The organism is Amycolatopsis sp. cmx-11-51, assembly GCF_047608665.1.
GTDB lineage: Bacteria > Actinomycetota > Actinomycetes > Mycobacteriales > Pseudonocardiaceae > Amycolatopsis.
Genome location: NZ_JADNQO010000008.1, coordinates 1 through 55,745 on the forward strand (window position 1 = coordinate 1; position 55,745 = coordinate 55,745).

Genomic DNA, 55,745 nt, shown 5'->3' on the forward strand with positions numbered 1-55,745 from the left:
CGGCATTCGGGGATCGGGATGCACACCCCCGCGTCGGTGCACTTCGGCACCGCCGAGCAGATCCGGGCCCAGCGGCAGATCACGCTCAACCAGGCCTACGCGGAGCATCCTGAGCGCTTCGCGCGCCGCCCGCGACCACCCAAAATGCCCGAAGCAGCCTGGATCAACCAGCCCTCTGACCAGCTCAAACCGGCGCGCCAACACAACCTGTCTCACTTGACTTGACAACTACCGTTGCGCGGCTCACGCCCCGAAGAGGACTAGCGCCAGCCGTGGGTGAGGAGGTCGAAGATCTCCTCGACACCTTTCCGGGGATCCGGCGTTCCACGCGTGAGCGCCGGGATGTCCAGCACGAAGCGCGCGAGCGCGCGGCAGGCGGCATCGTCGTGGCCGACACCGGTTTCGTCGGCGATGGCGACGCCGAGGGTCGCGGCGTGCCGGGTCCACATGCGTTCGCCGTACTCCTGCAGTGCGGGGGTGCTGTTCACCAGCGCGGTGAATTCGGGGTACTGGGGATGCTCTGTGAGCGGGAGCCAGGTGGCGAGCACGTACTCACGAAGTGCCTCGACGACGCTCTGTCCTTCCGGGCGTTGCCGCACCGCGGCGACCAAGCGCTCCTCCCGGTTCTGAGACTCGTCGAAGACCAGTGCTTCCTTACCGGTGAAGTGCTTGAACAGCGTCGTGGTCGAGACGTCCGCCGCCTCGGCGATGTCTCGGATGCTCACCTGGTCGTAGCCCCGATCCAGGAACAGTTTCAGCGCGGCGTCCGCGAGCGCTTGGCGGGTCGCCGCCTTCTTGCGTTCACGCCGTCCCGGTGTCTCCATGGGCGCACTCTACCCCATGAGTTGTCCCAGTCACTAAGTTGACTCGTTGCACTTTTTAACTCGTTCTGCTTTTCTGGGTCCATGAGAATCGGCATCATCGGAGCGGGCCCTGGTGGCCTCACCTGCGCCCGCATCCTTCAGAAGCACGGCATCCCCGTGACGGTCTACGAACGCGACCCGCATCCCCGGGCGCGCGACCAGGGCGGAACCCTCGACCTGCACACCGGCGACGGGCAGCTCGCCCTGTGTGAAGCCGGTCTTCTCGACGAGTTCTTCGCGCTGGCGCGGCCGGAGGGACAGGAGATGCGCAAGCTGGACACGGCCGGGCGGATCCTGGAACACCACATCCCGGCCGAAGGCGAGCTGTTCAAGCCGGAGATCGACCGCGGCCTGCTGCGTCGCCTGCTGCTCGACTCACTTGAGCCCGGCACCGTGCAGTGGGGCCGAACCCTCGCCCGGGCAAGTGGTTCCGGGGAGCTGCACTTCGCCGACGGGACGACCGTCGAGACGGACCTGGTCATCGGCGCCGACGGCGCGTGGTCACGGGTGCGCCCGGCGGTGTCCGCGGCCGTGCCACAGTACTCAGGGATCACCTTCCTGGAGGCGTGGTTCGAGGACGTCGACAACGCGCATCCCGACCTCGCCGACCTCGTGGGACAGGGCGGTGCCATGGCGGCGGACGGCGAGCGCTGCCTGTTCGCCCAGCGCAACGGCGGCGACCACATCCGGGTCTACCTCGTCCAGCGGCCGCCCGCGGACTGGATCGGTTCCAGTGACACCGCGGAGATCCGAGCCCGGCTGCTCGACGCGTTCTCGGCCTGGTCGCCGCGGTTGGTGCGGATGATCACCGACAACGATGGCCCGTACGTCGATCGCCCGCTGTTCGCGCTGCCCGTCCCGCACACGTGGAAGCACACGCCGACGGTGACCCTGCTCGGCGATGCCGCCCACCTGATGCCGCCGCTCGGCGTCGGCGTCAATCTGGCCATGCTCGACGCGGCCGAGCTCGCCCTCGCGTTGGCCGGCTCCGCCACGGTCGGCGAGGCCGTCGCCGCCTACGAGAAGACGATGCTTCCCCGATCGGCGGAGATGGCCCGGTTGCTGGAGAACGGCGCTGAGGGCCTGCTCGACGCTCCTGCTGATGAAGGCTACTTGCCGTTCTTGCCGGAGTCGGAGGAGAAGACGGCTACGCCCAGGTAGCCGTCGCCGTCTTCGGAGATCTTGAGGATTGTGGCCTCCTGAAAGATGTTGTCGTCCCGACCCTTGGACCTTGTCGGCGTTGACGTAGTACGGGCTCTGGGTGGTGCTGGCGGTCAGCGTGCAGGTGTTCGCCTCGGCGCAGAAAGCGGTCGAGTCCTTGGTGGTCTGCGGCGCGATCGTGGTGCTCACGCCGGTGGATTTCGTCACTGCGGAGCTGCCGCCGGTACTGCAGGTTGCGAGCGGCGTGCCCAGCCCGATCGACCCGGCCCCGCCCACGATGGATCGACCACTGACGCGCTGGCCTTCGTGGCGGTCCGTTTCGTCGCGTTCGGTACTGACGCGACGTTAGGGAGTTTCATGGTGGAAGTGAGGTCAGGTTGCTGGTGCCTCTCGGCCGTGGGGGGTGCCGTTTTCTGGCAACAGTTCGGCCGGGCCGCGCGCGTGTGTTGGGAAGGCGGTCATCGCCGTTTCTCGACAATGACCGGCCCGGGGTGATCTGCGGAACTCCAGGGCACGCGCCGCACGAATGAGGTCGTTGCCGCTTCTCGGCAAGAACCTCAGGCCGACCGTTCCGGCCGCGGCTCGTGCAACGGCGGTGGCTCGCTGATGTGGGTCTGTCCGGTCGGTGTCGTAATTATCAAGGTCCCGTCGGGGGTGAGGTGATAGACCCAGCCGGGCTCGTCCTTGAGCCGGTGGTCCCGGGTGCAGTAGGTGACCAGGTCGGCCACGCTGGTTTCGCCCTGGAACTGCCAGGGGATCGAATGATCGAGTTCGCACGCCTGTGCGGCACGGTCGCAGCCGGGTCTTCGGCACTCACGATCCCGCACACGGACGAACTCGGCCATCGCCGCGTCCGGCCGATACCGGGTCCTGCCGAGATCCTGGACTTGCCCGCTCAGTGGATCGGTGATGATCCGCCGCAACACCGTGTTCGGGCCCGTGGCGATGTGGCAGCCCAGTGAAGCGGGGATGTGGCCGTGTCCGGCCATCGTCACCGGGTCGTCGTTCAGCCCCAGATACGTGAACATGTTTATGTAGAGGAAGACTTCTGCTCGCTCGACGGCGCCACCTTTGCCGCTGAGCAGCAGGTCGAGGGCGATGTCGGCCCGGAGTTGGTCCATCGTCCGCGTATCGCCGTGCTTCTTCAACGCCTTGGCCTCCCGGTGGATTCGCTGGTATGCCGCGTTGACCTTCTCCGCCGGTCCGTCCACCACCTCGATCGAGGCGACCCCGGCATCGCCTTGTGTTACCGACAAACGGCGCCTGTTGCGGCTTTCGTCCGACCGTTTCCCGGCACCGGCCGGATCGGCCTTGCCGGCGTAACTCGCCGCCTTGCGGACCTGAGTACTGTTCTTCTTCGGCAACCGCGACTCCAACACCGCATCGGCCACCAGTGAGTCTTCGTTCGACAGCCACGCCGTCGCCTCGGCGACCTTCTGAGCGGAGTAGCCGTCCACCAAGCCCCGGTCCAGCAAGGACAAGGTTCGCGGTAGCCGGGAAGTCAACGCGACTCCTGTCGAGACAAGTGAACCGGCGAAATCTTCCACAAGAGACAGTGTCATTGCCACCCTTTGCACGACGCTCCGCACGCCACCCCGAAGATCGCTCAGCCGCGACAGGGCGCGGTACCGAACGGCTTCCCAGCGGGCGAGCGCGGCAGTGGCTTTTCCGCGACGAAGACGGCCTCCTTGTCGTCCAGGGAATTCAGCAGGGCATTGATCTCCTCCAGGTGAGTTGGATCGGACAGGTCCTTCAAAGCGGCGATGACCGCTTGGGAAGTTTTCATGCGCTGAAGGTACCGTCGACCACCGACAGAAACTGAAACCTGTTTGCTGGCAAAGGAAATCTTGCTCGGTCGCGGCCGAGCTTGCCGTTCGGTGGTTCCGCGGCCGACCGGTGTTGCCGGATATCGGCAAGGCCTTATCTGGTGATGGAGTTCCGGACGGTCAAGCCCGAAGCCTCAGGTGAGGAGCCGTGCGAAGGTTCGTGAATCGCCACCGTGGCCCTCGAGTAACAGTGGTTCCGCAGCTGCCCACGTTGCCGAATAACGGTAAAACCATACCTGGCAACGAAATCCCGAGCAGTCAAGCCCGAACCCTGAAGCGAGGAACCCCGCGAAGGCTCCTGAACCACCACCGTGGCCAAGAACGTCCACGCGTACACTCGGTCGCCCACCAGAAGAACACTCGCGTGCCCAGTAGCCAGCCACCGAGCGGGCGCATGAAGCCGACCGCGAGCAACGGCCGGGGAAACAAGCTGGGCCGTCAGCTTCCCCTCAGGGAAGAAGCTGGCCGCGAAATAGTTGCTAAACCAGGCGTAGACGAACCAGTTGAGAGATAGGAATCCGCGATGGGCACCTACCCGGCCGGCATGAGCTACCCCAGGAAGTCGCTCACCAGCTCGCTCGATTCCGGGCGGCACTCGTCGAAGTAGGCGTGCCGTGCCCGCGCGAAGAGGTGCATTCGCGCGTCGGGAATCCGTTCGGTCAATAGGGGCGCGTTCGACGGCGGTGCGAGCAAGTCGTCATCGCCGTGGAGCACCAGGGTGGGGGCGGTGATCTCCGGAAGCACGTCCCAGGCGTCATGATTGTTGCTCGCGACGAGATGCCCGCGGACCGCGTGCGGAAGCATCCCGTGGGCACCCAGCACCCGGTACGGGCCGGGGTTCGCGGCCCGCCACTCGGGCGTGTACATCAGGTTCTCCAACGTTTCCCGTGCCTCGACCGAGGACCGCCGGGCGAGGGCGAGCCGCACGTCGTTCGACCGCTCGACGCCGTGCGTGCCACCGGGTGAGGTGCAGCCGAGGACGAGCCGCCGCACCCGGCCCGGATAGCGCGCGGCGACCCATTGCGCGACGCGGCCGCCCATGGACGTGCCGTAGACGTCGGCCTCGGCGACGTCGAGTCCGTCGAGGACCGCGATCACGTCGTCCGCGAAACCTGGTGTGGAATAAGCGGTATCGGGTGCGTCGCTGGCGCCGGTGCCGCGGTAGTCCATGGTGATCGTGCTCGGGAAGTCCCCGCGCGTGCGGTTCCACCACGTGTGGTCGTTCGCCTGCCCGGCCAGCAACACGAGCGGCCTGCCCGTGCCGTGCCACTGGTAGGCCAGCCGGGTGCCGTCGGCGGCGACGGCGTGGCCGGTTCGGGGGAGCGTGGTCATCCTTCTCCTGTTCGGTCTTCCCGGAGCCGGGCCGAGGGCCACTCGCCCTCGTTCACCGTCTGCTGGCCCAGTGCCCGCCCGACGGCGTCGACGGTGCGCCAGATCTCCGGTTCACCCAACGGAGTCGCGCTCAAGACGCCGTCGGCGTCCGCCGCGATGCCGATGCCCGGCAGGATCGTCCAGCCGTGCCCGCCCAGTACGAGCCGTTTCCGCAGCGCCATGGAGTTGGTCTGCACGGTGCCCTCCACATGGGCTCCGGCTTCGCGGGCAGCGCGTGTCTCTCGGGCGGCACCGTCTGATGGGGGAGCGACGGCCCGGAGTCGTTCGCGGACCAGCGGGCGGACGTTGAGTGAGGGCATACTGGTCAGGTTGTACAGCAGGTTCAAGTCGACGTCGCCTTCGTCGATTCCACCGCTGAAGTTGACCCGAGTGACGCGGCGAGCCGTTCGGTGATGCTCTCCAGCAGGCCGACCGTGACGATCCCGGCCGCGGGCTGGACCAGGTGCACCAGCTCGGCCGCGCGGGTCACGCTGCCGGCCTCGGCGACCGTCACCAACGCCTTGAGCTGCTTGAAGTCCATCGTCGTTTCCTGCCATCGCGCTCCGGTATGCGGCGATCACGATTTCGGTATTCCACTTACCCAGTTATCAGCGCTCATGATGGTCGTGGCCGGAGAAGAGGCCGCGATCGTGAATCGAAGCGCTGACTTTCGTTTTCGCCGCTGGACGACCGAAGCCGGGAACGGGTTCCATGGACCCGGCATCGGCAACGCCGGGCCTCGCCTGCTGGGGCGTCCTAACCCGGCCGGTCAGCGAGGCGCCGCGATGCCGTCGTACATGACGCGACGGACCGCCCTGCTCATCGCCGCCTGTCCCTGTGGTGACGGGTCGCGCAGTCCGGAGAGCACCGACGCGAGGATCATCCCGTTGATCGCCCGCGCGGTGGCGTCGACGTCCAAATCCTCGTGCAGGTAGCCGAGATGGACGCCGTGGTGGAGGTAGCCCGCGGTCAGTTCCGCGGCGGTTTCGTAGAAGTCCAGCACCCGCTCGCGCATCTCGGCGTCGATGCCGGCGGCCTCGAGGAGGAGGAACCGGGCCATTCTCGGGTCACTGCCGAAGATCTGGGCGAGCGCGTCGCCGATCCTCGCGCTCTGCTTGCGGTATTCGGCCAGGCTGCTGACCGCGTCCGGGGCGTTGTCCGCCGCCAGTGCGGCGACCACCTTCCCGACCAGGTCCGTGATGACGTGGTCGACGATGTCCCGCTTGTTCTGGAAGTACCGGTAAAAGGTGCCGTGCCCGATGCCCAGCCGTGCGGCGATGTCGGCGATCCCCGTCGCGTGGTAGCCGCGTTCGGCGAAGCAGTCGAACGCGGTCTCCACGATCTCGCGCCGTAGTTCCTGCTTCTTCCGTGCGGCCCTGCTGACCGGGGTCTCCGTCGTCATTCCGCCAGCTTATTGCCCCGGGCGTTCGAATGACATACCGTTCCGGAAATGACACGTCATTCCGGGAGGGCGCTGGTGCTCGGTTGCGGCGGCACGCTGGGCTTCGCCTGGACAGCGGCGGTCCTCGACGCGCTGCACACCCGGGCGGGCTGGGACCCGCGCGAGGCGGACGTCCTGGTCGGAACCTCGGCCGGCGCCGAGGCGGTGGCCATGCTCGGGGCGGGTATCCCGGCGAAGGCGATCCTCGGCGCGCTGACAGGCGCGTCCGACGGTGATCCCCTCGTCGCCGCGCACGTCCGGCGGATGCCGAACCGTTTTCCGCCGGTGCCGTATCCGCGGTGGCCAGCCGCCAAGCTCGTCCGGGCCGCGTTGCGCCGGGACATCGACGCGACGGCCGGTCTCGCGGGTCTTCTTCCCCGTGGCAGGGGAGACGCCGGCTGGCTCCGCGAGCTCGGGGACGCGCTGGCGCCCGGTGGCTGGGTTCCGCATCCCGCGACCTGGCTGATGGCCACGGATCCGGCGGGTGGGCGGGTCGCGCTCGGCTCACCGGACGCGCCGCCCGCCCGGCTCGGCGAGGCGATCGCCGCGTCGTGGGCGATCCCCGGCTGGTTCCCTCCGTCCCTTGTGGACGGACGTCCGCTGCTCGACGGCGGGACGGTTTCGCCGACTTCGGCCGATCTCCTGCTCACCCGCGACGTCGGCGAGGTCGTGCTGATCGCGCCGATGAGCAGCGAGGGCGGGGCTCCGGCGCGCGGTCCGGCCCGGCTGGAACGTCTGCTGCGGACGGCGATGACCCGGCGAGTGGACGCCGAGGCGCGGCGTTTGCGCGCGGCGGGTGTGCGGGTGGTCCGGATCGAACCTGGGACGGCCGATCTCGCCGCCATGGGCGCCAACTTCATGGACGGACGGCGGCGGGAGCACGTGCTCGCCACGGCGTCGCGGACGGTGCCCGACCTGGTCGCCGGTGCTTTCGAACGAGAGGGAGTGCGCGCGTGAGCAAGTACCCGGACCTGGAACTCGACGGGGCGCATGTGGCGATCACCGGCGCGGGACAGGGCATCGGCCGCGCGACCGCGGAACGGATGGCCGCTCTAGGCGCCCGCGTGTCCATCGGCGACCTCGATCTCGAAGCCGCGAAACGCGCCGCCGCCGACATCGGCGGGACCGCCCATCACCTCGACGTCGCCGACCCGGTCTCCTTCGCCGCGTTCCTCGGCGACGCCGAACAGGCGAACGGGCCGCTCGCGGTGCTCGTCAACAACGCCGGGATCATGCCCAACGGCGGTTTCCTCGACCTCTCCGACGCCCTGAACCGGGCGACCATGGACGTCAACGTCTTCGGCGTCGTCCACGGCATGCGGCTGGCGCTGCCCGGCATGCTGGAGCGCGGCCGGGGGCACATCGTCAACGTCGCGTCGCTGGCCGGGAAGTTCCCCGTCAAGGGGCTGGCGATCTACAACGCCAGCAAGTTCGCCGTCGTCGGGCTGACCGCGGCGACCAGGCTGGAGTACGCGCCGCACGGCGTGAGCGTCTCCGCCGTGCTGCCGTCCGCGGTCGACACCGCGCTCGCGTCCGGGCTCGACATGCGGCCGATCCCGAAGGTGAAACCGGGCCGGATCGCCGACGCCGTCGTGGCATCCGTCCGCACCCGCGCCGCGGAGATCGCCGTGCCAGGCTATGTCGGCACGCTCGCCACCCTCGCGGCCGTCACACCAGAACCGGCGCTCAACGCCTTCCGCCGCCTGATCCGGGACGACCGGGCACTACGCCCCGACTCACCGGAGCGGGACGGCTACCGCGCCCGTCTCCAGCAGGACACCCACCGGGAGGAAAACGCATGAACGCGCAGTACGACGCCGTCGTCGTCGGGGCCGGTTTCGGCGGCATGGGCGCGGCGATCCAGCTCAACCGGCTCGGCTACGACAACCTGCTCATCCTCGAACGCGAGTCCGATCTCGGCGGCACCTGGCATGTGAACCGCTATCCGGGGCTGGCCGTCGACATCCCGTCGGCCACCTACTCGTACTCGTTCGAGCCGAACCCCCACTGGTCGCGCCTCTTCGCGCCGGGCGCGGAACTCAAGCGGTATGCCGAGCACGTCGCGGACAAGTACCGGCTGCGGCGCTACATGCGCTTCGGCACGGTGGTCACCGGCGCCGTCTGGGACGAGGCGAACGCGCACTGGACGGTTTCTCGCGCAGCCGGCGAGCCTGTCACCGCGAAATACCTGCTGACCGCTACAGGGTTCCTTTCCCAGCCCAAGAAGCCCGACATCGCCGGAATCGACACCTTTGGCGGAAAGGTCATCCACACCACCGCCTGGGACGACGGCTACGACCTCGCGGGCGAACGCGTGGCGGTGATCGGCACCGGCGCGACCGCGGTCCAGCTGATCCCCGAGATCGCGAAGGTCGCGCGGGAACTCAGCGTGTACCAGCGGACGCCGATCTGGGTGAGCCCCAAACTGGACTTCCCGGTGCCCAAGGCGGTCCGGCGCGCGTTCGCCGCGGTGCCGTTCACCCAGCGGGTCGCCCGGCTGACCGGGACCGCGCTGCTGGAACTGATGATGGTCTCCGGTGTCCTGCACTACAAGCAACTACCGCTGGCGAACCGGCTCGGAAAGATGTGGTGCCAGGCGCATCTCCGCCGCCAGGTGCGGGATCCGGGGCTGCGCGCGGAACTGACGCCGCGGTATTCGTTCGGCTGCAAGCGCCCGACGTTCTCCAACGAGTACTTCCCGGCCTTCACCAAGGACCACGTGCACCTGGAGACGACGTCCATCGCGAAGATCGACGAGACCGGGATCGAGACCGCCGACGGTGCTCGGCGGGACATCGACGTCCTGGTGCTGGCGACCGGGTTCGACCTGTGGGAGGCGAACTTCCCGGCGGTCGAGATCATCGGCCGCGGCGGGCGCGATCTCGGGAAGTGGTGGCGGGAGAACCGGTTCCAGGCCTATGAGGGCGTCGCTATCCCGAAGTTCCCCAACTTCATCTCGCTCAACAGCCCGTATTCCTACTCGGGACTGTCCTATTTCACCACCATCGAGACGCAGATGCGGCATATGGACCGCCTTTTCGGCGCGATGCGGCGGCGCGATGCGACCGAGTTCGAGGTCACGCAGGAGGCCAACGATGCGTTCCTGGACCGGATGACCGAACGCCTTGGCGACTCGATCTTCACTCTCGGGAACTGCGCTCCGGCGAACAGCTACTACTTCAACCCGCACGGGGAGGCGACCCTGCTCCGTCCGTCCTCCACCTTGAACGCCATCAAGGAGGCGCGGAGCTTCCCCATCGAGGACTACACCTTCGCCTAAAAACTGGCTGAAGGGGACTTTCCCCGCATGGCACGAGGCGAAGGGCGCTTTCCCTGCGTGGCATGCGGTGAAAGCGTCCTTCAGCCCCCGGCGGCAGGGGGCCGGGATCCCGCGCGATCCCGGCCCCCTTGACGCTTAATGCCTGCGAAGCCGCAGCGTGACGGCCGCGCCCGCCGCGGCGAGGAATACCGCGCCGAGGGCGTACGGCCACCACGGCACCGAGGTGTCGCCCACCGGAGAGGCTCCGTAACCGCCGGCGGCGCCGGTGCGGTCGTAGGTCGAGCCGGGCAGCTTGTCGCCGTAGCGGCTCTGCAGGGCCTCACGGTAGACGGCGAGTGACATCTTCTCGCCGGTCTTCGCCACCGACGATCCATCGAGGACGGTCACGGTGTCCCCGTCGACGGCGTACCAGGCACCGGCCTGCGGTTCGCTCAGGAGGTAACCCTTGCCGGTCCGCGCCGCGAGGCGCTTTTCGACGTCACCCGAGGCGACGTTGTAGACCGACCAGCCCGAGCCTTCGCGCTGCGACCACACGGTCGCCGCGTCACCGTTGCCCAGGGTGGCGGGAGTGGCGACGTAGGCCAGTTCCGCCGGCACGGCCGAGGTGCCGGCGATGAAGGCCGCGGTCGGTTGGTAGACCGCCACCGGGGTGTGCGGATCGGCCCTGGCGGTCCTGGCCGCGATGGCCGTGTCGGCCTTGGCGGCACCGGGGAACTTCGCTTTGGCTAGCCGCTGGTTGGTCGCGTCACTGGTGACCACTGTGGACACCGCAGCGAGGTCGGCGGCGGTGGGCGCGCCGGCCGGGGCGTCGGCGGCGGAGGCGTGGCCACCGAGCGCCAGTGACAGTCCGATGGCGAGGATCGTGGCGCTGAGGAAGGTTCGCTTCATGGTTTCAGTCCTTGATCCCGTAGACGGTGTGGGTCCAGGTGAAGGAGTTGTTGGACCGGTAGGCGTTGTAGCTCATCTGGTTGTAGCGGGGGCTCGAACCCCACGGGTCGCCGTAGTAGACCGTCGTCGCGCCGTTGGTGTTGCCGTAGCCGTAGAGCACGTGCATGTGGCCGCCGCCGTTGCGCCAGCCGATCCGGGTGCCGATCGGCTGCCGCGCGTCGACCTGGCTCTTGATGGTGGCGAAGTTCAGTGTCTGGCCGGACGAGTTGTAGCTGCCGGCATTGCTGAACCCGAGCCACCGGAACACGCGCTGCTGATCACTCAGGTAGCCCTGGTTGTTCGCACAGTCCGAACCGGACTCGTTGTGCGCGACCTGGCAGAACTTCGTCTGGGAGATCGAGTACCCCCACCAGGCGGCGATGGTGTTGCCGCTGGCGTCCCAGCACCAGTTGCTCTTCTCCTGCGCCTGCATCTTGATCGGGATAGTGGTGGCCGCCGTGATCGCGGGCGCCGCGGTGGCGGGCGCCTGCAGGGCGACCATCGCGGCGACACCGGCGCAGGCCGTGGCCAGCCCGCGCCTGAATGAGGTCTTCACCGTCGGAACACTCCTAACTGGATGGTCGAACGCGAAGCACGCGCGGGCGGCTACCCAGAGGGACAAAAGGGAACTTCGGCTACCCGAGTGGGTGGACGACCGGCGCGAGCAGGGGACTTGCGCTGTGGTGAGCTAACACAGGGGCACTGCGAACAGACTGAGATTCACCCTTCGGGGGGACCCGTGGCAAGGTTCGCGGCAATACCTAAGGGTCCGTATTGCCGATGCGGGGGTCCGCGCCAGACAAGTCGGCGTCGCCCGATCGAGTTAACGCCGTGACTCCGGTGATGTGGACCAGCGGAAAGCGTGCGGCTCGCGGTCACTGTTCGTGTTCCCGCCTTTCGGCGGGTGTCCTCTCGGTATGGTCCCGAGCATGCCGACGATCGGTGCGGCACCGGTGTTCGTGGCCCGCGACACCGAACTGGCCGAACTGGTGCGCATCACCTCGAGCCCGCCGTCGGTCGCCGTGGTGGAGGGCGAACCGGGTGTGGGCCGGAGTCGCCTGCTCGAGGAACTGGCCGCCCATCCGGCGATCGCGTCACGCGTGCTCTGGTCTGCCCGCTGCGGGTCCTTCGCGCGGCCGTGCCGGTTGGCGCCCTTGGTCGACGCGCTGCTCGGCAAGAGCGACGTGGCCGCCGCCCACGCGGCCGGCTTCTCCCCGGTGACCGGTGTGCTGCGACGGCTGATCCCCGAATGGTCGCCGTGGCTGCCGCCCTTCCCGGAGAACGCGGACGCCGAGACCGTCCGGCAGCAGGAACTCCGTGCCCTGCGCGAAGTCCTGACCGGCTGCGGTCCGGCGGTACTGGTGCTTGACGACGTCCACTCCGCGGACGACGACACGTGGGAGTTCCTGCGCGGGCTCGCGGCGTCCCTGGTGGCACCGCTGAGCGTGGTGGTCAGTTCGGTGGCGTGCGGACCGCGGCGATTCCCGCCGATGCGCGAGATCGCCGCGCATCTTTCGCTTCCGGCGTTCACCACCGCCCAGGTTCGGACGTTGCTGGACGCGTCGTTCGGCCGCTGTGCACCGGATTTCGCCGAAGCGGCGCACCGCAGGACGTCCGGGATCGCCGTCGACCTGACGGCCTTGGTCCAGAGCGTCGGGGACACGGCCGAGGCGCTTTCGGTGGACAGACTGGCATCGGCGACCGTGCCGCCGATCGTGCGGAGCCGGGTCGCCGGCCTGATGACGGCGATCGGCCCGGCCGGGCGGGACGTCGTACGCGCGGCCGCTGTGCTGGGATCGCCCGCCGGGGAATCGGAACTGGACGCGGTGGCGGCACCGTCGCCCGGGAAGATCTCCGGCGCGGTCACCGAAGCGGTGGAAGCGGGATTGTTGCGGGACCTCGGCCGCGGCCGCTACGAATCGGGGAGCCCGCTGATCGCCGAAGCGGTCTACGCGCTGCTTCCCGGTCCTCAGCGGTGCGCGTTGCACGGCCGCGCCGCCGCCCGGCTCGCCTCGGGTGCCGAGCCCTTCGCGTCGCTCATCGCCCGGCACGCGCGGCTGGCGGGCGATCTCGTCGCGTGGACACAGTGGACCGGCGTCGCGGTCGACGACGCCATCGAAGACGGCCGGACCGAGGAAGCGAGCCGTCTGCTCGAAGCGGCTTTGCGCGACCCGGACCTGCCGCGGACCGCGCGCGAGTCGTTCGCCGTCCGGCTCGGCCGGGAACTGCCGCGCAGCATCGCCCACGCCGGCACGGTCCGGCTACTGCGGGAGATCCTGCGTGAATGGCCGCTGAGCAAGGCCGCACGGGGCGAGATCCGGGTTCACCTCGGCCAGGTGCTGATCAACCAGGTGGGCAAGGTCGAAGCGGGCAGGCTCGAGATCGAACTGGGTGCGGCGGACCTCGGCAGGCGGCAGGCGCTGCTCGCCAGGGGACTGGTCACGCTGGCGATGCCGCATATCGGGACGGTCCCGGTCGAGGAGAACTTCCGCTGGCTCGACGAAGCCGAGCAGGTGAGCAAGGGGGAACACGACGCCGGGCTGCTCGCCGCGATCGCCGCCAACCGGCTTTCGGCGCGGATGCAGGTCGCCGATCCGGACGCCTGGCACGCGATCGCCGACCTGCCGCGGGCCCCCGAATCGGCCGAAGTCTGCCGCCAGGTGGCGCGGACCTACATCAACCTGGCCGACGCGGTGGCGTGGAACGGGCACTACCCGGTCGCCCGTGCCTACCTCGCGACCGCGCGGCGACTGATCCGCGACGACCACCAGCCCTACCTCGACGCGCTGGCCGACGGTACGGAACTGCGCCTCGACCTCGCGATGGGGGAGTGGTCGATCGTCGCCGAGAAGGCGCGGGCGATGCTGACGCGGGTCGACAAGGACGGTTCACTGGCCGCCGAACCACTGGTCGTCCTCGGCTGGTACGAGTACGGGCAGCACCGGCCGACGGCGGCCCTGCGCAGTTTCGACGCGGCGTTCGCGCTCTCCGCGGGCAGCGTCCCGATCCAGGCGTCGGCGTACGCGGGCCGCGTCGCGGTCCATCAGGCGGGCAAGGATCTGCAGGCCGCTCACCGCCTCGCCGAGTACGGCCTGGAGACCGTGCGCCGCAAGAACAACTGGGTCTGGGCGGCCGAACTGATGCCGTTCGCCGTGCGCACCATGCTCGGGCTGGGGCAGGTCGTCGAGGCGAGGGAACTCCTCGGGGAGTACCGGCAGGGCATCGACGGCAAGGACGCGCCGGTCGCCAACGCGGCGGCGCTGCTGTGCCGGGGAATACTCACCCAGGCACGCGGCGAGACGCTCGCCGCCGGTGACCTGTTGCTCGGTGCCTCGAAGGCCTACCACGCACTGCCGTTCCCGTATTTCGCCGCCTACGCCGACGAACTCGCGGCCGGGTGTTTCGCCGAAGCCGGGGAACGGGAACGTGCCGTCGCCTCTTTCACCACCGCCGAGACGGTGTACGCGAACCTCGGCGCCGCCGTGGACGCGCTCCGCTGCCGCCGGTCGTTGCGCCGATGCGATCCGCAGATGCCCCGTCGTGGCCGCAAAGGGTACGGCGAAGGGTTGTCGCCGAGGGAGCTCGAGGTCGCCGGGCTCGCGGCTCAGAACCTCACCAACCGGGAGATCGGCGAGCGGCTGTTCCTGTCGCCGAGGACGGTCGAAATCCACGTCGGACGGGCGCTGCGCAAATTGGGGCTGCCTTCGCGCACAGTCCTGACCGAGGACCTGCTCCGCGACGCGACCGGCGAGGATCCCCAAACGGCCTGAGCCATTCCTTAGGGGTCCGTATTCGGTGATTCGCTGGGTACATTGCGAGAAACCGCTGGTGAGAGCCGGTTTCTTTAAATAGTGGAACGACCGCCGCGTTCCACTATTGTTCCGTTTCCGCCGCCGATCGACAGTTGTCGAGCAGTCGCGTTTTCCCGGAAAGGAATCACCGTGAGCAGAAAACGGATCTTCGGCGTGGTCGCCCTGACCATGGCCGCGCTGGCACCGGCGGCGGGCATCGCCGGTGCGGCATCGGACACCCCATCGGTCGACCTCCAGCGTGCCGTCGCCCCGACGGACGCCGCGCCCTCGCCGACGGGTGGTGTCCATGGCCAGAGCATCGGCGGCTCGCCCGCGTCGGTCAAGGACTACCCGTACGTCATCGCCGCGCTCCGGGAAGGCGGTTCGCGGCCGAAAGGGCAGAGCTGCACCGGTTCCGTCGTCGCGCCGCGGAAGGTGATGATCGCGGCCCACTGCAAGGAGCTGGCAGGCGAGAAGAGTGTCCTTTATGGACTGGATGACCTCAAGAGTACCGGCGGCACCCAGCTGAAGGCCGTCGACTACCAGCTCCACCCCCGGTTCACCCAGCCCTGGAACGGTTACGACGTCGCGGTGATCACCACCGATGGTGACATCCCGGTCCCGGCCGGGGGTTACGCGAAGGTCGCCACCTCCGCCGACACCGGCCTGGAGACGCCCGGCAAGGACGGGTTCAGCCTGGGATACGGCAAGAAGGACATGAACGACTCCACCCAGGATGTCACGCTCCACAAGCTGACGCTGCCGATCGTCAACGCCAGTCAGTGCACCGGTGTGGAGAACGGCGTCGACCCGGAGACGATGATCTGCGCCGGCTACTCCGACGGCCGCAAGACCGTCCTGCCCGGTGACAGCGGCGGACCGTTCGTCGTCGACGGGAAGGTCGTCGGGATCACCTCCTGGAGTCGCAGCGACTTCCGCTGGTACAGCGTCTACAGCAGGCTCAACAACGAGATGGGGGACTGGGTCGCCGAGCAGATCGGCGGTGAACAGCCGGGTGACGCCTTCTCCCTGGCCGCTTCGCCCTCGTCGGTGAAGGTCCTGCCGGGGAAGTACGTGTCGGCGAGTGTCACGAGCAAGCCGGGCAAGAACGGTGCCGAGAACGTCACGCTGTCGGCGTCGGGACTGCCCGAGGGTGCCAAGGCCACGTTCCAGCCCGCCACGATCAAGGCGGGTGAGGCGGCGAAACTGACCATCGAGACCGCCGCCGGGACGCCGGAAAAGGTTTACCAGGTCACGATTTCCGGGAAGGGAACGACCGAGACGGCCACGGCGGGACTCACTCTCACCGTCGGGGCGGGCGAACCTCCCACCGGTGACCTGAAGGTGACCGTGAACCCGTCCTCCGGAACCGGCCGCGCGGGTTCGCTGGTGAGCGCCACCGTCACCGCGACCGGCGGCAGTGGCTCGATCACGTTGTCCGCCAGTGGTTCCGGGCTGCCGATCACCCCGTTCTTCTCGCCGCGGAGCGTGTCCAGCGGCGGCAGTTCGACCATGCAGGTCTTCGCGCCGTTCCAGCCGGGCACCTATCCGGTCACGGTGACCGGCAAGGACGCCGGCGGCAAGACCGCGACCGCCACGTACACCCTCACCGTCCAGTGATCTTCGCCGAAACAGAGGTGACCATCCATGCGTAACAAGACGAAAACCCTGCTGACACTGGGCCTGTTGAGCCCGCTGCTCGCGCTCGGCGCCGGAACGGCCGTCGCCGCCGAGGCGGAAGGCGTCGTGATCCCGGCCAAGCAACACTACGGCGATCAGTACATCGTCGTCCTCCAGGACGTCGCCGCGGCCGGGCAGTCGGCCTCGGCCGGGCTGGCCCACCGATACGGCGGTGAGGTCCGTTCGGTCTGGACCACGACCATCCGTGGCTTCTCGGCCAAGAGCATGACCCCGGCCGAAGCACGGAAGCTGGCCGCGGACCCGTCGGTCAAGGCGGTCTACGAGGACGGCACCGCACGCGGCACGGGTACCCAGCCGAACCCGACGTGGGGTCTGGACCGGGTCGACCAGAAGAACCTGCCGCTCGACAAGGCCTACACCTACCCCAACGAAGGCGCGGGCGTCACCGCCTACGACCTCGACAGCGGCATCAACCCGTCGAATCCGGAGTACGAAGGCCGCGCCAGCCTCGGCAAGGACTTCTTCGGCGGCGACGGCAAGGACTGCCACGGTCACGGCAGCCACACCGCGGGCACGCTCGGCAGCAAGACCTACGGCGTCGCGAAGAAGGTCAAGATCGTCGGGCTGAAGGTCCTCGGCTGCGACAATTCCGGGCCGGACTCGGGCATCATCGACGCCGTCGACTGGGTGACGGCCAACGCGAAGAAGCCCGCGGTGGCGAACATGAGCCTGGGCATGGACGCCCCCGGGGTCGGTGACGACGCGGTGAAACGGTCGATCGCCTCGGGTGTCGTCTACGGTGTGGCGGCGGGCAACGCGTCCACCGACGCCTGCAACACCAGCCCGGCCAGGGTGCCGGAGGCGATCACCGTGAACGCCTCGGACTCCGGCGACAGCCGGTCGTCGTTCTCCAACTACGGGAGCTGCACCGACATCTTCGCGCCCGGCACGAACATCACGTCGCTGAGCCCTGGCAACGGCGGTTCGGCGGGAATGAGCGGGACCTCGATGGCGACCCCGCACGTCGTCGGCGCGGCCGCGCTCTACCTGTCGGCCAACCCGGGCGCCACACCACAGCAGGTCCGGGACGCGCTGGTGACCAACGCGACCACGGGCGTCATCAAGAACGCGGGCAGCGGCTCGCCGAACAAGCTGCTCGACGTCTCGTTCATCGGCACCGGCGGCCCCGGCCCGAAGTGCGGCGTCAAGTCGAACACCACGCCGGTGTCCATTCCGGACGCCGGAGCCGCGGTGACCAGTTCGGTGACCCAGGAAGGCTGTGACGGCAAGGCTTCCGCGTCGTTGCCGGTCAAGGTGGACGTCTCGCACACCTACAGCGCCGACCTCGTCCTCGACCTGGTCGGGCCGAGCGGCAAGGCCTACCGGCTCAAGGACTCGGGCGGTGTCGGCTCGGCCGACGGTGTGCACCAGACGTTCACGGTCGACGCGTCCGGTGAAGCCGCCAACGGCACGTGGAAGCTGAGCGCGCAGGACGTCTACAAGTTCGACACGGGCAGCATCGACGGATTCAGCGTCACTTTCTGAGACTCGACCCATGCGGTCCTGCCGCGCGGTCTCCCAACCCCTTCCCTGCGCCAGGCGCAGGGAAGGGGTTGGGGGACCGCGATCCCGACTCATCCACCGTAGGTACTTAAGACACTCTTGGCCCTAGCCCGACTTGCCACTCACGACCAACCCGACCGAAGCGTGGCTCAAACGTCAAGCGCGGCCGCCCCCCCGGTGTCGCGAAAGCCACTTTCGCGACATCAGATGTCCCGAAAGGACACCGGCCAGCCCACACGGTTGACGTGGGTGGCGGTCCAGCGGGAGATCGGCTACGACCGTTCCGGGTTCGGCCGCAGCGCCTCCGACCCCGGCGGGTGGCCGATGACCTCGACGACGTCCTCGACCACTTCGGTCCTGGACTGTATGTCCTCGCCGGGCATAGCGCCGGTGGGCCGATCGTGCGGCTGGCCGCCGCGCGCCGTCCGGACCGGTGAACGCGTCATGCTCGGCCTGCTCGAGGTTCTCTTCCACGGCTTGCTGCGCGGTATCCCGGACGACGTCCGCCGCGACCTCGAACGGGAGGCGTTCACCACCGGCACGATGAGGACCCAGCGGGAACAGGTCCGCAGCGCGGTCCGGTCAATGTCCCGAAGAGCGGCCCCAAGGTGATCGTTTGCGAGATCGTCAGGATGGTGTGAGCGCTCGCCGCAGTTCCTCGTAGCTCGGCGCGAGCGTCCGGAGCGTGTCCGCGGCGCGCGCGTCATCTTCGGTGACCAGGTCGTACTGCAACGAACCGACCAGCCTCGCTTGCGTGGTGAGGATGGCGGCCGCGCCATCGTGGCCGACCCGGCGCAGGCAGGTCGCCGCGTCGGCCAGCCGCCGAGCACCGACGCGGACCCCGAAGTGCACGAGGAGTCCACGCAGATCCGGGTCGCAGCCGGCATCGATCCGGGCGGCCAGCGCCAAGGCCGCGTCGCCGTTGCCGAGGCTGCCGGGCGGAAGTCGCGCTTCGTTCTCGCCGCCGAGCCTGCCGATCGCCCGGGGGAGTGTCGCGACGATGGCGGCCTCTTCGCTGACGACGGTGTGCCGGACGAAGTTCGTTCGCATCGTGTGCGGCTTGCCGTAGGCCACGGTCTCGGCACGCCAGGCGGCGGCGAACTCCGCGCGCGGCAGCCGCGCGTACGGGTAGCCCTGCGGGTCGTGGACGGTGACGGACTCGCTGTCCGCGGCGAGTACGACGAGGAAGTGGTCGGCTCCGATCGGGCCGGTCATCCCGGGCTGGTAGCGCAGGTGCCCCATTTCGAGGGGGCCGACCATGACCGGGCCGCCGGAAAGGCCTTCGACGAGCCGGGCGAACGCGGCGTCGGGGTCTTCGTCGCCGAAGGTGTCCGCGCTCCAGCCGAGGACGTCGAGCGCGTCACCGATGCCGATGTCGGGATCCCAGCCGAAGGCGTCGAAGAACGGCAGCGACCCGCCGACCACTTGCATGCCGAAGGGGCTGCCGGTCACGGTTTCGAGCACTTCGATTCCCGGCGCCTCGGAGCCGAGCATCATCGCGAGGGAATGGGAGTAGCAGTAAGGGCCGGAGCCACGGTAAGACAGATCGATCACCTGTTCGACAATGGCAGTTTTCGTGGTAAAGCGCCACTGCCGCAGCGGATCACGGCCGACACCTACGACTGGTTCCCCGCGCCGGCGACGTCCGGCCTCCCGGTGCCGTACATCTACGGTGGCGCGGCCGACGTCACCGCCGCGGTGGTCAGGGCCGTGGTGGGCCCAGTACACGGTGACCGAGACCCGGGCCCGCCAGGGGAGAAGGCCACCGTTACCTAGGCCGTCACCGTGCGGAAGCGCCGGATCGTCGGCTCTCCTCTTCCGCGGGGTGACGGATCCGCGTTCCGAGAGTATCGGCGACCGATGATTCCGGACCGCGACGGGAGTCTCCTCCCAGGAACGACTGGAGGGAGTCCGAGATGACGAACACGGGACCGGAAGCGCGCGGCCGCGCCGCGACCGGGGTCTGGCCGCTGATCCACACCGAGCGGGCGGCGCTGGCGAACGACCTGATCGGGCTCACCGAACCGCGGTGGGAGACGCCGTCACTGTGCACCGGGTTGACCGTGCGCGAGGTGCTGGCGCATCTCACCGCGGCGGCGAGTCTCACGCCCGCGCGCTGGCTGGCGGGGGTGCTCCGCTGCCGGTTCGATTTCGACAAGCAGGTCGCGATGCGACTGGCCGAGCATCTGGGGACGGACGGCGCCGCGACGCTGGAGCGATTCCGCCGGATCGTCACGAGCACCACGAAACCGCCGCTCCCCGCCATCGCGATGCTCGGTGAGGTGATCGTGCACGGCGAGGACATCCGCCGTCCGCTCGGTCTCCGCCGTGACCAGCCGATCGCTGTCCTCACCTCCCTGGCCGGCTACTACCAGGGCGCCGATCTGGTGGTGATGGCGAAGGGACGCATCGGCGGACTCCGGCTCGAAGCGACCGACGGCCCCTTCGCCGTCGGGTCCGGGCCGCTCGTCTCGGGCACGACCCTGGCGCTGATCATGGCCATGACCGGGCGAACGGCCCATCTGGACGAACTCCGCGGCGACGGGGTCGCGATCCTGCGGCGGCGCGTTCCTTCGCCGTGATCAGGCTTGTCGGCGGGTGGCGAAGGCCTCCTTGCCTCCCTGCAAGGTCAGGGTCTCGGCAAAGTCGCAGAGCTGGTGGTCAGCGCTGCTGTTGATAATCGGGACTTGGCATCGCCAGTGCCCGCTCGGCTTGTGCCGGGGTTCTTGTGAAAGGCACGCCCTTCAACTCCTGTTGATCAAGCTTCGCAACCGGTGTGACTCCGCGACGATGTAGGAATGGGGACACTCAACGTCCCGCTTCCTTATCGTCAGCCTCACTCAGCGACGAATAGCCGCGTAAGTTCGCCGAGTGAGCCTGGGGGGCCGAAGTGAGGCTTGGTTCTGCTCCAGCGGGAGACCCGCGTCGGCCCAGTCCTCGCCTTCCCGGTACTTGCGAACGTCGGGGTAGCCGAGGGCGGTGAGCCGGTCGGCGACGTGTTCGCTGTTGGGGCAGGCGGGGTTCGAGCAGTAGCGTCGATCGCGGCTTTCAGTTCGTCCCGGGTGATGAGTGCGGTCATGTAGCCACCTCCCCCGCTGGCGGCCGAACACGTTGCCGCGCTGCTACCGGAACTGGGGGAGGACCGCCTTCGCGCGACTGTGGCTGGACGCCGGAGCCAAGTAAGGTGTCGGCGAGAACCTCGGGAGTGTGTCGATGACGGTGGAGAGCCGGACCTACCGGCCTGCCAGGCAGGCCGTGCTGGTGCTGCTCGCCGCCGTGCTGACCGCGCTCGGCCTTCTCTTCGCTCTCCATTCGGGTGATTCCGCTTCGGCGGACGACTCGCGCGGGGCGAACGTGATGGTCGACTCCTCGGTCTCCAAGGCCGTGGCGCCGGTGCGCGCCGTGGGCAGGCTCGCCGCCGAGCCTTCGCTCCTGGGTGTGCACGGTCACGGTGACCTGCCTCTCTTCGGCACGGTTCCGCATGGGCCCGCGTCGACCACGCTGTTCCGGCTCGGCGAACTCCCCGCCGACGTCACTGCTCTCTCCCGTGCGGCGCACCGCCTCGCGCTGGGAGATCGCGCTCCTCCTTTCCCGGTAGCCATCTGAAGCTCACGGGCACGTCTTCCGCGTGCCCGTACCGGGAATCCGCGCGCCGTCTTCCGTGCGCGGAGGAATTCATCGAGGAGAAACCGTCGTGCCGCGCGAAACCGCGCGGCGAGGTATGACCGGGCGAGCCGTCGTCTCGCTGGTCGTCCTCGCCGCGACCGTGTACCTGTTGCTGACCACCGCCCCGCGTCTGGGGCTCGACCTGCGTGGTGGCACGCAGATCGTGCTGGAGACCAAGGACTCGCCCACCGCCACCGCCGGGCCGGAGACCACTGACCGGACACTCGAGGTGCTGCGCCGCCGGGTCGACGCGCTGGGCGTCGCCGAGCCCATGCTGGCCCGGTCCGGGGACAACCGGATCATCGTCGAACTGCCCGGCGTGCGGGATCCGCGTGAGGCCGTCGAGGTGATCGGCCGCACCGCGCAACTGTCGTTCCATCCGGTGCTCGGAGCTTCCACTGGTGCGGCGCAGGGAAGCCGCGTGCTGCCCGACGAGAGCGGGCAGCCGATCACCCTCGGGCCCGCGGCGTTGACCGGGGAAGGCGTCGACAAGGCACTCTCGACGATTGATTCACAGGGTGGCGGCTGGCTTGTTTCCGTTGACTTCAAAGGGGATTCAGTTCGCGCCTGGGAGCGGCTGACCGGGCAGGCCGCCTGTTCCCCGCCCGGTGATCCGACCCGCCGGGTGGCGATCGCGCTCGACGACAAGGTGATCTCGTCGCCACAGGTGAGCCCGCAGGTCGCCTGTGGAGTCGGGATCGTCGGCGGGAGCACGCAGATCACCGGGCGGTTCTCCCCGGACGAGGCGAAGGATCTGGCGTTGCTGATCAACGCCGGCGCGCTGCCGACGCCGGTCGAGATCATCGAGCAACGCACCGTCGGCCCCACCCTCGGTGCCGCCGCGATCGACGCCAGCGCCCGCGCCGCCGTGATCGGCCTGGCGCTGACCGCGCTGTTCCTGTTGGCGGTGTACCGGCTGGCCGGATTGATCGCCGTTGGCGCGCTGGTCGCGTACGCGGCCGTGTCCTACGCCGCCCTGCTCGCCGTCGGCGCGACACTGACCTTGCCGGGTCTCGCCGGGTTCGTACTGGCCATCGGTATGGCCGTCGACGCCACCGTGCTCGTCTTCGAACGGGCGAGAGAGGAAAACTCGGTCAACCGGGGAGGCTCGCTGTCGCGGTCGATCAGCCGCGGGTTCAGCGGGGCGCTGTCGGCGATCGTCGATTCGAACGTGACCACCCTGCTCGCCGCGGGGCTGCTGTTCTGGCTGGCTTCCGGCCCGGTTCGCGGGTTCGGGGTGACGCTGTCCATCGGCGTGATCGTGGCCCTGTTCATCTCGCTCGTGCTCACCCGCTGGCTGTTGCACCTCACGATGCGGGGTGTGGTCGCGCGCAAACCGCGGCTTTCCGGGCTCACGCACGAGGGCCGGGTCCGTCAGTGGGTGAACCGCCGCGACCCCGGGTTCCTCGGCAAGCCCCGGCGCTGGCTGATGGTGGCGGGCGCGGTCGTCATCGCCGCGATCGCGGGATTGTTCGTGGCGGGGCCGAACCTCGGCGTCGAGTTCACGGGCGGCCGGGTGATCGAATACAGCACGTCGGCGCCCGCCGCCGTCGAGCAGGTCCGGGGCGCGGTGTCCGACGCCGGGTTCCCGCGCGCCGTCGTGCAACTGTCCGGTGAGAAGGACATCTCGGTGCGCACCGAGCCCATCGACGAGGCCGCCACCGAGCGGATCCGGACCGCGGTCGCCGGGGTCGCTGGTGACGCCACCGAGATCCGCGACGAGCAGATCGGCCCGAGCCTCGGCGCCGAACTGCGCACCAAGGCGGTCATCGCGCTCGGCCTCGCGGTACTGGCGCAGCTGAGCTATCTCGCGGTGCGGTTCGACTGGCGGCTCGGCGTCGCCACGGTGGCCGCGCTCGCCCAGGACGTCCTGATCATCCTCGGGATCTTCGCCTGGCTGGGCAAGTCCATGGACGGCGTCTTCCTCGCCGCGCTGCTGACGGTGATCGGTTATTCGGTCAACGATTCGGTGGTGGTCTTCGACCGGGTCCGGGAGGTGCGCGGGCTGCGCCGTGAGGAGCCGATCGCCCGCGTGGTCGGCACGGCGGTACTGCAGACGCTGCCCCGGACGATCAACACCGGCATCGGGGTGCTGTTCGTGCTCGGCGCGCTGCTGTTCCTCGGGGACGGTTCGCTGGCCGACTTCGCCCTCGCGCTCCTGCTCGGTCTCGTCGCGGGCACTGTGTCCACTGTGGCCACCGCGGGTCCCGTCGCCATCCTGCTCGACCGGCGGTGGCCGGGCGCCGGACGTCCCGTCAGGAAGGCGTCACGGACACGGGAGCGCGACGACAACGGCGCGGTGGTGTGATCGGCGTTCCTTTGTGGACCGCCGCGCTCCGCCCGGCCTCTATGCTCGTTCCCGGTGGCAGGGGAGTCCACCGGGAACGAAGGGCGGGTAGATGATCCAGAGCGTGCTCGTCGGCACGGTCGTCGTGCTGGCCTGGACGATGACGGCGGCGCGGCTGGAGCGGTGGCAGATCACCGCTCCGATGGCGATGGTCGTGGCGGGGCTGGCGATCGGGTTCAGCACCCGCAACGACCTCGGCAACGGGCTCAACACCGAGATCGCGCTCAACGCCGCGGAACTGATCCTCGCGCTGCTGTTGTTCGTGGACGCCACCGCGGTCAAGGGCGGTTACCTCGGTCACGACGGCAAGACCGCGGTGCGGCTGCTGCTGATCGCGCTGCCGCTGACCATCCTGATCGTCATGGGCGTCGGCCTGCTGGCGCTGCCGGGCCTCGGGTGGACGGTGGTGCTGCTGATCGCCTGCATCATCGCCCCCACCGATTTCGCGCCGGCGACGTCGGTGGTGCACGACGTCCGGGTGCCCGAACGCGTGCGGCATCTGCTGAACGTCGAAAGCGGCTACAACGACGGCGTGGTCGCCCCGGTGTTCATCTTCGCGCTCACCCTCGCGGGGAGTAATCACCAGGCGAACACGCCGGGCGAGGCGCTGCAGGCCGCTGTCCCCGCGGCGCTGCTGGCCGTGCTGGCGGGCTCCGTGATCGGCGCGGTGGCCGCGGTGGCGATGAACGTGACGGGCAAGCACGGCTGGTCGACGCGGCATTCCGCGCGGGTCGCGGCGGTCGCGTTGCCGCTGCTGACCTACACCGCCGCCGTCGCGATCGGCGGCAACGGCTTCGTCGCCGCGTTCATCTGCGGGATCGCCTACAAGACCGCCCGGCACCCGAGCGAAGACGAACTCGGGCTGGCCGAGGACGTCAGTTCGCTGTGCGGGCTGCTGATGTGGTTCGTTTTCGGCAGCACCGCGGTGCTGGTGCTGTCCTTCGGCCTCACCTGGGGCGTGGTGATCGTCAGCGTCGTCGCGCTGACCGTCGCACGGCTGATCCCGGTGCTGCTCACCTTGCTGCGGACCGATTTCCGGTGGCGGGACCGGATGACCGTCGGCCTGCTGGCGCCGCGTGGCGCGGCGTCGATCGTGTTCGGGTTGCTGGCCTACAACTCACTCGACGGGGACGCAGCGGACGTCGCGTTGAGCGTCATGTCGGTCACGGTGCTGGCGAGTGTGATCGCGCACGGCGTGGGAGCGTCGGCGTTCCTGAACCGCAAGTCGAAGACTTCGTGAGCCGTGCGGAGGCGCAGCGGATCGCGTCGGGGGAGTGTCCGCGCCGCGGCCGGTGGGCTGGGGGTTCGTGACGATGGAGGAATCGGGACAGTCAACGTCCCAATTCCTCCATCGTCGACTCCGACTCGCCGGCCGAGCCGCCTCAGCCGCTCATCGCCTTCCTGATCGCCGCTTCGAGTGCCCGCACATGCTTGGAGTTCATCCCGCCGTAGGTGAAGGTGTTCATGTCCACCTTGTCGGCGTACATGGGCACGTCCTCGACGACCGCCTTCGAGGCGCCAGGTACTTCGAAGACGAGCTTCCCTGGCTTGAACGCCGTCGGCGGAATGTTCTCGAGGCCGCTGATCTTCCCGACGCTGAACGTGTGCTTTCTGTCGCCGAGTCCTTTGACAGCGGCTTTGATCGTGATCGTCCGGCCGCTGAAACTGATGGATCGGCGTCTGGCGTGGATGTACACGAACCCTCCCCTGGGCACGGAAAAGAGGCACTCTACGAGAGGCGGCAAGCCGACGGGCACTCGTTCCCGAACCGTTATCGCGCGTAACGGTGAGCGCCGGTCGGCCGACATCCGGTGACGGCACCACGAAACCGGAGGTAGGAGATTGCCCGAGATCCTCAAGGTCCGGGTTCCGGAGTCGGCCGAACTGGACGTGGTGTTCCTGCACGGGCTGGATGGGGACGCCAGGAAGACGTGGGCGGGCGGGTCGCCGTCGTCGTTCTGGCCTGCGTGGCTTGGCGAGGATTTCGACCGGGTGGCGGTGTGGTCCGTCGGCTACGAGGCCTGGTCGACGGGCTGGCGGGGCCGGGCGATGCCCATGCAGGACCGGGCGGTGAACCTGATGGCGCGGCTGCGGAACGTCGGCATCGGGGAACGGCCGCTGTGTTTCGTCACCCACAGCATGGGCGGCTTGCTGGCCAAGGAGATCCTGCTCCACGCGGCCGAAGGTCGCACCGAGTACGCGGCGTTCGCCAAGACCGCGCGCGGGGTGGTCTTCCTGGGGACACCGCATACCGGCTCGGGGCTGGCGGCGGTCGTCAAGGCGCTCGGACTGGTCTACCGGTCCACCGCGGCGGTGAAGGATCTCAAGCGCAACACCGCCCATCTGCGGCACCTCAACGACCGCTACCGCGACTGGGTCGACGAGTCCGGGATCCGGAACCTGGTGTTCTTCGAGGCGTACCCGACCAGAGGGGTCCGGGTGGTCGACGAGGGTTCGGCCAACCCCGGTCTGCCTCGTGTCCGCCCGATCTCCGTCGACGCCGATCACGTCGGCATCTGCAAACCCGCCGATCGCGATTCCCTTGTCTACGGCCAGGTTTCGAGGTTCATCGCCGGTATCCTCGCGGACACCGACACCCCGCCGCCGCGTCACGCCGCCTGGAAACTGCCCATGAGCGGCAGGGCCTTCGTCGGGCGGACGGCCGAGCTGGACCGGTTGGCGGAGACGGTGAAGGCCGACAACCGGGTCGCGGTGGTTGCGGTACACGGGCTGGGCGGTGTCGGCAAGAGCAGCCTGGCCGCGAGGTTCGCCGAACTGCGCTCGGCGGGCTTTTCGGCCGTGTGGTGGCTGACGGCGGACTCGGCGTCGGCGATCGACAACGGTCTGGCGGAGCTGGCCGTGGCGCTGTCCCCGGAGGCCGCGGGTCTGTCCTGGGAACAGCGGACCGAACGGGCCGTTGGCTGGCTGGCCGGGCACACCGGCTGGCTGCTGATCCTGGACAACCTGACCGATCTCGCGCACGCCGGCGGGCTGCTGGAGCGGGTGCGGACGGGCACGATCCTCATCACCAGCAGGCGGGGCACCGGCTGGCGAGGCGTCAGTACCGTGCCACTGGACGTACTGGAACCGGACGAGGCGGTCGAGTTGCTCGGCAGGCTCGTCCGGGCCGAGTGGCCGGACGCGGTGCTCGCCAACGGCGACCGGCTTTGCGCGGAGCTCGGGTGGCTGCCCTTGGCGGTGGAACAGGCCGCGGCCTATCTCGCGCAGAACCGGATGACCCCGGCCCGCTACCTCGACCTGCTCGCCAGGTACCCGGCGAAGATGTTCGCCTGGACCGCCGAGACCGAAGACGCGGAGCGCGCCGTGGCCCGGGTTTGGCACGTCACCCTGGACAGACTCGCGGACACCCCTCTCGCCGCGAAGTTGTTGCGAAGGCTGGCCTGGCACGCTCCCGAACGCATCCCCCGATCGCTGCTGGAGGACGACGGCGACGAACCGGAGCTGTCGGAGGCACTGGGGCGGCTCGCCGCCTACAGCATGATCACCCTCGACGTCGACACGATCCAGGTCCACCGCCTCGTGCAGGCCGTGACCCGGACGCCGGACCCCGCCGACCCGTACCGCCGCCCCGAGGACATCGACCACGCTCGCGAGTCCACCGCCGGGAGGCTCGCTCGCGCGCTCGACGCGGCCGACCCCCGCCTGCCCGCGCACTGGCCCGTCTTCCAAGCCGTGCTGCCCCACGGCCGGGCGCTGCTCGACCACACCGACGTCGACACCGGCCCGCTCTGCCACCTCGCCAACAGCCTCAGCCTCTACGTCCTCGGCCACGGCGACCCCGCGACGGCCATCGCGTTCGCGGCCCGCGCCGCCGACGCCGGTGAACGCCTTTTCGGCGTCGACGATCCGATCACCTTGCGTGCCCGGAACACGCTGGCCTCCGCGTACCAGGCTGTCGGCGACGTGCGGCGAGCGATCGTGTTGTTCGAGGCCGCGCTGGCGGACTGCGAGCGGGTGCTGGGGCCCGCCCATCCGGACACCCTGAGCTACCGGAACAACCTGGCGGCCGCCCGCCACGCCGCCGGTGACATGAGGCAGGCGATCTCGCTGCTGGAGGAGACGCTGGAGGGCCGTGAGGGCGTGCTGGGGAAGGACCACCCGGACACGCTGCTCTCCCGGAACAACCTGGCCATGGCATACGAAGTGGTGGGGGATGCCGGGCGGGCGATCCCGCTGCACGAAGCCACGCTCGCCGATCGCGAGCGGGTGCTGGGATCCGACCACCCGGAGACTTTGCTCTATCGGAACAATCTGGCCTACCTCCACTGGTCGATGGGTGACGCGAAGCGCGCTGTCATGCTGTTCGAGGCGACGTTGAAGGATCGCGAGCGTGTGCTGGGGCCGGACCATCCGAACACGTTGGTGTCGCGGGGCAATCTCGCGGGGGCGTGCGAGTCCGCCGGTGAGCTCGCCCGCGCGGTCGAACTGCAGGAGCGGACGCGGGCGGATCGTGAGCGCGTCCTGGGGCGCGATCACCCAGAAACCTTAGTTTCGTGGAACAACTTGGCCGGAGCGTATGAAACCTCGGGTGATCTGGTCCGCGCGATCGAGTTGTACGAACGCACTCTGGCCGCCCGGGAGCGGGTTTTGGGACACGATCACCAGGACACGTTGAATTCACGGAACGATCTGGCCTACGCCCGCGGAACCGCGGGCGATCTGCCGCTGGCGATCAGGATGTTCGAAGAGGCGCGGGCCGGCGCCGAGCGCGCGCTCGGCCCGGACCATCGTCTGACCAAAAAGATCCGGGAGAATCTCGAGACCGCGATCCGACTGCGCGATCGGCCTTGATCAGGCTCCGTCGCTCGCGACGGCCACCCCGGCGACCGCCGGATGCGCCCCTCTCGTCCGGGATTCCTTCACGTTCACGGGATCCGGTGCCGAATTCCTGACATCGATGGCATTTGACGGCCGCTGGAACGCTTCCGGGTGTTAGTGCCTGGTCAGGCCCCTGGCGGGTACCGGAAACCCCGCCCGGGTACCGCCGGTGCCGGAACGACGCGAAGCCATTCGGAGCATTTCTTCACTTGGTCCAGTCCAGTTACAGCTCTAACGTAGAGGGATGGAGCTGGAACTGCGCCACCTGCGCATCATGTGCGCGATCGCCGAACTCGGGAGTATCACCAAAGCGGCGAACACGCTCGGAATGGCGCAGCCCGCTTTGACCGCACAACTGAAGCGCATCGAACGGACGCTCGGCGGGAAGCTCTTCCTGCGCGATCACACGGGGACCCGGCCGACCGCGCTCGGCCTCCTCGTCCTCGACCGGGCCAAGATGGTGCTCCCCGCCGTGTCGTCCCTGCATGACGAGGCGGCACGCCTCGCCCAGCACACCGGCACCGCCGAGCCGGTGACCCTGCGGCTCGGCTCGGCGACGGGACCGATGCTCGGGGCGCTCCTGCAGCGTCTCGGCACCACTCATCCCGACATCCATGTCGCCACGCATACCTCGTGGTCGGCCAACAAACTCGCGGACATGACCGCCGAGGGCGCGCTGGACTTCGCCTTCGTCGGCGTCTGCGGTGACGCCGCGCCGCCGCCGGAGCCCGGCGTCCGGTGGCGGACGCTCGCGCATCATCCGGTGTTCGTGCTGATGTCGGCGCGCGACGAGCGTGCCCAGCACGACGAGGTGGAACTCGGCGCGCTGGCGGACGAACGGTGGTGCGCGACCCCGGGAGACGGCTGCTTCGGCGACTGTTTCGCGTCCGCGTGCGCCAGGTCGGGGTTCACGCCGCGTTCGCTGTACGAGACCGATGTGCTGACCTGTATCGAGATGGTCGAATCGGGACACGCGGTGGTGCTGTGCCAGCCGCTGTTCCACGAGATCCCGGGTATCGTCGCCGTCCCGATCGCGGGGAATCCGCTGAGCTGGCGAAATCTCGTCGGCTGGTCGGAGCGAGGGGAGATGGGGCCCTTCGCCGCGGAGATGATCGCGCTGTCCCGCGCGGTGTACGGCGAACTGATCGACCGGCGGCCGACCTACTCGAAGTACCTCGAGTTGAACCCGGGTTATGGTGTCGACTACACGGACGCCGGGGTGCGCTGACCTGCGCCAAGCCTGGCAATAGGTCCAGTCCATTGGGGTAGGTATGACCTAAATGGTATGTACCTTTTGCCTGAGGCGCCTCGTACGGTCGGGGACGAGATCCCCTTCCGGTCCGTCTTGAGGAAGCGCCCAATGAACCGAAAGATCGTAGCGGCCGCCGCGGCGGCCATCACCGGCGCCGGCCTGGTCACGGCCATCGCGCTGACGCCGAGCGCCAGCGCGGGCCAGACCACCCCGGCGGCCGACCAGGAGATCGTCGCGGCCTTGTCGCGCGACCTCAAGATCAGTCCTGATCAGGCCAGGACCCGCCTCGCCGGTGAGCAGACGGCGGCCCGCGCCGACAGCGCCCTCAAGACCCGGCTCGGTTCGTCCTACGCGGGATCGTGGCTGGACGCGGCCGGGACCACGCTGACCGTCGCGGTCACCGACGCGGCACTGGAGGGCACGGTCCGCGCGGCGGGCGCGACCCCGAAGACCGTCGCGCGGAGCGCCGCCCAGCTCGACGCGGCGAAGCTGTCGTTGGACGCCAAGGGAACCAGCGCGCCGAAGTCCGTGCCCGGCTGGTACGTCGACGCCGCCACCAACTCGATCGTCGTCCTGGCCAACGCGGGCACCGAGGCCGCCGCGAAGTCGTGGGCCACCGCCTCCGGCGTGCGGGCCGACGCGGTGCGGGTCGAGGCCAGCACCGAGAGCCCGGTTCCGCTGATCGACGTCATCGGCGGCAACGCCTACACGTTCGGCTCGGGCCGCTGCTCGATCGGGTTCTCGGTCGAGGGCGGCTTCGTGACCGCCGGCCACTGTGGAACCACCGGAACGCGGACCTCGAACCCGAGCGGGACCGTCGCGGGCTCCAGCTTCCCCGGCAACGACTACGGGTGGGTCCGCGTGGACGCGGGCAACACCCCGCGCCCGCTGGTGAACCGCTACCCGGGCACCGTGCCGGTGGCGGGTTCGCAGGAGGCCGCGATCGGCGCTTCGGTCTGCCGCTCCGGGTCCACGACGGGCTGGCGCTGCGGCACCATCCAGCAGAAGAACGCCTCGGTGAACTATCCGCAGGGCACCGTTTCCGGTCTCACCCGGACCAGCGCCTGCGCCGAACCGGGTGACTCCGGTGGTTCGTGGCTCGCGGGCGATCAGGCGCAGGGCGTCACCTCCGGCGGTTCCGGCAACTGCAGTTCGGGCGGCACGTTCTACTTCCAGCCGATCTCGGAGATCTTGAGCGTCTACAGCCTGCGCCTGGTGACCTCCGGCTCGAACCCGCCGTCCAGCACCACCACGACGCCGACCAACACGACGACGTCGAACCCGCCCACCGGAACCTGGGCCGCCGGTACCACCTACGCCGCGGGTGCGACGGTCACCTACAACGGCGTTTCGTACCGGGCGCTGCAGGGCCACACCGCTCAGACCGGTTGGGAGCCGCCGAACGTCCCCGCCCTCTGGGCGCGCTCCTGACCGTCTAGCCGTCCGGGCCACACGCAGGGGTGCGCCCGGACCCGACCGCCCCCGACGTCGTCCGTGCGTCGGGGGCGGTCCCTTTTCCGGTGGCTGAAGGGGACTTTCCCCGCGTCTCGTGCGGCGAAGGGAGCTTTCCCCGCGTGGCATGCGGGGATGGCGTCCTTCACGTCGCAGATCCGGTGGTCACAGGGACTGTCGCGCGGGACTGTGAGGGACGCGGTCCGGCATGGGGATCGCGCCCGAACACGACACCTTTGCCTTACCCCTCGACAAATGGGTTCAGTGCAGGACTTTCAGCCCCACCACACAGGCGACGATCCCCACGATCAGCAGAATTTTGGCCAGTGAAGCGGTTTCCGCGCCCGACCACATGCCGTAGCCGACGGTGAGCGACGCCCCGATTCCGACCCAGACCGCGTAGGCGGTGCCGACCGGGAGATCCTTCATCGCGTAACCGAGACCCACCATGCTCGCCACCAGCGTGACGCCGAAGATCACCGACGGCGTCGGCCGGGACAGTCCTTCGGACCTGCCGAGGGCGGTGGCCCACACGGCTTCCAGGACACCCGAAACGATCAGCACAAGCCAGGACATGACGCGCTCCCAGAGCGCCGTCTTGTCGCTGGCCGGGTACGGCACCCACTCGTCCGGGGACCTCGATCACGAGGTTCCGTACCCAGGATCGCACACCGCCGGTGTAGGGCGCCCGCCGGTTTGACGAGGATCACCGACGCGGACGTGCCACTGTGGACGGTTGTAGCTTCAGTTTTGGCGTCCCGCCAGCACTTCGGATGTCGACCAAACGAGCAAACCCAGTTCCACACCGAGAAACCGGTCAGCGCCCAAGCGCTCGCGAACCCGGCCTTGCCTGCCGCTGACCATCGCCACCAGGTGCGGGCGGCCACCCGGTCCGACGGCCCGCCTTCCGCTCGGCCTGATCGACGGCGGGGAGTTCTCCGTCGCGATCCCGGTTGGGCCTGAGCTCAGCCCGAAAGCAGCGTGCGGGTCGTCCTGGCCACCAGGTCGACGGTGCGCGGCGGCGGTGCCTCGCCGCGGTCGAGATGCCTCCTCACCGCGGCGTAGGGGAGGTCGACGAGGGCCAGCATCAGTTCGTCGGTGCTCCGGCCGGTCAGCGGGCGCAGCCGTCGCACGACTTTGGTGATCGCCACGTCGAGCCGGCGGTTGGCTTCGTCCACGCGGGCACGGTCTTCGTCGTTCCAGTCGTCGACGCCGAGCGCGCGATTGCCCTCGCAGAGCAATTTTCCCTCGGCCGGATGGACGCGGCACCAGCGGACGACCTGCGCCGCCGCTTCGATGGCGGCCTCCAGGGGCGGTTCCTGCTCCAAGGCTTCGAGGTAGTCCTGCTGGAAGCGGGTCAGGGTGCGGAGCCAGACGGCCGCGAGCAGGGCCGGACGTCCGGGGAACCGGTGGTAGATCGACCCGCTCGGCGCCCCGACCTCGCGGGCGACGGCCGACATGGTCACCCCGGCGGCCCCGTCGGCGGCGAAGAGCCGCACCGCGGCGTCGAGGAAGTCGTCGGCGGTGTGCCGCGGTGGCCGTCCCATTTTCAGAGATTATCCTCTACTATGGTTTTAGGGGAAGGTCTCTAGAACTGGGAGGCGCGATGCGCGTATGGAACAGGCATTCCCGGCTGGTCGCTGCGGCACCGGAGCGTGTCGGAGCGCTGATCGACACGCTGGCCGGGGACGACGACAGGCTCTGGCCCGTCGACTTGTGGCCGCCGGTGCGGTTCGACCGGCCGCTCGGCGTGGGAGCCGACGGCGGACACGGGCCGGTGCGGTATTTCGTCGAATCCTACGAACCGGGGAGGTCGGTCCGGTTCCGGTTCACCGCGCCCCGCGGCTTCGACGGTTTCCACGAATTCACCCTGCGTGCGGCGGAAACAGGGGAGACCGAACTCGTACACCTCATGGTGTTGCGGCTCCGGCATCCCGCTTGGTTCACTTACCCGCTGCTCTGGCGGCCAATGCACGACGCCTTGTTGGAAGACTGCCTGGACCGTGCCGAGCGCGAACTCACCGGCACGGTCCGGAAGCCCGCGACATGGGGCCGTTACGTCCGGCTCCTGCGGAACCTGATCTCCGGCAAGAGGTTCTTCCGCTTGAGCGCGAACAAGGTCCCGCCGAGGAGGACGACGGCGATCAGGTAGCCCAGCGCCAGTGACACGGCACCACCGTTCGCGGGCGGGAGCAGAACACCGAACACCGCGCTGATCCCGGCGAGGATCCACCGCCCGCGGTCGGCGGTGAGGCTGACGGCGAGCAGCGCGATCGTCCACAGGAGATACCACGGCTGCACGACCGGCCCGAGTACCAGCATCGCGGCGAAGGTCAGTCCCGCGCCGTAGAGCGGGTGCATCTTCTCCCGGTAGGTGAGCCACAGCAGCCTGGCCCCGACGGCGAGGCCGAGGATCGCGCCGATGAGCGAGAACACCTTGATCGCGCCGTCGGTCAGGTCGGCGCCGAAGATCTTGCCGACGCCGCCGACGAGGAAGCCGAGTTCGTTGGTGGGCGCCATCCAGCTGTGGACCTGGCCGGAAACGCCGGGGAGTACGCGGACCCAGCCGAAACCGAGCCCGCTGCCGACCGAGATCGCGACGGTGACCGCGGCGAATCCGGCGGGCAGCCCGAGCGCCACCGCCACCCGGCCGGTGGGCGTCGCCCGGCGGAACAGGTCGACTCCGACGAACAGCAGACCCGCGACGGCCACGATCTTGATGTTCGCGGCGGCGCTTACCGCGATCACGCCCGCCGCGATCAGCGACGGCCGGGCGGCGCCGGTCTTCGCCGCTCCCATGAGGACGAGTTCCAGTCCGGCGACCATCAGCCCGACCATGAGCCCGTCGTTGTGCACGCCGGCCACGATGTGCCACAGCACCAGCGGGTTGAGCAGGGCCAGCCACAGCGCGATCGACGGCGAGACGCCGACGCGGCGGGCGAGCCGGGGGAGCGCCCACGCCAAGAGCGCGATACCGGCCAGCCCCAGCAGCCGGTGCAGCAGCAAGGTCGGGACGAAGTTCTCCCCGGCGATGTGGGCGATCGCGCGGGCCAGCGCGACGAACGCCGGTCCATAGGGCGCGGGCGTGTCCCGCCAGTAGTGGCTGACCGCCAGCGTCACCGGCGAGTCGGCGCCGAGTGCCTCCGCCGGCCCCACGAGATAGGTGTCGAACCCCTTCGCCGCGATGAGTCCCTGCGCCAGGTAGCTGTTGATGTCGCCGCTGAACAGCGGGCGGGCGACCAGCAGCGGCGCGCACCACGAGACCGCGATCCAGTACAGCCGCCGCTCGGGCAGTCCGGCGGCGAGCCGTCCGATGCCCAGCCAGGACAGCACCAGGGTGGCCATCCCGGTGACGCCCAGCGCCACCACCAGCACCGACGGCAGTCCGATGCCGGACGTGACCAGCACCAGTACCGCGATTCCAAGGAAACCCGCCCAGTGCAACGCCGAGCTGTTCAGCCCGGCCTTCTCCGGCGCGGGCAAGACGGTTTGCATGCGGCCAAACTACTCCAACTGCGAAATCCGGTTCCGCCGATCGTCCGAGAAACCGGCCGGGACGCTTCGAGACCGCGTCCGCTGGGTATCCCCGCGCTGGAGAGGCGGTGATGGGCGTGAAGAAACGCTGGGTGCGTCTCGGCGCGTTCGCCCTGGTCGGTTTGCTGATCGTCGGTGCTGCGTTGCAGTTCACCGGGCTGCTGTCGAAGCTCAACCCGTTCGGAACGTCCACTGTGGACCGCTCGCAGCCCGCGGTGCTGCAGGCCATGCGTGACCTCAGCCAGTATCACGCGGCTGTCGGCGACTACCAGGTCATCGTCGACATCGAGAAGGACGTCAAATGGGTGCCCGCGAGCATCGCTGGTGAACGTACCCTGTTCGTGGCGGCGGGCTCGGTCGACGCCTACGTCGACTTCGGCTCGCTGGTGGAGAACGCGCTCACCGTCTCGGAAGACCGGAAGTCGGTCGAAGTACGGCTGCCCGAACCTCAGCTGGCGAAACCTAATCTGGACAACGCGCGCAGCTACGTCTTCGGCCAGGAGCGCGGCCTGATCGACCGGCTCGGAGCGCTCGTCTCCGTGCCGGACCAGCAGCAGTTCTATGTCGCCGCGGAGAAGCGGATCGCCGAAGCGGCGCAACATTCCGGCCTCCTCGAACGCGCCAAGGTCAACACCAAGGCGATGCTCACGGGGATGCTGCAGGCACTGGGCTTCCGCGTGACGTTCCCGGCGGATCCGGCCATCTGACCGGCGGCCGGGAATTGCGCGTACGTGCGGTAATTGCCACTCTGCCCTTGACCGTGCGACCTCGTGCTGGTGGGCTCACGGTGACAATGGGAGGCACGATGGTGACGAAGCCGAAAGACGGCCTGATCTGTAAGCCGCTCGCCTCGGGTGAGGTCACCGTCGACGCTTCACCCGAGAGCGTGTACCGGCTGGTCAGTGACCCCGTCGCGATGGCGGAGTGCGCTGAGGAGCTTCGTAAGGCTCGCTGGATCCGCGGTGCGACCGAGGCCGCCGTCGGGAACCGGTTCGCGGGCAGCAACCGCAACGGCTGGCGGCACTGGGTGACCCACGCCGAAATCATCGAAGCCGAGCCCGGGCGCCGATTCGCCTACCGGGTGCGCACACAGTTCCGGGTGCCGATTTCGCGCTGGGAGTACGACATCCGGTCCGAAGGGGACGGTAGCCGCGTCACCGTGACGAACTGGCTGTGGATGCCGCCCTGGTTCGTCCCGATCGCCATCTTCATCACCGGCCAGTCCGACCGTGCCGGGGCCAACCGCGCCAACATCGCGATCACCTTGCAGCGGATGAAGGCCCGGGCCGAGGGCAGGGACTGGCGACGCGATTAGCGTCAGGTTCCGAAATTCTGCATTCCCCGGTCTTCCAGCTTGCGCATCACCGGGCCGCTCAGGAGACCGTGCACGAGGACCGATACCGCGATCGTGAGCGCGGTCACGCGCCACAGTGAGTCGGCCATCGGGAAGTCGCCGTGTCCGAGCGCGTAGGACAGGTAGTAGAGACTGCCGATCCCGCGGATGCCGAAGAACGCGATCGCCGTCGCCGCCGGACGCGTGGTGTTGCCGCCGATCAGGGCCAGTCCGCCGAACAGCGGGCGCACGACCACCACCGCGGCCACCGCCACCAGGACCTCGACCAGCCGTAGACCCGCCAGGAGCCCGTCGCCCAGAACGAAGCCGAGACCGAGCAAGGCCAGCGCGACGAAAAGCCGTTCCAGCTGATCACCGAACTCGTGCAGCACGCCGTGGTAGTCGTGCGAGCGCTCGCTGGCGCGGATGGTCGCGGCGGTGGCGAACACCGCGACGAAACCGATCCCGCCCAGCCACTCGCACAGCGCGAACGGGAGAAAGGCGATGGCCAGCACCACCAGCCCGTCGGAGTACTCACCCAGGCGCAGCCGGTCGTGCCGCACCCGGAACATGAGCCAGGACAGCAGCCAGCCACAGGCGAGGCCGACCACGACGGCGATCGCGAGCGGGCCGACGACCTCGGTCAGCAGCCACGGCACCGGAGACGTACTCGCCGTTCCGGCCAGTACGAGGGCCAGCAGGACGAACGGCATCGCCAGGCCGTCGTTGAGCCCGGCCTCCGAGGTCAGCGTGAACCTGATCTCGTTGTCCGAGCCTCGCCCGTCCTCGGTATGCGGCGCCGGTACCTGCACGTCGCTCGCCAGCACCGGGTCGGTCGGCGACAGCACGGCCCCCAGCAGCAACGCGGCGGCCGGGGACAGGGCGAGCGCCCACCAGCCGAGCAGCGCCACCGCGCCGATCGACAGCGGCAACGTGATCGCCAGCAGCCGCCATGTCGAGTTCCACGACTTCCAGCCGATCAGCCGGTCCGATTTCAGCCCCGCGCCCACCAGGGACACCAGGACACCGAGTTCGGTGATCACTTCGACGGCACCCACATGGGACCGGGGGTCGAGCACGCCTTGGCCGTAAGGGTGCCCGATGGGGAGCAGTCCGAAGACCAGCCCGCCCACCAGCAGGACCAGCGGCATCGACAGCGCGCGTTCGTGCAGCAAGTTCGGCAGCACCGCGGCACACAGCGCCAGAACGCCGGCTCCGGCGAGCAGTATCTCCATTCGCGCGGAGTACCCGCCCCGGACCCCGCGCAACCGGACGTGGCTCAGCCGTTTTGATGTCCTTTGTGGACTGTCAGCTCGATGCCCGAGGCGGGCCGGTACGGATGGGTGTCCACAGTGGCACCGCCGAGCAGCCGCCGCAGGCGGCAGACCTCGGCAGCTCGGCATCGCCTCGCCGCTGGCGTAGGTGGGGCAAAGACCAGTACGAATCGCGAGCCGTCGCCGGTCATCGGCGAAGTGCTGGTCTACCTCGACGACCACACGTCAGCGGTACCTACGTGTCGACGTTGTCCTCCATCGCGGCGCTCGGCTGGGCCGGCGACCAGGTGGAGGAGTCATTGCCGGGCGGGTAGGCCAGACAACGAATCGCCGCTGAAGTGCCTTGGACTGCACTGAATCAGGAGTATAGCAAGCTTATGCGCAACGATTCGGCCTTATCGGCACACCGGGACGGCGGATATCGTCGTCGGTATGAAGGTCGCTGTCCACCAGGGCTCCTACGCCGAACTCCCCGCCGCGGTCGCGGCGTCGGACGCCGATCTCGTGGTCACCGCCGAAATGATCACCACCGGCTACCACATCGGCGCCCGTTCCCATGAGCTCGCCGAACCGGCCGACGGCCCGACGGCGGCGCGGATGTCCGCGCTGGCCGCGGAAACCGGCGTCGCGCTGGCTTACGGCTATCCCGAACGCGACGGCGCCCACGTCTACAACAGCGTCCAGCTGATCGGTCCCGACGGCCGAGGTCTGGCGAACTACCGTAAGACACATCTGTTCGGCGACATCGACCGCTCCTGGTTCGACCCGGGCACCGAGGCGGTCGTACGCGCCGATCTCGGCGGTGTCTCCGTCGGCCTGGTGATCTGCTACGACGTCGAGTTCCCCGAGCTGGTGCGGGCCCACGCGCTGGCCGGGACCGAACTGCTGCTGGTGCCGACGGCGCTGATGAGCCCGTACGAACTGGTCGCCGACACGCTGGTGCCCGCCCGCGCCTACGAAAGCCAGCTGTTCGTCGTCTACGCGAACCGGTGCGACACCGAACAGGAACTGACCTACTGCGGCCGGTCCTGCGTCGTCGCCCCGACCGGTGAAGTGCTCGCCCGCGCGGGCGCCGGTCCGGAGCTGATCAGCGCCGACGTCGACCGGGCCGCGCTACTCGCTTCCCGCGCCGAAAACACCCACCTGGCCGACCGACGGCCCGAGCTGTACCGAGGACTTTCCGCATGACTTCCGCCCTCCCGACCGCGATCCACCACGACGAACCCGCCGGCCGTCCGATCACCATGTTCGGCCCCGACTTCCCGTTCGCCTACGACGATTTCCTCGCCGACCCGGCCGGGCTCGGCTCGGTCCCGGCAGACCGCCACGGCACCGAGGTGGCGGTGATCGGCGGTGGCCTTTCCGGCATCGTCACCGCGTACGAACTGATGAAACTCGGCCTGCGCCCGGTCGTGTACGAGATCGCCGAGATCGGCGGCCGCCTGCGCACCGTGAACTTCCCCGGCTGCCCGGACGACGTCGTCGCGGAGATGGGCGCGATGCGCTTCCCGCCCGCGTCCACCGCGCTCTTCCATTACATCGACAAGGTCGGTCTGGAGACGGCGCCGTTCCCGAACCCGCTGGCTCCGGGGACGCCGAGCACCGTCGTCGATCTCAAGGGGGAGAGCCACTACGCGCGCACGGCGGACGAACTCCCCGCCGTCTTCGGCAAGGTCGCCGCCGCCTGGGACAGCACGCTGACCGAGCAGGCCGCGTTCACCGAGATGCAGACCGCGATCCGGGCCCGCGACACGAAGACGATCAAGCGGCTGTGGAACGAACTCGTGCCGCGGCTGGACGACCAGACGTTCTACGGTTTCCTCTGCGACTCACCCGCGTTCGCCTCCTTCCGCGACCGCGAGATCTTCGGCCAGGTCGGCTTCGGCACCGGCGGCTGGGACACCGACTTCCCGAACTCCATCCTGGAGATCCTGCGGGTGGTCTACACCGGCGCCGACGACGAGCACCGCGGCATCGTCGGCGGCAGCAGGCAGCTTCCGTCGCGGCTGTGGGAACACGCGCCCGAGGACATCGCGTTCTGGCCCGCCGGAACGAGTTTGAGCTCACTGCACGGCGGAAGCCCGAACCCCGGCGTCGCCAGGCTGCACCGCACCGCGCCGAACAACATCACCGTGACCGACACCGAAGGCCGCATCCGCACCTGTCCCGCGGCGGTGTTCACCGCGCAAAGCTGGATGCTGCTGTCGAAGATCGAATGCGACGAGGCGCTGTTCCCGATCGATCACTGGACCGCGATCGAGCGCACGCACTACATGGAGTCGTCGAAGGTCTTCGTCCCGGTGGACCGGCCGTTCTGGCTGGACAAGGACCCGGAGACCGGCCGCGACACGATGAGCATGACGCTGACCGACCGCATGCCGCGCGGCACCTACCTGCTCGGCGACGACCCGGACGCGCCCGCGGTGATCTGCCTGTCCTACACCTGGGCCGATGATTCGCTGAAGTGGCTGCCGCTCTCGATCTCCGAGCGTGTCGAGGTGATGCTCCAGTCGCTGCGGGAGATCTATCCCGGCGTCGACGTCCGGCGGCACATCATCGGCGACCCGGTGACCGTGTCGTGGGAGGCCGAACCGCATTTCATGGGCGCGTTCAAGGCCAACCTGCCCGGCCACTACCGCTACCAGCACCGGCTGTTCACGCACTTCATGCAGGACGGCCTCGAAGCGCGTCACCGCGGCCTCTTCCTCGCGGGCGACGACGTTTCGTGGACGGCGGGCTGGGCCGAAGGCGCCGTCCAGACGGCGTTGAACGCGGTGTGGGGCGTGCTGAACCACTTCGGCGGCGAGACCAACCCGGCGAATCCGGGGCCGGGCGATGTCTACGACGACATCGCGCCCATCGAACTGCCCGACTGAGCCCGGCGGTTCGTGAGTCGGGCCGTGGCGGCGGCCAGGAGAACGCCGAGGACCGCGCCGAGGGTGTTCATCAGCCAGTCGTTGGTGTCGCACGCACGGCCGATCGCGGGCACGAGGGCCTGCAGGGTCTCGACCACCGCGGACAGCGCCGAGCCCACGGCGAGCGTCGTCAGCGGGCGCCGGGACGCCAACGCGGCGAAGTACACCGGTGGCAGGAGCAGCGCGACGTTGGCCAGGAGTTCCACCGCGCCCAGTGTGGGCAGAGAGAACTGGACCGTGCACAGGACCTCGCCGACCGTCCTGCCGGTGGGCACCAGCGCCAGCGCGAAGACCGGCACCAGGGACACCCCGGTGAGCGCCCACAGGATCCGGCGCCTGCCCGCGAGCAGGTGACCGAGGACGGCACAGACGAGCGCGACCAGCAGGATCGCCACCGGCACGAGCGCCGAGTGGTCGAGCAGGAAGTTCGTGATCATGGCCGGCCGATCCTACGATCACCCCCGCTCAGGCGGTGAACTCGACCTCCACCGCGGGCACCACGCGTAACCGCCCGCCGGGATGGATCGCCGTGCCCAGGATCAGGTTGTGCCGGGCGATGACCTGCTCGGCGGTCAAGCCCGTGGTGGGATCGCCGTCGGCCGACGGTGCGTGGCCGTCGCCGACCAGTACGACGTCCAGGCCGTGGCTCTGCGCGGACCGGGCGGTGGCGTCGACGCAGTAGTCGGTCGCCAGTCCGGTCAGCACCACCGTGTCCACGCCCCGTTCGACGAGCAGCGCCGCCAGCCCGGTCCGGTAGAACGAATCCGTCGCCGTCTTCTCGACCACGACGTCGATCGGTTCGAGGCCGAGCAGCGGGCTGAGCCGGGTACCCGGTGACGCCGGGTCGAAGTCGGTGCCGGAGGCGCCGATCTGCCTCAGCGCGATCACCGGAACCCCCTGCTCGCGGGCCTCGCCCGCCAGCGCGGCGATCCGGGTGGCCAGTTCCTCGCCGCGCCAGACCAGGGGAACGAGCAATTCCTGCATGTCGACGATCAGCAGCGCGGCTCTCATATCCAGAAAGCCTAGGGCAGCGCCGCGGGCGATTCGGCCTCCGGGATGAGCAGCCGCGGCACCCCGGTGCCGTCGAAGCGCAGACCGGAGCCGCTTTGGCGGCTCCGCGCGCCTGGCTTGCCAAGCTTCTTGTAAGCGCTTTCAGGACGACGGTCGAAAATGCCACCGAAGTCACTTTTCCAGCCGGGGAACCAGGGGACGCGGCCGCCGAGGTAGCCGTCGCCGTCGCCACGCCGAGATCCGTGCCTTCGGCAAACTGGACAGGATGACCACGATGTAGCGGTCGCCCTCCCCGACGAGTCCGGTCGTGTGCACGTCCACGGCACCGCCCACGGCCGGTCGTGGAAGGCCGACGGGATACCGAAGTGCTGGTCGAACCCGTCGGCGCCTGTCTTGCTCGCTTCTCGCAGCGGCTTCAGGAACAGACCACGATGATCGTCTCTGGACATCGACACCATGTTCGACGAACGAACCAGGCCCATCGCCGTGCCCGGTGATCGGCGACCGGGGGTCATATGCGAGCGCGGTGCCGGTGACCGGTCCCGCTGCCGGACCGCGTCCCACACAGTCCCGCACGAGAACTTCCTGTGACCACTAGATCCGGAAGGGGGGGTGTGGAAATAGGGACATTGAGTGTCCCTATTTCCACACACCCCTCAACCGGCGCCACCTTTGCCTTACCCCTCAATAGAACCCGAATCGCCACTCACGACCCGGACCCTCGCAATTAGGCGACTGGTTGCGCCGAGGGGGCGTCACGTGAGTTCGGAGGAGACGACCGAGGGCAAGCTCCGCAGCCTGTCCAGTAGCGGCTCGACCTCGTCCTCTCCGAGCAGGACAGCGCAGGTCATGGTGCTTTCCCGGACCCCGTCGCGAACGTCGACGGACAGTTCGTGGACGAGGCAGCCGAGCGCGTCGACCAGGCCGGGGATTTGTTCGACGCCGCCGACGAAGTAGGTGGCGATCCGGCGGCGGACCATCAGGGACGAGCGGGGAGCGGGAACCTGGAACGTGGTGAGCGACATCGTGGTCTCCAAGAAACGGGACGAATCGGCCAAGAGGGCCAGGTCCCGGGATACCCCGTATCGAGGGGTCGCCGGAATGCGCGCCGGCGACCTGGTTCAGCCGGCGCGCTTGAGTACGAGTCGAGACCAGCGCTGCACGGCGACAGGCTAGCACGCCCTACCGGTGAGTCACGAGAGCCGCAGCCGTGGCCCCTGCTCGCGGACGTGCGCGGGGGAGCCGCAGTCCAAATCCAACTGGCGCTGCCGTTCGGCGACGAAAGCCCGTCCGAGACCCGTCCGGTCCGAAGTGGACATGGTGCGCCGGAGTTCGTTCAGCAGTCCGCGCTCTTCCGAACGGATATGCGTGTCGACCGAATTCTCCAGCGACACCAACGCTTTTTCGAAGTCGTCGGGTTCGAGGATCGCCAGCAACTCGGCGGCGAGACCGCTCTCCGTCGCATCGGGAGAGACAATCCGTTCCGTGGCGGTGACGTGGGCGACCAGCAGTGCCGACAGCTCCGCGACCAGTGCCGGACGGTCGGCCTCGTCGTTGCGGAGGTCCCGGAACAGCTGCTCGATCCGGCGGTGGTCGGCAAGGACGACCTCGACCAGGTCGGACCCCGGGGGAGCAGCCGTCGGACCCGGCCGCATCCAGCCGAACGTCAGTTCCACGGCCTGCCGCCAATGCGCGTACTCGCTGTCGCGGCGGGCGGGGTTCATCGACGGCAGCCATTGCCCGGCGCGGTGCCAATTACGGCGCAAGCCCTCCAGGTCCGGCCAGTACCCGACCGACAACCCGGCCGCGTACGCCGCGCCCAGCGACACCGTCTCGGCGACCATCGGGCGGACGACCGGTACGTCGAGCACGTCGGCGACGAACTGCATCAGCAGGTTGTCCGCGGTCATCCCACCGTCCACTTTGAGCGTGGACAGGGCGAGCCCGGAGTCGGCGTTCATCGCGTCGACGACCTCGCGTGTCTGCCAGCCTGTCGCCTCCAGCACGGCGCGAGCGAGGTGCCCCTTGGTGATGTAAGACGTCAGCCCGGCGATCACGCCGCGCGCCTCGCTGTGCCAGTGTGGCGCGAACAGGCCCGAGAAAGCGGGCACGATGTAGCAGCCACCATTGTCCTCGACCGTGCGGGCCAGCGTCTCGATCTCGGGTGCGCTGCCGATCAGTTCGAGCCCGTCCCGGAACCACTGCACCAGCGACCCGGTGACCGCGATCGAGCCTTCCAGCGCGTACACGGCGGGCTCGTCGCCGATCTTGAAGCCGACGGTGGTCAGCATTCCGTGGGTCGAGAGCACCGGCGTCGGACCGGTGTTGAGCAGAAGAAAACTGCCGGTGCCGTACGTGCATTTCGCTTCACCGGGCGCGAAGCAGGTCTGGCCGAACAACGCCGCCTGCTGATCGCCGAGCGCCGCCGCGATCCGGATCCCGGGCACCACGCGCGAGGTCGTCCCGTACACCTCGGTCGACGACCGGATCTCCGGCAGCATCGCGCGCGGGACGTCGAAGAACTCCAGCAGTTCGTCGTCCCACGACAGCGTCCGCAGGTTCATCAGCATGGTGCGCGATGCGTTGGTGACGTCGGTGACGTGGACGCCGCCCTCCGGACCGCCGGTCAGGTTCCAGATCAGCCAACTCTCGACCGTCCCGAACAGGACGTCGCCGCGCTCGGCGCGTTCCCGCAGGCCGGGGGCCCTTTCGAGCATCCACCGGATACGGGGCGCGGAGAAATACGTGGCCAGCGGCAGCCCGCACAGCCGCCGGACACGGTCGGCGCCCGGCTCGCGGGCGAGTTGTTCGAGCATCGCGTCGGTGCGGGTGTCCTGCCAGACGATCGCGCGCCCGACCGGATTGCCGGTGTGCCGGTCCCACAGCACGGTGGTCTCACGCTGGTTCGCGATGCCGAGGCCGACCACCTGCCCGGCTTCGGCGCCGGCGTCGGCCAGCGCCTGCGGCACGATCCGGCCGACGTTGCGCCAGATCTCCGCCGCGTCGTGCTCCACCCAGCCCGGCCGGGGGAAGTGCTGCTGGTGCTCGCGCTGTGCGACCGACACGAGCCTGCCGCGTGCGTCGAACAGGATGCACCGCGTCGAGGTGGTGCCCTGGTCGATCGACATCACGTAGCGGTGGACCACGCGAGCACCTCCATCACCATCGGGACGCGCCGAGATCGCGGGAGACCGCCCGTGCCGCGTCGCGCACGTGGCCCAGCAGCCGCGGGATCGGGCTGCCGTCGGCCTCGCAGATCCGTTCCGCCGCGCCGGACACCCCGATCGCGCCGACCACGATGCCGCCGTGGCCGCGGATCGGCGCCGCTATCCCGGCCTCGCCGGTGATCATCTCGCCGTTTTCACTCGCCCAGCCCGCCTCGCGCACCTTGCCGCAGGCGCGTTTGAGAGCGGTCTGGGTGACCAGGGTCCGGCGGGTGTAGGCCTCCGGCCCGCCGGTGCGCAACGATGCCACGAGACCGGTGTCGTAGGCCAGAAGTACTTTTCCGAGCGCGGTCGCGTGCAACGGCAGGAGCGTGCCGACATCGAGCGTCTGCAGGCTGTCGTCCGGCCGGAACACGTGGTGCACCACCAGGACCCGGCCCTCCAGCGGAGCGCCGATCCGGACGGCCTCGCCGCTGCGCGCGGCCAGCGCGTCGGCCCAGTTGATCGCGCGCGAGCGGAGTTCGTTGACGTCGAGGTAGCTCGTGCCCAGGTGCAGCAGTGCCGCGCCGAGCTGGTACTTGCCGCTGTCACGGTCCTGTTCGACGAACCCGACACCCTGCAGCGTGCGCAGGATCCCGTGCGCCGTTCCCTTGGCGAGTTCGAGGGAATCGGCGATCTCACCGACCCCGAGACGCCCCGAACCACGCGCCAGCAGCCGCAGGATCGCGGCGGCGCGCTCGATGGACTGGATCGGACCGGGCACGGTACAACCGTAGCCCGACCGGCCCTGATTCGACAATGTCGAACATCGTCCCCGGGTGTTCGACAATGCCGACCGGGGTCCGTTGACCCCGGGTTTCCGTGAACTTAACTTCGGCTTCAGCAGGGCAACGGTGTCCTTTGTGGAGGAAGCAATGGTGCGAAACCTCAAGGCTCGCGGACTCGCGGGCGAACTGGCGGCGGAGTTCGTCGGGACGATGATCCTCATCCTGTTCGGCTGCGGGGTGGTGGCTCAAGTCGTCGCCGCGGGTATCGGGGATCACGACAGCATCGCGTGGGCCTGGGGCATCGGCGTCACGCTCGGTATCTACGTGGCTTCGCGGATCAGCGGGGCGCATCTCAACCCCGCCATCACCGTGGCACTCGCGGTGTTCAAGGGCTTCTCGTGGCGCAAGGTCGCCCCGTACGCCCTCGCGCAGACCGCCGGCGCGTTCCTCGCGGCGATGCTGGTGCGCTGGAACTACACCGAGGTGCTCAACGCGGCCGACCCCGGTCTGACGATCAAGACCCAGGGCGTCTTTTCCACCCTTCCGGGTAACGGAACCCTGCCGGTGGGTGACTGGGGTGCCTTCCGCGACCAGATCATCGGCACCGCCATTCTCGCGTTGGTGATCTTCGCCATTACCGACCTCCGCAACACCTCGCCCGCCGCGAACCTCGCCCCGGTCGTCGTCGGTTTCTCCGTCGTCGCGATCGGCATGGCCTGGGGCACCAACGCCGGTTACGCGATCAACCCCGCCCGCGACTTCGGCCCGCGCCTCGCGTCCTGGCTCACCGGCTACGACACCGCGTTCACCGACCAGTACGGCTACCCGTACTGGTGGATCCCGATCGTCGCACCGATCATCGGCGCAGTCATCGGCGGCGCGATCTACAAGTTCTTCATCGAGCGCTACCTGCCCGCCGATCCGGCACCGGAGTCGTTGCCCGCCAAGGATCTCAAGACCGCCGCCTAAGCATCCGAAGGAGAGAATCCATGCCTGACTACATCGGCGCCGTCGACCAGGGCACCACCAGCACGCGGTTCATGATCTTCGACCACGGCGGCAACGAGATCGCCCGCCACCAGCTGGAGCACGAGCAGATCCTGCCGAAGCCCGGCTGGGTCGAACACGACCCGACCGAGATCTGGGAGCGGACCCGTTCGGTCATCGCCACCGCGCTCAACAAGGCGAACCTCACCGCGGGCGACCTCGCCTCGCTCGGCATCACCAACCAGCGCGAGACCACCGTCGTGTGGAACCGCCACACCGGGCGCCCGTACTGCAACGCCATCGTGTGGCAGGACACCCGCACCGACCGGATCGCCTCGGCGCTGGAGCGGTCCGGCAAGGGCGACGTCATCCGCCGCAAGGCGGGCCTGCCGCCCGCGACGTACTTCTCCGGCGGCAAGCTGCAGTGGATCCTGGAGAACGTCGACGGCGTCCGCGAAGACGCGGAGAAGGGCGACGCGCTCTTCGGCACCACCGACTCCTGGCTGATCTGGAACCTCACCGGTGGGTCCGACGGCGGTGCGCACGTCACGGACCCGACCAACGCGTCGCGCACGATGCTGATGGACCTCGAAACGCTGGAGTGGGACGACGAACTGCTGTCGTTCTTCGACATTCCGAAGCAGATGCTGCCGACGATCCGGCCGTCGTCGAACAACGGCCACTTCGGGACCACCCGCGCGGACGGCCCGCTCGGCGGCGAGGTGGCCATCACCGGTGTGCTGGGCGACCAGCAGGCGGCGACCGTCGGCCAGGTGTGCTTCCGCCCCGGCGAGGCCAAGAACACCTACGGCACCGGTAACTTCCTGTTGCTCAACACCGGCCACGAGGTCGTTCGCTCGAAGCACGGCCTGCTCACGACGCTGGCCTACCAGTTCGGCGACGACAAGCCGGTGTACGCGCTGGAAGGCTCGATCGCCGTCACCGGTTCCGCCGTGCAGTGGCTGCGCGACCAGCTGGGCATCATCAGCGGAGCCTCGCAGAGCGAAAGCCTCGCCCGGCAGGTCGAGGACAACGGCGGCGTCTACTTCGTACCGGCGTTTTCCGGACTTTTCGCGCCTTACTGGCGTTCCGACGCCCGCGGCGCGATCGTCGGTCTCACCAGGGCGACCACCAACGCACATCTCGCGCGGGCGACGCTCGAAGCGATCTGCTACCAGACCCGCGACGTCGTCGACGCCATGCAGAACGACTCCGGTGTCACGCTCGACGTGGTGCGGGTGGACGGTGGCGTGACCGCGAACGAACTGTGCATGCAGCTCCAGGCCGACATCCTCGGCGTTCCGGTCTCGAAGCCGGTCGTCGCCGAGACCACCGCGCTCGGGGCCGCCTACGCGGCCGGGCTGGCCGTCGGGTTCTGGGAGTCCACCGACGAGCTGGAACAGAACTGGAACGAGGACAAGCGCTGGGCCCCGTCGTGGACGGACGAACAGCGCGCCGAGGGCTACGCGGGCTGGCAGAAGGCCGTCGGCCGCACGCTCGACTGGGTCGAGGTCGAGTGAGCCCGATGAACCCGAGGAAGAACAGAAGGAACACTGTGACATCAGGACTGACACCCGTACCGCTTTCCCCGGTCTACCGTGCCGAGACGCTGCGCAAGCTGGCTCGCGAAGAGGTCGACGTGCTGGTCGTCGGCGGGGGAGTGACCGGTGCCGGCGTCGCGCTCGACGCGGCGTCGCGCGGGCTCTCCGTCGCGCTCGTCGAGGCCCGCGACTTCGCCGCCGGTACGTCCAGCCGGTCGAGCAAGCTGATCCACGGCGGACTGCGCTACCTGGAGAACCTGGACTTCAAGCTGGTCCGTGAGGCGCTGAAGGAACGAAGCCTGCTGCTGCAGACCCTGGCGCCGCATCTGGTCCGGCCGGTGAAGTTCCTGGTGCCACTCAAGCACCGAGTCTGGGAACGCGGCTACATCGGCGCCGGCGTGACGCTCTACGACACCCTCGGTGGGGCTCGCGCGCTGCCGCGCCACCGGCACCTGTCCAAGCGCGGCGCGGGCAAGGTCGCACCCGGCCTCGCCGATGACGCCCTCATCGGCGCGATCCAGTACTACGACGCCCAGGTCGACGACGCTCGCCACACGATGACGATCGCCCGTACCGCGGCCGAACAAGGCGCTTCCGTCCTCACCCGGGCCCGGGTCACGTCGCTCATCCGCGACGGCGAACGCGTCGTCGGCGCCAAGGTCGTCGACCGCGAGAGTGGCGCGGAGATCGAGGTCCGGGCGAAGACGGTCGTCGCGGCCACCGGTGTGTGGAGCGACGACATGGCCGAGGCCGCGGGCATCCCGGCGCCGTTCACCGTGCGCGCGTCGAAGGGTATCCACCTGGTGGTGCCGCGCGAGAAGATCGACCTGGACACCGGGCTGATCCTGCGCACCGAGAAGAGCGTCCTGTTCGTCATCCCGTGGGGACGGCACTGGATCGTCGGCACCACCGACACCGAATGGGACCTCGACCGCGAGCATCCGGCGGCCAGCCAGGCGGACGTCGACTACGTGCTCGGCCACCTCAACGCCGTCCTGCGCACGCCGCTCACCGCCGACGACATCGAAGGCGTGTACGCCGGGCTTCGGCCGTTGCTGGCCGCGAAGGCGACTTCGACGACGAAGCTGTCGCGGGAGCACGCGGTGGCGCATCCCGTGCCTGGTCTGGTGATCGTGGCCGGTGGCAAGTACACGACCTACCGCGTGATGGCCGCGGACGCGGTCGACGTCGCGGTGGAGGACCTCGGCCGTCCGGCGCCGTCGTCGTGGACCGAACGCCTGCCGATCGTCGGTGCGGCGGGCTACCACGAATTGTGGGGCGCGCGGCATTCGCTCGCCCAGCGCGCCGGGTTGCCGCTCAGCCGGATCGAGCACCTTCTCCAGCGGTACGGCACCGCGACCGAGGACATTCTCGCGTCCATTGTGGACCTTCCCGAGCTCGGGGATCCGATCCCGGGAACGGCGGAGTATCTCAAGGCGGAGGCCGTCTACGCGGTCTCGCACGAGGGCGCGCTGCATCTGGAGGACGTCCTCACCCGCCGGACGCGTATCTCGATCGAGGAACGCGATCGCGGTGTGACCGCGGCGCCGGTGGTGGCCGCGCTGATGGCGCCGCTGCTGGGCTGGGACTCGCACCGGCAGCAGCGCGAGGTCACCAACTACCTCGCCCGGGTCGAGGCGGAACGCTCCGCGCAGGCCCAGCCGGACGACGAAGCGGCGAACGCCAGCCGTCTCGCCGCTCCGGCCTTGCTGCCGAGCTGACCTGAGCTGGAGGGGCCCTTCACCGCATACCACGCGGCGAAGGGCCCTTTCGTCGCGTCACATGCGGGCATGGTTCCCTTCAGCTCGCCTACTTGAGCCAGTCGAGGTACCGGGTCGCGGCGATGCGGGCGCCGTCCTTGGTGGTGAGGACGTCGCCCTTGACGGCGGAGAACATGCCCGCGGTCTCGTCGACGGTCACCGAACGCGTGTCGCCCTTGGCGGACGAGGTGATCCGGCCGGCTAGCCGAAGGGTGCTGGTTGTCGTGACGACCGGTCCGTGCCTGACCACCGCTGCCCCCAATGCCACATTGGAGACGCTCAGTGTCCCCAATGGCGCATTGGGACAGCGGTCCCGCGGTGCCGTGCCGCGTGGGCCGCCCGCCCGACCTGGGCCGAAGGCGTCCCTCGGCGGACCACGCGCTGATCGCCGCACTCCGGCACGATGGCCGCACGAGCATCGCGGACCTCGCCGCCGCGGCGGGCCTGGCACCGGCCACCGCGACCCGCCGCTTGGCAGGCCTTCGCGAGCGGGGAGTGCTGTTCTTCGACGTCGAGATCAGCGCTGCCCTGTACGGCGTGACCACCCAGGCGTTCCTCTGGATTGCCGTCCCGCCGTCGGACCTCGACGAGGTGGCGACGACTTTAACCACTCACGAGGAATTGGCCGTCGTCGTCGCCACGACCGGGCCCACGAACCTGGCCGCGCAGACGTTGTGCCCGGATCCCGCCGCGCTACACCGCTATCTCACGCACCGGCTCGGCGCACTGCGCGCGATCCACACGGTGCACACCGCGCCGGTGCTGGAAATCGTGAAGGCGGTCGGACCGCTCACGCGGTGAACCGGTCGGCGTGCTCGCTCACCCACTGCGCGAAGGTGCGGGCGGGGCGCCCGGTGATCTGTTCGATGGTGTCGACCACGGTCCTTGCCTCCTTCGGTGGATCACCGTGCCAGCCGACGACGTATTCGGCGTCCGCCACCGAGACGCCGCCGGCGAGCAGCCGATCGATCCCCTGCTGCCGGGTGATCTGGTCCAGCTCGAGGTCGCGGCCGAGGGCGGCGCCGAGGATCGCGATCCGTTCGCGAGTGGTCAGCGCTTCCGGGCCGGTCAGGTTGTAGACCTGGCCAGAGTGCCCGTCCTCCACGAGCGCGGTGGCGGCGACGGCGCCGATATCGCCCTCGTGCACCACCGCGCTGGGGAGGTCGAACGGCTCGCGGACCACACCGTCGGCGCGAACGGAGTCGATCCAGGTCAGGGAGTTGGACATGAATTCCTGCGGCTCCAGCCGCGTCCATTCCACGCCGGACTCGGCCATGGCCTGTTCCGTCGGCCCGACGTAGCCGCCCCACACGATCGTCATCCGGCGCACGCCCGCGTCGACGGCGCGCTTGACCAGTTCCGCGCCGACGTCGGCGAGTCCGGCGGTGACGGTGATGTGCAGCCGGGTGACGCCCTCGAAGGCTTCGGTCAGCGTTTCCGGCGCGGTGTGCGTGCCTTCCACCAGTTCGACCCCCGCCGGAAGCCGGGCTCCGGCGGGATTCCGGGTGAGCGCCCGGACACGTTCTCCGCGGCGGACGAGTTCGGCCACCACGTGGCGGCCGGTGTTCCCGGTGGCCCCTGTTACCAAGACGGTCATCGTTGTTCCCTTCGTTTCTCAGGAAGGTAAAAGCTCAAGTAATGTGGAGGTCAAGTGGACCGGTCGGTGAGCTAACGCAGACCCTGCTCATGGTCAGTGGCTCTACCTGTCGCCCTGCCGTACACCGCCAAGTGGCGCAACCGGCGGCGCCCAGTGGCCGGGTGACGTGTCAAGTCTTAGTTCACGGCAAAAATTAACGGAGACCGTACTTGTCCGAAACTCTTGACGCCGCCGCCTTGTCCGGTGAGGATCGGCCGGTCCCCGCCTTCCGCAGAATGGACCAGACCATGGCAAGACGTCCTCGTGCGTCGTCCCGTGCGCGCCGAAGTCCGCTCATCGCCTTGATGAGCCTCACCCTGCTCGGCGGGGCCGTGGTGGCCGCGCCGCCGGCGTGGGCGGCCGAGCAGCCGGTGATCGGGAAGCCCCCGCTCGACCGGGACGGCTGTGCCCGGATCGAGAAGGTTCTGCCGACGCTCGCCGACTGGCCGAAGGTCGAGAGCCGGTTCAAGGGCAAGGCCGGTGACGAGGCGCGGATCGCCCAGATCCTCGGGGGAATGACCCTCGAGGAGAAGGTCGGGCAGATGACACAGCCCGAGATCGCCGCCGTCACCCCCGACGAGGTCCGCCAGTACTCCATCGGCTCGGTCCTCAACGGCGGCGGTTCATGGCCGAACCAGGACAAGCACGCGTCCCAGCAGGACTGGCTGAAGCTCGCCGACTCCTATTGGGACGCCGCGAAGACCAGCCGGACGAAGATTCCGGTGATCTGGGGCATCGACGCCGTGCACGGCAACAACAACGTGTACGGCGCCACCGTCTTTCCGCACAACATCGGCCTCGGCGCGGCGCACGACCCGTGCCTGGTGCGCGACATCTCCGCGGCGACGGCCCGGCAGATCCGCGCCACCGGCCAGGACTGGGCGTTCGCGCCGACGCTGGCCGTCGTGAAGGACGACCGCTGGGGCCGCACCTACGAAGGGTTCTCCGAGGACCCTCGCATCACCCGCGCCTACGGCTACGAGGCGATCAACGGGCTCCAGGACGGATCGACCAAACGTATCGGCTACAACGGCGTCATCGGCACCGCCAAGCACTTCATCGGTGACGGCGGCACCCTCAAGGGGCAGGACCAGGGCGTCACCCCGTCGTCCGAAGCCGAGATGATCAACGTCCACGGTCAGGGCTACTACGGCGCGCTCGCGGCAGGCTCGCAGACCGTGATGGTGTCGTTCAACAGCTGGACCAACGCCGAACTCGGCATCGACGAGGGCAAGCTGCACGGCAGCGACAAGGCGCTGAACCAGATCCTCAAGGGCAAGATGGGCTTCGACGGCCTCGTCGTGTCCGACTGGAACGGCATCGGCCAGGTTCCCGGCTGCACCAACGCGTCCTGCCCGCAGGCGATCAACGCCGGCATCGACATCGTGATGGTCCCGCACGACTGGAAGGCGTTCATCACGAACACCGTCGCGCAGGTCAACGGCGGTCAGATCCCGGTATCGCGGATCGACGACGCGGTGACCCGCATCCTTCGCGTCAAACTGCGCTCGGGACTTTACGAGTCGCAGAAGCCGTCGGACCGTTCCTACGCCAACTCCGACGAAGCGTTGAAGGAGACCTGGCTGGCACGCGACGCGGCCCGCTCGTCACAGACGTTGTTGAAGAACAACGGCAACGTCCTTCCGCTGAAGCCGAAGTCGAAGGTGCTGGTGGTCGGCAAGAGCGCGGACAGCATCCAGAACCAGACCGGCGGCTGGACGCTGAGCTGGCAGGGGACCGGCAACACCAACTCCGACTTCCCGAACGCGACGTCGATCCTCGCCGGGCTCAAGCAGAACCTCGGCGACGTTAATGTCACTTTCGATGAGAAGGGTGACGCCGACCCCGCGGGCTACGACGCGGTCATCGCCGTCATCGGTGAGACCCCGTACGCGGAAGGCGTCGGAGACCTGACCCGCAAGACGCTCGAGGCCTCGAAGCTCTATCCCGAGGACCTGGCCGTGCTGGACAAGGTCCGCGGCAAGGGCGCCCCCGTCGTCACGGTCTACGTCGGCGGCCGCCCGCTGTACATGAACAAGGAGATCAACCGCTCCGACGCGTTCGTGGCGGCCTGGCTGCCCGGCACCGAAGGCGGCGGCGTCGCCGACGTGCTCGTCAAGGGCGGATTCAAGGGCGCTTTGCCGTACTCGTGGCCCAGGAGCGCGTGCCAGACGCCGTTGAACGCGGACTCGGTCGAGTACGACCCGTTGTTCAAACTGGGTTACGGCCTCAAGACCGGACAGCGCGTTACCATCGGGCAGCTGGATGAGGCTGTCGGCCCGGTGACCTGCGGGTCGACCGGTGGCGGTGGCACCGCGACCGAGGATCTCGAAGTGTTCAATCGCACGGATGTCGCGCCGTACATGGGTTTCATCGGCTCCGCGCAGAACTGGGGCGGCACCGGGATCGGCCCGGACGGCGCCGCTTCGCACGCCGAGATCGACGTCGTCCAGTCCGATGTGAACGTCCAGCAGGACGGGCTCAAGTCGACCTGGACCGGCATCGGCCCGGCGCAGCTCTACTTCCAGAACCCGGCCGGTACCAACGATTTGCGCGGATACCTCAACGCCGACGCGGCACTGGAGTTCGACACGATCGTGCATCAGGCACCGGCCGGCCGGACGGTGATCAGCATGCACTGCGTCTACCCGTGCTTTTCCGAGGTGAACGCGACCAAGCTGTTCACCGACCTGGCGGGCGCGCCGAAGTCGACGGTGAAGATCCCGGTGTCGTGCTTCGCCAACGGGCTGGACCTGCAGAACGTCAACACACCGTTCCTGGTGTACACCGACGGGCGGTTCTCGGCCTCGTTCGCGAACGTTCGGTGGGTACCCAAGGCAGCCAAGGATCCCGACGCGAGACCGTGTTCGAGCTTGAGCTGACCTTGGGTCTCGTGGGTGGTAAAGACGGTTGGAGCCAACCGTGTCTCAGGTACGTGCCGTCCCATCAGTCATGCGAAACCACCAATTCGGTCGGGGTGGTCGTGAGTGGCGATTCGGCTCAGAACCGCGCCTCACCGCTCACGACGCGGATTCCGTAGCGGCCGGCGGACTTGCGCAGGGTGTAGCGAATGTCCCCAATGGGGCGTTGGAGACGCTCAGCGTCTCCAACGCCCCATTGGGGACACGCCCAGCCCGTCCCTGCCGCTGTCCGACCGGGACGGACGCGCTCAAGAAGGGCGGTTCATGTCCGGGATCTCGATGTTCACCGGCCTGCCTTCCGAGAGCCACAGCCGGATGTACTGCCGGATCGCCTCGTCCAGCACCCAGGCGAACGGTGGCACCAGACGAGCAGGTCCGCGAAGTGGCTAGGCGGTTCCTGGTCCCGATGCTGTGGCCGCGACAAGGCCGCTGATCAGCAGATCCAAGGCCCGGGCGAAGTCCCGTTCGGGATCGGCCGCCGTCAGCACGGGTAGCGCGCGGCTGAAGTTCGGCAGGACCGCCGGGTCGATCCGCCGGAGATAGTGATCCGTCCGCTCCTGCTCGGTTTCGCCGCGGCGCTGAGTCGTGAAGCCGGCGGTTGTCAGCAGCAAGGAACCGAAGACGAGGCTGTTCAGCGCGCCCAGCGTCTGGCGGATTCCGTCGTCTTCGAAACCCGCCTCGTAGAGCGCGCCGACGAGATCGTTGATCGGTCGCAGGGCCCGCAGCGAGTTCGGATTGGCCTCGTCGGTGACCAGCGCCATCGGCACGACCGGATGCCGGGCGAGCGCGCGATAGCTGTTGAGCACGGTGACCCGTACCCTTTCCTGCCACGGTGAATCCGGATCCGCGCGTTCGATCTCGCTGTAGACGCGTTCCGCGATGCCGTCGAGGATGTCGGTCTTGTTCTGGACGTGGTTGTACAGAGCCATCGCTTCGACGCCGAGCGTCTTGGCGAGCTTGCGCATCGACAGCCCCTTGAGGCCCTCCTCGGCGGCCAAGGCGAGTGCCGCGTCCAGGACCTTCTCCCGGTTCAACGGTTCTCGTCGCGTCATCACGGGCGCCTCTCGTTTGACAGGTTTACGGTGTATCTATCATATTTACAGTGTACATATACGCTGTAAATCAGGGGGTGGCGTGAACGACGTGATCATCGTGGGCGGCGGACCGGTCGGCCTGCTGCTGGCCGGTGAGCTCCGGTTGGCCGGAGCGGATCCGCTCGTCCTGGAGGTGGCCGACGGGTCCGTTCGCCGAAACCGGAGTTTCGGATTGCGCGGTATCAACGGCCGGACCTCGCAGTCCTTGCGGCTGCGTGGCCTCACCGAGGCGTTGTCGGAGGCGCAGAGCGAGATGTACGGCGTCGCCCGAGGGCTCTCGCAGATGATGAAGGGGAATCGGGCCAGGGGGCATTTCGCGGGCCTGCCGCTGCTGGAAGACGAGGTCGAGCCTGGCGCGGTGGGCGGGTTCGTGCTCAGGCAGCATGTC

The 55,745-nt window shown here is 68.8% G+C and carries 53 protein-coding genes, 1 pseudogene and 1 riboswitch (1 of these 55 running past the window's edge); of the genes and pseudogenes, 30 read left to right on the top strand and 24 right to left on the bottom strand.

Features of this window, described 5'->3' with window-relative positions:
* Positions 1-225: pseudogene (locus ACM6LU_RS25080) on the top strand (IS3 family transposase); the annotation flags it as partial.
* 35 nt (positions 226-260) lie between these two features.
* On the opposite strand, the gene ACM6LU_RS25085 reads toward ACM6LU_RS25080, so the two are convergent.
* A complete protein-coding gene (locus ACM6LU_RS25085; RefSeq protein ID WP_414940210.1) occupies positions 261-824 on the bottom strand; it encodes a TetR/AcrR family transcriptional regulator in 564 nt (187 codons plus the stop codon).
* Between the two features lie 81 nt (positions 825-905).
* Between ACM6LU_RS25085 and ACM6LU_RS25090 the strand changes: the two genes are divergently transcribed.
* Both ACM6LU_RS25090 and ACM6LU_RS25095 read left to right on the top strand, forming a co-directional pair.
* Complete coding sequence (locus ACM6LU_RS25090; RefSeq protein WP_414940211.1) at positions 906-2,024, top strand: FAD-dependent oxidoreductase; 1,119 nt, start codon at positions 906-908, stop codon at positions 2,022-2,024.
* Between the two features lie 100 nt (positions 2,025-2,124).
* A complete protein-coding gene (locus ACM6LU_RS25095; protein WP_414940212.1) occupies positions 2,125-2,373 on the top strand; it encodes a hypothetical protein in 249 nt (82 codons plus the stop codon).
* 208 nt (positions 2,374-2,581) lie between these two features.
* Here ACM6LU_RS25095 and ACM6LU_RS25100 read toward each other — a convergent pair whose 3' ends face one another.
* The 6 genes from ACM6LU_RS25100 to ACM6LU_RS25125 all read right to left on the bottom strand — a co-directional run bounded on the left by ACM6LU_RS25100 (position 2,582) and on the right by ACM6LU_RS25125 (position 6,623).
* A complete protein-coding gene (locus ACM6LU_RS25100) occupies positions 2,582-3,643 on the bottom strand; it encodes a DUF222 domain-containing protein (protein WP_414940448.1) in 1,062 nt (353 codons plus the stop codon).
* A complete protein-coding gene (locus ACM6LU_RS25105; RefSeq protein ID WP_414940462.1) occupies positions 3,631-3,810 on the bottom strand; it encodes a hypothetical protein in 180 nt (59 codons plus the stop codon). Before ACM6LU_RS25105 ends, ACM6LU_RS25100 begins: the two co-directional genes overlap by 13 nt.
* A gap of 589 nt (positions 3,811-4,399) precedes the next feature.
* Complete coding sequence (locus tag ACM6LU_RS25110; RefSeq protein ID WP_414940213.1) at positions 4,400-5,182, bottom strand: alpha/beta fold hydrolase; 783 nt, start codon at positions 5,180-5,182, stop codon at positions 4,400-4,402.
* Entirely contained in the window at positions 5,179-5,568 is a 390-nt protein-coding gene (locus ACM6LU_RS25115; protein WP_414940214.1) for a LysR substrate-binding domain-containing protein, read from the bottom strand. The genes ACM6LU_RS25110 and ACM6LU_RS25115 overlap by 4 nt, the downstream gene beginning before the upstream one ends.
* Positions 5,565-5,762 carry a LysR family transcriptional regulator gene (locus tag ACM6LU_RS25120; RefSeq protein WP_414940215.1) on the bottom strand — a complete coding sequence of 66 codons (198 nt, stop codon included), beginning with the start codon at positions 5,760-5,762 and terminating at the stop codon, positions 5,565-5,567. Before ACM6LU_RS25120 ends, ACM6LU_RS25115 begins: the two co-directional genes overlap by 4 nt.
* A 228-nt stretch (positions 5,763-5,990) precedes the next feature.
* Positions 5,991-6,623: a TetR/AcrR family transcriptional regulator gene (locus ACM6LU_RS25125; protein WP_414940216.1), complete on the bottom strand. Its 633-nt coding sequence runs from the start codon at positions 6,621-6,623 to the stop codon at positions 5,991-5,993.
* 48 nt (positions 6,624-6,671) lie between these two features.
* On the opposite strand from ACM6LU_RS25125, the gene ACM6LU_RS25130 reads away from it, so the two are divergent.
* From ACM6LU_RS25130 to ACM6LU_RS25140, 3 genes are read left to right on the top strand one after another with little or no spacing between them, the layout of a single operon-like run.
* Positions 6,672-7,619 carry a patatin-like phospholipase family protein gene (locus ACM6LU_RS25130; protein WP_414940217.1) on the top strand — a complete coding sequence of 316 codons (948 nt, stop codon included), beginning with the start codon at positions 6,672-6,674 and terminating at the stop codon, positions 7,617-7,619.
* Positions 7,616-8,464, top strand: a complete 849-nt coding sequence (locus tag ACM6LU_RS25135) for an SDR family oxidoreductase (protein WP_414940218.1) — start codon at positions 7,616-7,618, stop codon at positions 8,462-8,464. Before ACM6LU_RS25130 ends, ACM6LU_RS25135 begins: the two co-directional genes overlap by 4 nt.
* Positions 8,461-9,942: a flavin-containing monooxygenase gene (locus tag ACM6LU_RS25140; protein ID WP_414940219.1), complete on the top strand. Its 1,482-nt coding sequence runs from the start codon at positions 8,461-8,463 to the stop codon at positions 9,940-9,942. Before ACM6LU_RS25135 ends, ACM6LU_RS25140 begins: the two co-directional genes overlap by 4 nt.
* A 135-nt stretch (positions 9,943-10,077) precedes the next feature.
* Here the strand turns inward: ACM6LU_RS25140 and ACM6LU_RS25145 are convergent, their stop codons facing one another.
* The gene (locus ACM6LU_RS25145; RefSeq protein WP_414940220.1) at positions 10,078-10,830 is read right to left on the bottom strand and encodes a hypothetical protein; all 753 of its coding nucleotides are present in this window, start codon (positions 10,828-10,830) and stop codon (positions 10,078-10,080) included.
* A 4-nt stretch (positions 10,831-10,834) separates the two neighbouring features.
* Entirely contained in the window at positions 10,835-11,425 is a 591-nt protein-coding gene (locus ACM6LU_RS25150; protein WP_414940221.1) for a papain-like cysteine protease family protein, read from the bottom strand.
* A gap of 373 nt (positions 11,426-11,798) precedes the next feature.
* Here ACM6LU_RS25150 and ACM6LU_RS25155 point away from each other — a divergent pair, with 373 nt between their 5' ends.
* From ACM6LU_RS25155 to ACM6LU_RS25175, 5 genes are all read left to right on the top strand, one after another.
* Entirely contained in the window at positions 11,799-14,639 is a 2,841-nt protein-coding gene (locus ACM6LU_RS25155) for a helix-turn-helix transcriptional regulator (RefSeq protein ID WP_414940222.1), read from the top strand.
* A 171-nt stretch (positions 14,640-14,810) separates the two neighbouring features.
* The gene (locus tag ACM6LU_RS25160; protein ID WP_414940223.1) at positions 14,811-16,280 is read left to right on the top strand and encodes a trypsin-like serine protease; all 1,470 of its coding nucleotides are present in this window, start codon (positions 14,811-14,813) and stop codon (positions 16,278-16,280) included.
* A gap of 27 nt (positions 16,281-16,307) precedes the next feature.
* On the top strand, positions 16,308-17,846 hold the full coding sequence (locus tag ACM6LU_RS25165; protein ID WP_414940224.1) for a S8 family serine peptidase: 1,539 nt from the start codon (positions 16,308-16,310) through the stop codon (positions 17,844-17,846).
* 335 nt (positions 17,847-18,181) lie between these two features.
* A complete protein-coding gene (locus ACM6LU_RS25170; protein ID WP_414940225.1) occupies positions 18,182-18,301 on the top strand; it encodes an alpha/beta fold hydrolase in 120 nt (39 codons plus the stop codon).
* A 7-nt stretch (positions 18,302-18,308) separates the two neighbouring features.
* A complete protein-coding gene (locus ACM6LU_RS25175) occupies positions 18,309-18,476 on the top strand; it encodes a hypothetical protein (RefSeq protein WP_414940226.1) in 168 nt (55 codons plus the stop codon).
* A 15-nt stretch (positions 18,477-18,491) separates the two neighbouring features.
* Here ACM6LU_RS25175 and ACM6LU_RS25180 read toward each other — a convergent pair whose 3' ends face one another.
* Positions 18,492-19,418 (bottom strand): hypothetical protein, encoded by a 927-nt coding sequence (locus ACM6LU_RS25180; protein WP_414940227.1) that lies wholly within the window; start codon positions 19,416-19,418, stop codon positions 18,492-18,494.
* Between the two features lie 362 nt (positions 19,419-19,780).
* Between ACM6LU_RS25180 and ACM6LU_RS25185 the strand changes: the two genes are divergently transcribed.
* From ACM6LU_RS25185 to ACM6LU_RS25200, 4 genes are all read left to right on the top strand, one after another.
* The gene (locus ACM6LU_RS25185) at positions 19,781-20,446 is read left to right on the top strand and encodes a maleylpyruvate isomerase family mycothiol-dependent enzyme (protein ID WP_414940228.1); all 666 of its coding nucleotides are present in this window, start codon (positions 19,781-19,783) and stop codon (positions 20,444-20,446) included.
* A gap of 631 nt (positions 20,447-21,077) precedes the next feature.
* Positions 21,078-21,470 carry a hypothetical protein gene (locus ACM6LU_RS25190; RefSeq protein WP_414940229.1) on the top strand — a complete coding sequence of 131 codons (393 nt, stop codon included), beginning with the start codon at positions 21,078-21,080 and terminating at the stop codon, positions 21,468-21,470.
* 88 nt (positions 21,471-21,558) lie between these two features.
* Positions 21,559-23,838: a protein translocase subunit SecD gene (gene secD, locus ACM6LU_RS25195; protein ID WP_414940230.1), complete on the top strand. Its 2,280-nt coding sequence runs from the start codon at positions 21,559-21,561 to the stop codon at positions 23,836-23,838.
* 91 nt (positions 23,839-23,929) lie between these two features.
* A complete protein-coding gene (locus ACM6LU_RS25200) occupies positions 23,930-25,117 on the top strand; it encodes a cation:proton antiporter (protein ID WP_414940231.1) in 1,188 nt (395 codons plus the stop codon).
* A gap of 142 nt (positions 25,118-25,259) precedes the next feature.
* Here ACM6LU_RS25200 and ACM6LU_RS25205 read toward each other — a convergent pair whose 3' ends face one another.
* Entirely contained in the window at positions 25,260-25,685 is a 426-nt protein-coding gene (locus ACM6LU_RS25205; RefSeq protein ID WP_414940232.1) for a hypothetical protein, read from the bottom strand.
* Positions 25,686-25,719: 34 nt separating this feature from the next.
* On the opposite strand from ACM6LU_RS25205, the gene fxsT reads away from it, so the two are divergent.
* The 3 genes from fxsT to ACM6LU_RS25220 all read left to right on the top strand — a co-directional run bounded on the left by fxsT (position 25,720) and on the right by ACM6LU_RS25220 (position 31,399).
* On the top strand, positions 25,720-28,689 hold the full coding sequence (gene fxsT, locus ACM6LU_RS25210) for an FxSxx-COOH system tetratricopeptide repeat protein (RefSeq protein WP_414940233.1): 2,970 nt from the start codon (positions 25,720-25,722) through the stop codon (positions 28,687-28,689).
* Between the two features lie 271 nt (positions 28,690-28,960).
* Entirely contained in the window at positions 28,961-29,944 is a 984-nt protein-coding gene (locus ACM6LU_RS25215; RefSeq protein WP_414940234.1) for a LysR substrate-binding domain-containing protein, read from the top strand.
* Positions 29,945-30,076: 132 nt separating this feature from the next.
* Positions 30,077-31,399 carry an alpha-lytic protease prodomain-containing protein gene (locus ACM6LU_RS25220; protein ID WP_414940235.1) on the top strand — a complete coding sequence of 441 codons (1,323 nt, stop codon included), beginning with the start codon at positions 30,077-30,079 and terminating at the stop codon, positions 31,397-31,399.
* Between the two features lie 282 nt (positions 31,400-31,681).
* On the opposite strand, the gene ACM6LU_RS25225 is transcribed toward ACM6LU_RS25220, so the two are convergent.
* Complete coding sequence (locus tag ACM6LU_RS25225; RefSeq protein ID WP_414940236.1) at positions 31,682-31,996, bottom strand: DMT family transporter; 315 nt, start codon at positions 31,994-31,996, stop codon at positions 31,682-31,684.
* 11 nt (positions 31,997-32,007) lie between these two features.
* Positions 32,008-32,075: riboswitch (guanidine-III (ykkC-III) riboswitch) on the bottom strand.
* A gap of 310 nt (positions 32,076-32,385) precedes the next feature.
* On the bottom strand, positions 32,386-32,967 hold the full coding sequence (locus tag ACM6LU_RS25230; RefSeq protein WP_414940237.1) for a TetR/AcrR family transcriptional regulator: 582 nt from the start codon (positions 32,965-32,967) through the stop codon (positions 32,386-32,388).
* 59 nt (positions 32,968-33,026) lie between these two features.
* Between ACM6LU_RS25230 and ACM6LU_RS25235 the strand changes: the two genes are divergently transcribed.
* Positions 33,027-33,572: an SRPBCC family protein gene (locus tag ACM6LU_RS25235; protein WP_414940238.1), complete on the top strand. Its 546-nt coding sequence runs from the start codon at positions 33,027-33,029 to the stop codon at positions 33,570-33,572.
* On the opposite strand, the gene mptB is transcribed toward ACM6LU_RS25235, so the two are convergent.
* Complete coding sequence (mptB, locus tag ACM6LU_RS25240; protein ID WP_414940239.1) at positions 33,476-34,915, bottom strand: polyprenol phosphomannose-dependent alpha 1,6 mannosyltransferase MptB; 1,440 nt, start codon at positions 34,913-34,915, stop codon at positions 33,476-33,478. The two genes, ACM6LU_RS25235 and mptB, sit on opposite strands and share 97 nt — an antisense overlap.
* A 110-nt stretch (positions 34,916-35,025) precedes the next feature.
* Between mptB and ACM6LU_RS25245 the strand changes: the two genes are divergently transcribed.
* On the top strand, positions 35,026-35,661 hold the full coding sequence (locus tag ACM6LU_RS25245; RefSeq protein ID WP_414940240.1) for a DUF4230 domain-containing protein: 636 nt from the start codon (positions 35,026-35,028) through the stop codon (positions 35,659-35,661).
* Positions 35,662-35,759: 98 nt separating this feature from the next.
* Entirely contained in the window at positions 35,760-36,269 is a 510-nt protein-coding gene (locus ACM6LU_RS25250) for an SRPBCC family protein (RefSeq protein ID WP_414940241.1), read from the top strand.
* A 2-nt stretch (positions 36,270-36,271) separates the two neighbouring features.
* Here the strand turns inward: ACM6LU_RS25250 and ACM6LU_RS25255 are convergent, their stop codons facing one another.
* The gene (locus ACM6LU_RS25255) at positions 36,272-37,522 is read right to left on the bottom strand and encodes a cation:proton antiporter (RefSeq protein WP_414940242.1); all 1,251 of its coding nucleotides are present in this window, start codon (positions 37,520-37,522) and stop codon (positions 36,272-36,274) included.
* 104 nt (positions 37,523-37,626) lie between these two features.
* Here ACM6LU_RS25255 and ACM6LU_RS25260 point away from each other — a divergent pair, with 104 nt between their 5' ends.
* The 3 genes from ACM6LU_RS25260 (at position 37,627) to ACM6LU_RS25270 (ending at position 40,437) form a co-directional block, all read left to right on the top strand.
* Complete coding sequence (locus ACM6LU_RS25260; RefSeq protein WP_414940243.1) at positions 37,627-37,875, top strand: hypothetical protein; 249 nt, start codon at positions 37,627-37,629, stop codon at positions 37,873-37,875.
* Positions 37,876-37,993: 118 nt separating this feature from the next.
* Positions 37,994-38,749: a carbon-nitrogen hydrolase family protein gene (locus ACM6LU_RS25265; RefSeq protein WP_414940244.1), complete on the top strand. Its 756-nt coding sequence runs from the start codon at positions 37,994-37,996 to the stop codon at positions 38,747-38,749.
* On the top strand, positions 38,746-40,437 hold the full coding sequence (locus ACM6LU_RS25270) for a flavin monoamine oxidase family protein (RefSeq protein WP_414940245.1): 1,692 nt from the start codon (positions 38,746-38,748) through the stop codon (positions 40,435-40,437). The genes ACM6LU_RS25265 and ACM6LU_RS25270 overlap by 4 nt, the downstream gene beginning before the upstream one ends.
* On the opposite strand, the gene ACM6LU_RS25275 is transcribed toward ACM6LU_RS25270, so the two are convergent.
* The 6 genes from ACM6LU_RS25275 to ACM6LU_RS25300 form a co-directional block, all read right to left on the bottom strand.
* Positions 40,401-40,913, bottom strand: a complete 513-nt coding sequence (locus tag ACM6LU_RS25275) for a VanZ family protein (RefSeq protein ID WP_414940246.1) — start codon at positions 40,911-40,913, stop codon at positions 40,401-40,403. The two genes, ACM6LU_RS25270 and ACM6LU_RS25275, sit on opposite strands and share 37 nt — an antisense overlap.
* 28 nt (positions 40,914-40,941) lie before the next feature.
* Entirely contained in the window at positions 40,942-41,487 is a 546-nt protein-coding gene (locus tag ACM6LU_RS25280; protein ID WP_414940247.1) for an isochorismatase family protein, read from the bottom strand.
* A gap of 11 nt (positions 41,488-41,498) precedes the next feature.
* Positions 41,499-41,936, bottom strand: a complete 438-nt coding sequence (locus tag ACM6LU_RS25285) for a hypothetical protein (protein WP_414940248.1) — start codon at positions 41,934-41,936, stop codon at positions 41,499-41,501.
* Positions 41,937-42,242: 306 nt separating this feature from the next.
* On the bottom strand, positions 42,243-42,512 hold the full coding sequence (locus ACM6LU_RS25290) for a hypothetical protein (protein WP_414940249.1): 270 nt from the start codon (positions 42,510-42,512) through the stop codon (positions 42,243-42,245).
* Positions 42,513-42,680: 168 nt separating this feature from the next.
* Positions 42,681-44,633: a glycerol kinase GlpK gene (gene glpK, locus ACM6LU_RS25295; RefSeq protein ID WP_414940250.1), complete on the bottom strand. Its 1,953-nt coding sequence runs from the start codon at positions 44,631-44,633 to the stop codon at positions 42,681-42,683.
* Positions 44,634-44,646: 13 nt separating this feature from the next.
* A complete protein-coding gene (locus ACM6LU_RS25300) occupies positions 44,647-45,414 on the bottom strand; it encodes an IclR family transcriptional regulator (protein WP_414940251.1) in 768 nt (255 codons plus the stop codon).
* Between the two features lie 151 nt (positions 45,415-45,565).
* On the opposite strand from ACM6LU_RS25300, the gene ACM6LU_RS25305 reads away from it, so the two are divergent.
* From ACM6LU_RS25305 to glpD, 3 genes are read left to right on the top strand one after another with little or no spacing between them, the layout of a single operon-like run.
* Complete coding sequence (locus tag ACM6LU_RS25305) at positions 45,566-46,387, top strand: MIP/aquaporin family protein (RefSeq protein WP_414940252.1); 822 nt, start codon at positions 45,566-45,568, stop codon at positions 46,385-46,387.
* Positions 46,388-46,407: 20 nt separating this feature from the next.
* A complete protein-coding gene (gene glpK / locus ACM6LU_RS25310; protein WP_414940253.1) occupies positions 46,408-47,925 on the top strand; it encodes a glycerol kinase GlpK in 1,518 nt (505 codons plus the stop codon).
* A 5-nt stretch (positions 47,926-47,930) separates the two neighbouring features.
* Positions 47,931-49,667 carry a glycerol-3-phosphate dehydrogenase gene (gene glpD / locus ACM6LU_RS25315; RefSeq protein ID WP_414940254.1) on the top strand — a complete coding sequence of 579 codons (1,737 nt, stop codon included), beginning with the start codon at positions 47,931-47,933 and terminating at the stop codon, positions 49,665-49,667.
* A gap of 88 nt (positions 49,668-49,755) precedes the next feature.
* Here glpD and ACM6LU_RS25320 read toward each other — a convergent pair whose 3' ends face one another.
* Positions 49,756-49,974 carry a hypothetical protein gene (locus ACM6LU_RS25320; protein WP_414940255.1) on the bottom strand — a complete coding sequence of 73 codons (219 nt, stop codon included), beginning with the start codon at positions 49,972-49,974 and terminating at the stop codon, positions 49,756-49,758.
* Positions 49,975-49,997: 23 nt separating this feature from the next.
* Between ACM6LU_RS25320 and ACM6LU_RS25325 the strand changes: the two genes are divergently transcribed.
* A complete protein-coding gene (locus ACM6LU_RS25325) occupies positions 49,998-50,507 on the top strand; it encodes an Lrp/AsnC family transcriptional regulator (RefSeq protein ID WP_414940256.1) in 510 nt (169 codons plus the stop codon).
* Here ACM6LU_RS25325 and ACM6LU_RS25330 read toward each other — a convergent pair.
* Positions 50,497-51,303 (bottom strand): NmrA family NAD(P)-binding protein, encoded by an 807-nt coding sequence (locus ACM6LU_RS25330; RefSeq protein ID WP_414940257.1) that lies wholly within the window; start codon positions 51,301-51,303, stop codon positions 50,497-50,499. The genes ACM6LU_RS25325 and ACM6LU_RS25330 overlap by 11 nt on opposite strands.
* A gap of 344 nt (positions 51,304-51,647) precedes the next feature.
* Between ACM6LU_RS25330 and ACM6LU_RS25335 the strand changes: the two genes are divergently transcribed.
* Positions 51,648-54,224 carry a glycoside hydrolase family 3 protein gene (locus ACM6LU_RS25335; protein WP_414940258.1) on the top strand — a complete coding sequence of 859 codons (2,577 nt, stop codon included), beginning with the start codon at positions 51,648-51,650 and terminating at the stop codon, positions 54,222-54,224.
* 425 nt (positions 54,225-54,649) lie between these two features.
* Here the strand turns inward: ACM6LU_RS25335 and ACM6LU_RS25340 are convergent, their stop codons facing one another.
* Complete coding sequence (locus ACM6LU_RS25340) at positions 54,650-55,315, bottom strand: TetR/AcrR family transcriptional regulator C-terminal domain-containing protein (RefSeq protein WP_414940259.1); 666 nt, start codon at positions 55,313-55,315, stop codon at positions 54,650-54,652.
* Between the two features lie 82 nt (positions 55,316-55,397).
* On the opposite strand from ACM6LU_RS25340, the gene ACM6LU_RS25345 reads away from it, so the two are divergent.
* Positions 55,398-55,745: the start of an FAD-dependent monooxygenase gene (locus ACM6LU_RS25345; RefSeq protein WP_414940260.1), read on the top strand. The gene runs 1,083 nt beyond the window's last position; 348 of the gene's 1,431 nt are visible here — the first part of the coding sequence; its start codon is at positions 55,398-55,400; its stop codon lies beyond the right edge, outside the window.

What these genes read in the sequence shown, in the direction of transcription:
- ACM6LU_RS25085 (WP_414940210.1), bottom strand. Translation starts at nt 824, where the DNA reads ATGGAGACACCGGGACGGCGTGAACGCAAGAAGGCGGCGACCCGCCAA.
- ACM6LU_RS25090 (WP_414940211.1), top strand. Translation starts at nt 906, where the DNA reads ATGAGAATCGGCATCATCGGAGCGGGCCCTGGTGGCCTCACCTGCGCC.
- ACM6LU_RS25105 (WP_414940462.1), bottom strand. Translation starts at nt 3,810, where the DNA reads ATGAAAACTTCCCAAGCGGTCATCGCCGCTTTGAAGGACCTGTCCGAT.
- ACM6LU_RS25110 (WP_414940213.1), bottom strand. Translation starts at nt 5,182, where the DNA reads ATGACCACGCTCCCCCGAACCGGCCACGCCGTCGCCGCCGACGGCACC.
- ACM6LU_RS25120 (WP_414940215.1), bottom strand. Translation starts at nt 5,762, where the DNA reads ATGGACTTCAAGCAGCTCAAGGCGTTGGTGACGGTCGCCGAGGCCGGC.
- ACM6LU_RS25125 (WP_414940216.1), bottom strand. Translation starts at nt 6,623, where the DNA reads ATGACGACGGAGACCCCGGTCAGCAGGGCCGCACGGAAGAAGCAGGAA.
- ACM6LU_RS25130 (WP_414940217.1), top strand. Translation starts at nt 6,672, where the DNA reads ATGACACGTCATTCCGGGAGGGCGCTGGTGCTCGGTTGCGGCGGCACG.
- ACM6LU_RS25140 (WP_414940219.1), top strand. Translation starts at nt 8,461, where the DNA reads ATGAACGCGCAGTACGACGCCGTCGTCGTCGGGGCCGGTTTCGGCGGC.
- ACM6LU_RS25145 (WP_414940220.1), bottom strand. Translation starts at nt 10,830, where the DNA reads ATGAAGCGAACCTTCCTCAGCGCCACGATCCTCGCCATCGGACTGTCA.
- ACM6LU_RS25155 (WP_414940222.1), top strand. Translation starts at nt 11,799, where the DNA reads ATGCCGACGATCGGTGCGGCACCGGTGTTCGTGGCCCGCGACACCGAA.
- ACM6LU_RS25165 (WP_414940224.1), top strand. Translation starts at nt 16,308, where the DNA reads ATGCGTAACAAGACGAAAACCCTGCTGACACTGGGCCTGTTGAGCCCG.
- ACM6LU_RS25175 (WP_414940226.1), top strand. Translation starts at nt 18,309, where the DNA reads ATGCTCGGCCTGCTCGAGGTTCTCTTCCACGGCTTGCTGCGCGGTATC.
- ACM6LU_RS25185 (WP_414940228.1), top strand. Translation starts at nt 19,781, where the DNA reads ATGACGAACACGGGACCGGAAGCGCGCGGCCGCGCCGCGACCGGGGTC.
- ACM6LU_RS25190 (WP_414940229.1), top strand. Translation starts at nt 21,078, where the DNA reads ATGACGGTGGAGAGCCGGACCTACCGGCCTGCCAGGCAGGCCGTGCTG.
- ACM6LU_RS25200 (WP_414940231.1), top strand. Translation starts at nt 23,930, where the DNA reads ATGATCCAGAGCGTGCTCGTCGGCACGGTCGTCGTGCTGGCCTGGACG.
- ACM6LU_RS25205 (WP_414940232.1), bottom strand. Translation starts at nt 25,685, where the DNA reads ATGTCGGCCGACCGGCGCTCACCGTTACGCGCGATAACGGTTCGGGAA.
- ACM6LU_RS25215 (WP_414940234.1), top strand. Translation starts at nt 28,961, where the DNA reads ATGGAGCTGGAACTGCGCCACCTGCGCATCATGTGCGCGATCGCCGAA.
- ACM6LU_RS25220 (WP_414940235.1), top strand. Translation starts at nt 30,077, where the DNA reads ATGAACCGAAAGATCGTAGCGGCCGCCGCGGCGGCCATCACCGGCGCC.
- ACM6LU_RS25225 (WP_414940236.1), bottom strand. Translation starts at nt 31,996, where the DNA reads ATGTCCTGGCTTGTGCTGATCGTTTCGGGTGTCCTGGAAGCCGTGTGG.
- ACM6LU_RS25230 (WP_414940237.1), bottom strand. Translation starts at nt 32,967, where the DNA reads ATGGGACGGCCACCGCGGCACACCGCCGACGACTTCCTCGACGCCGCG.
- ACM6LU_RS25235 (WP_414940238.1), top strand. Translation starts at nt 33,027, where the DNA reads ATGCGCGTATGGAACAGGCATTCCCGGCTGGTCGCTGCGGCACCGGAG.
- mptB (WP_414940239.1), bottom strand. Translation starts at nt 34,915, where the DNA reads ATGCAAACCGTCTTGCCCGCGCCGGAGAAGGCCGGGCTGAACAGCTCG.
- ACM6LU_RS25245 (WP_414940240.1), top strand. Translation starts at nt 35,026, where the DNA reads ATGGGCGTGAAGAAACGCTGGGTGCGTCTCGGCGCGTTCGCCCTGGTC.
- ACM6LU_RS25250 (WP_414940241.1), top strand. Translation starts at nt 35,760, where the DNA reads ATGGTGACGAAGCCGAAAGACGGCCTGATCTGTAAGCCGCTCGCCTCG.
- ACM6LU_RS25255 (WP_414940242.1), bottom strand. Translation starts at nt 37,522, where the DNA reads ATGGAGATACTGCTCGCCGGAGCCGGCGTTCTGGCGCTGTGTGCCGCG.
- ACM6LU_RS25260 (WP_414940243.1), top strand. Translation starts at nt 37,627, where the DNA reads ATGGGTGTCCACAGTGGCACCGCCGAGCAGCCGCCGCAGGCGGCAGAC.
- ACM6LU_RS25265 (WP_414940244.1), top strand. Translation starts at nt 37,994, where the DNA reads ATGAAGGTCGCTGTCCACCAGGGCTCCTACGCCGAACTCCCCGCCGCG.
- ACM6LU_RS25270 (WP_414940245.1), top strand. Translation starts at nt 38,746, where the DNA reads ATGACTTCCGCCCTCCCGACCGCGATCCACCACGACGAACCCGCCGGC.
- ACM6LU_RS25275 (WP_414940246.1), bottom strand. Translation starts at nt 40,913, where the DNA reads ATGATCACGAACTTCCTGCTCGACCACTCGGCGCTCGTGCCGGTGGCG.
- ACM6LU_RS25280 (WP_414940247.1), bottom strand. Translation starts at nt 41,487, where the DNA reads ATGAGAGCCGCGCTGCTGATCGTCGACATGCAGGAATTGCTCGTTCCC.
- ACM6LU_RS25285 (WP_414940248.1), bottom strand. Translation starts at nt 41,936, where the DNA reads ATGTCCAGAGACGATCATCGTGGTCTGTTCCTGAAGCCGCTGCGAGAA.
- ACM6LU_RS25290 (WP_414940249.1), bottom strand. Translation starts at nt 42,512, where the DNA reads ATGTCGCTCACCACGTTCCAGGTTCCCGCTCCCCGCTCGTCCCTGATG.
- ACM6LU_RS25305 (WP_414940252.1), top strand. Translation starts at nt 45,566, where the DNA reads ATGGTGCGAAACCTCAAGGCTCGCGGACTCGCGGGCGAACTGGCGGCG.
- glpK (WP_414940253.1), top strand. Translation starts at nt 46,408, where the DNA reads ATGCCTGACTACATCGGCGCCGTCGACCAGGGCACCACCAGCACGCGG.
- glpD (WP_414940254.1), top strand. Translation starts at nt 47,931, where the DNA reads ATGAACCCGAGGAAGAACAGAAGGAACACTGTGACATCAGGACTGACA.
- ACM6LU_RS25325 (WP_414940256.1), top strand. Translation starts at nt 49,998, where the DNA reads ATGGCGCATTGGGACAGCGGTCCCGCGGTGCCGTGCCGCGTGGGCCGC.
- ACM6LU_RS25330 (WP_414940257.1), bottom strand. Translation starts at nt 51,303, where the DNA reads ATGACCGTCTTGGTAACAGGGGCCACCGGGAACACCGGCCGCCACGTG.
- ACM6LU_RS25335 (WP_414940258.1), top strand. Translation starts at nt 51,648, where the DNA reads ATGAGCCTCACCCTGCTCGGCGGGGCCGTGGTGGCCGCGCCGCCGGCG.
- ACM6LU_RS25340 (WP_414940259.1), bottom strand. Translation starts at nt 55,315, where the DNA reads ATGACGCGACGAGAACCGTTGAACCGGGAGAAGGTCCTGGACGCGGCA.